The organism is Myxacorys sp., from assembly GCF_059501405.1.
This window is the reverse complement of the sequence record NZ_JCACCM010000163.1, coordinates 57672-110483: the sequence shown is the minus strand read 5'-3', so window position 1 is coordinate 110483 and position 52812 is coordinate 57672. Positions and strand designations below refer to the sequence as shown.

Here is a 52812-nt window from a genome sequence, read left to right as displayed (position 1 = left end):
CCTCTGTTTTGCCTGCACCTTGATCTGGTTGCGGTGAAAAGTCAACAGAACCTAGTTTTCTCATCTCGGATGAAAAGGAACAAGAAATGTTAGGAGAGATCTTATAGTAATGCGATCGCTCGCGTAGATGCTGAAAACGAAGATTTACGCGGCAGGCTAAAAAAGCTGTCAACGATGCTTGACGAAGCCTCAAGACTGGCAGAAGCACCTTAAACGACATCCCCCGTAAATCCCACGACCCAAACGGAACCCTCGTCAGGTACATTCGTTAAGCTTTCTGCCGATCGCCCAACCACAATCCAAGACAGAGCAGGGTTAAGTTGACAGTATCCCGCTTCAAGTTAAGTTGACAATATCAGAAGTTGCAAATCCCTCAAAGCTTGGGCTAAAGAGGGATCTTGGGTATTGGGTATTGGTTTTTTTGACTGTTAGGTTAAATTACCTGCTCTCTCAACTGCTTGCTTTAACTCTTCAAAGGTAATATTACCGTCTTCGTCTGAATCATACTGTGCTAGTAACGCCTGGGGGCTACTGGTACTTGTTGCTGATGAGATGACTGAGTTTAAGCCAGGACTTAACAAAAGATCATTAACGGAGAGTTTGCCGTCTTGATCGCTATCTAAGGTATTAAAAAGAGATTGAAGCTCTTGCTCGGTTGCCATAAATTTTTACCTGAATTAATTTTCCAATTTCATATCGCACTAAACAGATTACCAGACCAGAAGGAGAGCAGATTGAGGCTACTAATCAAGAGCCGCTCTCTATCAAGGAGCGCAACAAAAGAGCCTGATTTATATCACGGGCAAGATCTGCAGCATCGAGAATAGTTTCAGCGTCAGGCACAAGCATTGAGGGGGGAGAGGACAGTATTAAGATTCCCCACGCGATCGGTGCCATCCATTTATCAGCATTTGGGAATTAGTCGCCCAACTTACTACTGCTACATCCATCCCAACACTGATCCAAAAGTCAAGCCAGAACGGAATTGAGCCTGGAGACGTGCGATTTTGGGCCATGCCCTCTGACGGTAATGCAGTTCGTCAAAAATCTATGTAAACACCTTTCGGAGTTTGTTTTAAGGGCTTTAGATGTGCTCGTTAGTTTACCTGGAAGAGGGGAATACTTTTAGAGTGTATTCTCTAGAGCAAACCAAAATGACCTTTGAGCCTTCCCGGTTAACTACGGCTACTGATGTGCTATCGACAGCCAACCTTGCGCTGCCCCTGGATCAAACCAGTCTGACAACCTCGCTGACAGAACAACGACAGTCCAGCCAATCCCTATTATTTATTGATCAGTCGGTGGCTGGCTATCAGAGCCTAATCGCCGGAGCAACAGCAGGTACCGAAGTCCACATCCTTAACTCGACGCAGGATGCAGTCACGCAAATCACCAATACACTGCTGGGGCGAGACGGCATCTCTAGCCTTCACATCCTTTCTCATGGGGAAGCAGGCGGGTTAGACTTTGGTAGCAATCGGGTGACCTTAAGCGACTTGCCAGGGTATGCAGCTCAGTTGCAGAGTTGGAGCAAGGCGCTAAGCGATGATGCCGACATTTTGCTGTACGGCTGCAACGTGGCGCAGGGCGAACTGGGTCAGGCGTTTACCAGCATCCTTAGCCAGTTGACTGGGGCGGATATAGCGGCTTCAGATGATTTAACAGGTGGAGCATTATTGGGAGGAAACTGGACGCTAGAAACAGCAAATGGTTTTGTAGAGTCATCATTGGCATTTACTTCTGCAACAATAGGCACGTATGCTGCAGTTTTAAATCATTCCAGGCTCCTTATTAACGATGTCTCGATTGTTGAAGGAGATAGTGGTACTAGCAATGCTGTTTTCACAGTAACTCAAACGGGACCTGGACCGTGGACTGTCAGCGTTAACTATACAACTGTAGACGGTACTGCTGTAGCAGGGTCTGACTACGTTATTACCAGTGGTACCTTAAACTTTGCTAATAGTGAAACCACGAAAACAATCACAGTTCCCATCATCGGCGATAGAGTTGCTGAATTTGGCGAAACCTTCTCCGTTGTTCTTAGCAACGCTGTCTTTGGTCAAGGGGGTGCTATCGGCGATGGCACTGGTATCGGAACTATAGGCACTGTCATAACAAACCAAACGCTCACTGAAGACATTGCCTCTGGAGCAATCCCTTTCAGTATTGATGACGGCGACATTCCTAACCTTCTACTAGCAGCAACTTCCAATAATCAGGGTTTGATTGCTGATAATAATCTTGCTCTGGGCGGTTCTAATGATAATCGGACAATTACCATTACCCCAACGGCAAACCAATTTGGTAATGCTGCAATCACGCTTCAAGCAAGTGATGGCATCAATACTACCACTCAAGCCTTTAATGTTACCGTTACACCGGTTAACGATGCCCCCCTACTCACCTTACCCACAGCAGGCAGCGTTAGCTATATCGAAGATGGCAATGCCGTAATATTGGATGCCAGTGCCACGGTCAGCGATATTGATTCCACCAATTTTGATACAGGCATGCTGACGGTTAACATCAGCACGAATGGTACAGCGGACGATCGCCTCGCCATCAACAACCAGGGCACTAGCACGGAACAGATTGGTGTCTCTGGCAGCAACGTGACCTACGGTGGCACCATCATTGGCACCGTCACGGGTGGTGTAGGCACGGCACCGCTAGTCGTCACCTTCAACAGCAGTTCCAGTTCTGCTGCTGGCCAGGCATTACTCCGTAACCTCACCTATAGCAACGTTTCAGATGCACCTTCAAGCGCCGTTCGGACGTTAAGTGTTGTGCTGACGGATGGAGACGGCGGCATCAGCACGACTGCTGACACAACCATTGATATTGTAGCCAATAATGACCCCCCTACAGTCTTCGCTCCGGCTGCGATCGCTGTCACTGAAGACATCACCACCACACTCACAGGCATTACGTTTGTCGATGCAGATGCAAGTAGCGGTATTGTAATCGCAACCTTAACTGTTGGTACAGGCATTCTGGCTGCGACTTCTGGAGGTGGAGTCACCGTAGGGGGCACTGCAACAAACCGTACTATCAGCGGCACCATCACAGATATCAACAGCTTCATTGCGGCTAGTAATCTCACTTATACTCCAGCCCCCGATTCTATAGCGACTCAAACGCTGGGTATCAGCATCAATGACAACGGCAACACTGGCACTGGTGGCGCACAGACTTCAGGCGTGACAAACATTAGTCTCAACGTGACCGCTGTGAACGATGTGCCCTCGTTTGCCAAAGGAGCAGACCTGACGATCACAGCGGGTTCTGGCGTTCAAACCGTTTCAAACTGGGCAACGGGCTTCAATCCGGGACCGGCTGATGAATCGAATCAAACCGCCCAAGCTTACATCGTCACCGTAGACACCAACCCTGCCATCTTTGCCGTTGCCCCAACAATCGACTCCTTCGGCAACCTGACCTATACTCCTGCCACCAATCTTGCCACGGCTACCACGGCTACCCTCAGCGTGCATGTGCGCGATAGTGGCGGCACTGCTAACGGGGGGGTAGATACCTCCGCCGTCCAAACCTTTGCCATCACCGTCCAGCCCCAACCCACCCTCAGCATTGGAAATGTCAGCCAAACGGAGGGCAACAGCGGCACCACGGCCTACACCTTCACGGTCAGCCTCTCGAATGCCAGTGCTCAAACTGTTGCGGTCAATTACACCACAGCAGATGGCACCGCGACCGTTGCCGATGGAGACTATAGTGCTGCCACTAGCAGCCTCACCTTTGCCCCCGGTGAAACCAGCAAAACCATTACGATTAACGTCAAAGGCGACCCCAATCGGGAGCTAGACGAAACCTTCTTCGTCAATCTCCTCAATCCGACCAACGCCACTCTGACCGCAAACGCCACCAGCGGCACGGGTACCCTGCTCAACGACGATCGCGTGAATCTCGTGTGGCGCAGCAACAACCCCGCCATCTCGTCCTCTGGAAGTGGACAGAACGCCATCTGGCAGATGAACAGCTTTACCTTAGAAAGCGGCTACTACCTCCCCACTGTCGCGGGCTCCAACTGGCAGATTGTGGGCACCGCCGATTTCAACCAAGACGGGACCGATGACCTCCTCTGGCGCAACCAAGCAACCGGCGAGAACGCCATCTGGCAACTAAACAGCATCGGCTTCCAAAGCAGCCGCTTCATCACCTCCGCGGACTTAAACTGGCAGATTGCCAGCACCGCCGATTTCAACAACGATGGCACCGCGGACATCGTGTGGCGACATCAGGCAACTGGGCAGAATGCGATCTGGCAGATGAATAGCACGGGGTTACAAAATGGCTACTTCATCACCTCGGTCGCGGACTTAAACTGGCAGATTGCCAGCACCGCCGATTTCAACAACGATGGCACCGCGGACATCCTCTGGCGGAACAAGACAAGCGGACAGAACGCCATTTGGCAAATGAACGGCTTCACCTTACAAAGCAGCCGTTTCATTCTCCCTGTTACTGACTCCAACTGGCAGATGGTCGGCACCGCGGATTTCAACAATGATGGGATCGCGGACATCGTGTGGCGACATCAGGCAACTGGGCAGAATGCGATCTGGCAGATGAATAGCACCGATGTGCAAACGGGCTACTACCTCACTCCTGTCGCTGATTTGAACTGGCAGATTGCCGGCGTTGCTAACTTCAATGGGGATGGATCCGCCGATCTGCTCTGGCGCAACCCTCAAACTGGAAAGGTTGGAATTTGGCAAATGAATGAATTTACGGATTCACAAACCTATTTGTTGCCAGATGTATCCCTCGATTGGGTGGTGAGACCCTTGCGTGCTCCTCAAGCTTCCGTGCCTGCATAAGCCAAAAACTCATCCTCTCAAGACGATGAACAACGCTGCTCGTACTAGGTTCGATAATCCGCGGCGGCACTCGGCCAAACGGCCCCTGGTTAGCCTTAGTTGGGAGAGCTTGTAGAGAACGATTGACCCAAGCTGAGATGAGGAGATTTCCTCGAATGCTGAAGCATTCGAGGAAATCTCCTCATCCAATTAAGCGGTTGGGTCTAATCCCAATGGCTGTCGTCTGACCCGTCGATCCTTCGGAGCTTGGCAGAGCCGATCGTCCATCAAACCAAAATGCACCTTGAGCCGCTTCAAACTAGAAGCGGTTTTTTATTGGCGAAATGCAAGAGGCATGAATCCCGCTACTCTGTTCATGTCCCCACATAGCAAACAGCAGCATTACTGCGGGTGAGGTGAACGGACGATCATCTTGGGGCAATCGATCTGGTACAGACAAACCAAAAATATAAGCAATCCCTAAAGAAGCCTTTTAGGGATTGCTTATATTTTTTCCATGAAAAAGCGTGGCATCTCAAATCGGTGTCCATAGCTTTTTGATGGGATTAAACCCCCTTAAAAAGTGGTGGACACGCCTATAGATCCGCGTGCTCACGTATTCGGTTGTGTTCCAGTTTTAGGGAAGATTTAGGGAAACTCTCTAAACCTAATTCCTAAAACCTATCGGGATGACAGGATTCGAACCTGCGGCATCCTGCTCCCAAAGCAGGCGCGCTACCAAGCTGCGCTACATCCCGTAGAATCTAAGCGACCTACTTACTATATCGCATCTTTGATCAACCGGATCGATTGATCAAGATTTAGCTTTGAAAAGGGTATCGAACTGAATGTAGAGAATACCTCAATGAGTGTGAGCCAGTCAGTGAGTACCAGCCAGTCAGTGAGTACCAGTCAGACAGTGAGTGCAAGCCAGACAGTAATGGGTCAGTCGCTTGATGGATGGAGCACAGAGCCTTAGCCACACCCTAGCGACCCAGAAGGCGATCACTGCCGCCTCAACTCGGCAACCGACCGGAGGATTACGACCAGAAGTAGAGCTCAAACTCGCGATCGCAACCTCAGGTCATCTCGTGAATCTTCGAGAGCGGAGTTGCGCTTCGCGCTAATCGTGGATTGCTGCCTGTAATGCCGCGATTAGCGCGAAGCGCAACTCCACAGGAACCGCACGTCTTAGAATTAAGGAGAGAGTAACTCCAATCAATTTTGTTATGACAACCTCCAAAGACCAGTTTGAAGTGCAAAAAACCGATAAAGAATGGCAAGAAACGCTGACGCCAGAGCAGTTTCACGTGCTGCGGAAGCATGGAACAGAGCGAGCAGGCACAAGTCCACTAGATAAGGTCTACGACGAAGGAACCTATGTCTGTGCAGGCTGCGGCTTACCACTCTTTACCTCTGAAACCAAATTCAATAGTGGCACTGGCTGGCCTAGCTTCTTTGCACCTCTAGAGAGCGCGATCGAGACCACGACTGATCGAACGTTGTTTATGACCCGCACTGAAGTGCATTGCCGTCGCTGTGGTGGGCATCTAGGGCATGTATTTAATGATGGTCCTGCCCCGACCGGACAACGCTACTGCATGAACGGGGTTTCGCTAGAGTTCAAACCCGAAGCATCAGAGTAAATTGCTGTTATAAGTCGCTGTTTGCGCCACTTGGTTTCTGGAGAAATGTTTCTCAGAAATTAGGTGGCGATATTTTTTACACTCAGCTAATCTCGCTCTGCATCGATACCTTGTTCGGTTTAATAACACAAACTCTGCTAGATAATTTATAGGCAAGCGAATACATTTGAGATGTGAATTTGCGGAATTGCTCAACGCTAGAGAAGACGTGAATTCATCTACGCCTAAAGGCTGACGATTTCAAAATCGACATTGAGAAAAATCAGTTCAGGAGTGAGGGGCTAATTGCAGAATTTAATACGAAGACTGTGACTCCATTATCGATTTAACAAGGAATGTTTGATATGGCAGATTCAATTCGGACAATCGATGTTGATAGCACGATCGCAGCGTTGCATCAGGGATTGACCTCGATTCCGGCAGAAGACGCGATCGCAATCATTGAAAGCTGGCAGCAGCAGCTTGAAGGCTCTGATTTGGCTGAAGATCTGGGTGAACTGAAGCAAGCGTTGCAAAGCGGAGACACGGCTAAGATGGCTGAAACTATGGTAGATCTTGGGGAAGACACCTCAGAATCGGCAGCGAGTGCAACAGGAGATGTTGCGATGAAAGTAGAGCAATTAGGTGAACTACTCTCTCAAGCGGGTCAGTCACTAATGTAGATTATTTTTGTTGACGTACATTGCTGTTCTCCCCTTTTTCATCTGGAAGAGGGGAATTTACTATACATTCCCAATTTGTTTTTTTTGTAATCTGTTTTTTGTAATCTAAAGTCTTTTGTAATACGGTTATAGATAGCCTTGTGAGCTTTTCATTGTATCTGTCTAAGCAACCTAGCCGCTATTTGTAAGAAATGCAAGACTTTAGCCAACTGCTGAGAGAAAAAAATTCTACCATCGTCGAACAGTGGGTTGCTTCAGTTTCACGCGATCGCCAGATTACCAGCACAGAGCATCTCGATCGCAGTGCCATCAAAGACCATATTGATTATGTCTTGGAAGCCTTAGCGACGGTCCTATCTCAGCAGCAAGCCGACGATAACGAGGCGATCGTAAACGCCAGCATTTCTCACGGTGTTTTACGAGCCAACCAAGGATTCGACCCCAGCGAGATCGCTCAAGAATATCATCTTCTCCGCAAAACGATTTTTGATATCCTCCGTCCTGACTTGCTGAGTAGTAACTCAGAGGATCTACTGCGAGCCGTTTCACTAATCAATGCAGTAGTCGATTCGGCGCTGTCTCAATGCTTCAAAAGCTATGTACAGGAGCGATTACAGGAGCTAGAGCTAGTTCAGCATCAACTCGCGATGACAGTTGAGGAACTCAAGCGACTCGCTCAAGCCAATCAAAATAACCTTTCGGTATTAGCCCACGAACTGAAAACGCCGCTTACGTCGATCATTGGCTACTCGGATTTGTTTTTACGACAGTCTCGGCAGGATGGCAATCTCACATCGAGCAAGAAACTAGAACACATTGAGCGCGTCCTTGGCAGTGGGCGGAGACTGCTGCACATCATCAATGATGCGTTAGAACTGGCTCGGTACGAAGCCGGAAAACTTCAGCCTGTTCCCGAACCAACGGATGTTCGCGCTGTGATTCAGACCGTCGTTGAAGTGATGCAGCCTTTGGCAGACGCCCGAAAGTTAGACTTGGTTGTGGCTGACACTCAAGCTCCATCACAAGTGATCACTGATTCAACTCGGCTTCAGCAAATCCTCACTAATCTTGTGAGTAATGCGGTGCGCTACACCGACGCGGGAAGCGTGACGATCAAGTGCGAAGAACTGCCCAACGATCGCTGGCTCTGCTCTGTCAGCGACACGGGTATCGGCATTGCGTTAGAAGATCAGTCCCGGTTGTTCAAACCGTTTGTCCGGGCTGAGTTTAGCAATCACCCTCATCCATCCGATAGCACCGGACTCGGCTTAGCGATCGTAGCGCGGTTAGTCGAGTTACTCCAAGGCAGAATCCATCTCACCTCGCAAGTCAAAGAAGGCTCTACCTTTACCGTGATTTTGCCGCTCAAGATGACGCTCGACTAGTCCTACTTAAAGATTTAAATATTATCGGTCTCGGAGAACAAGCGATCGAACTCGGTCTTCACGACCCGATAGCATTCACACGATGCCGCTTCTAGCCCCTGCCGATCCAAAATCCTTACCTTGCCACGCGTGTAGCGAATCAGCCCTGCTTTCTGCAAAATTGCGGCGACAACACTAACACTGGCTCGCCGCACTCCCAACATTTGGGACAATAATTCTTGGGTCAGAAAAAACTCCTGTGCGCCAACGCGATCGTGGCACAGCAACAGCCAGCGACAGCAACGCTCCTCTACCGAATGAAGGCGGTTGCACGCCACGGTTTGAGACAGTTGGCTGATCAAGGCTTGGGTATAGCGTAAGAGCAGAGTGTAGAGCAAACTATCTGGCGTCACCTCCCGCCTAAACACCTCGCTTCGCATCCGCAAGGCATCTCCCGCGACTTGCGCGATCACTTGTAGCGGTGACTGCTCGACCCCCAGCAACACGGCTAGCCCAACCATTCCCTCATTTCCGGTAGTTGCCGCTTCTACGGTTTCCCCATCTTCGGTGATGGTCACCATCGAAATCACACCGCTATTAGGAAAATAGACATACTCAATCGGCTGATTTGGCTCATATAACACCTGCTTGAAGGGCAGAGAAACGAACTCAAGATAGGGCACCAAGCGCTCGTACTCCCCTTCAGACAGAGCAGACAGGAGTTTATTTTGAGTAGAACGATCTTGGGGCATGAATGCCAAAAGCCTAAATCAGAGTCTAGCTAAAACAGCAGATTGCACGAACAACGCAGGCTCTAACGTATAAGTCTTACCGCTCTGTTGTCTGTCCCCTGACGTACATAAATATCCAGTTGTGATTCGCAATTCGCCTGCCACGCTCGAAGAAGGGCGAAGATAATTTAATTGATCCAACACCCTATCTCAGTGTCAGAGCAAGCATCAGTCAGCTTCTACTGATGTTTAGGCGATTAGAAAGCTCTCTGCTGCCAAGGTGTCCCTCTCGTCTCTTCTACAAGGGACTGCTCAACCTACTGTATTCTGCACGCAGAACTCGGTAGCACTGACAGCTAGCCGCTTCTAAACCCGGACGATCGAGAATGGTAATTTTGCCGCGCTGATGGTGAATTAGTCCAGCACGCGCTAACGCACTGACAATTTCGTTCGCACCCGCTCGACGGACTCCAACAACGCGAGAAAGCGCTTCTTGAGTCATGATTAATTCTGAAGAACCAACGTGGTCTTGCAGCAAGGCGAGAAGAAAGCAGCACCGCTCTTGAGCGCTATGCAGCCGAATACAAGCTAAATTTTGGGCAAGCTGGCTTATCAAGACCTGAATGTATCGCAGCAGTAACGGGCAAAGCGCACTGCTATAGCAAAGTTCAGTCCTAAGAACGCTTGCCTCTATTTGCAAGGCTGACCCTGCAATTTGGGTCACGGCAGCCATTGGAATTCGCATTGTGCCCAGCACTAGAGGGACACCAATCATGCCTTCGTTACCGACCACAGTGGCATTAATACTCTGTCCGCCCTCAAGAGTGTTAATGAGAGAGACGACGGCATTGATCGGAAAGTAGGCGTAGTCGATGGGCTGGTTAGATTCGTATAGAGTTTGTCCCAACGACAAGTGGGTAACTTCTAAATGCGGTAGTAGACGCTCATAATCTTCACTAGAGAGATTAGATAGGAGTTTGTTAAAAGCAATAAGTTCATACAACATGGCGATCAGGAGCCGCCACCTTCAGAGTCAGATGTGTGTGAGACAGACATCCAAAACCATCAGTGGAAACATCCAGGCGCAGGACAACATACAAAAATCAGGCGATCTAGAGTCAGCTTCTCTGATTCTGCATAAGCTTAGAACTCATGACACATCTGAAAAGCAACTGTAGCTACCTTAGTGTAGCCAATGCTAACGTTGCGCTTCAAAGGAGGCTACTCACCTGCAAAACGCACCGTAAGCTGTAAAACACACCTTAAGAGGAGAGCTTGTCAGTAATATAGCGTACTCAATATTATGAATTCCCTACCTCACTGGGCAGAGTTGTTTGGAAAGTTTAAGAACCCATAGCACGCAAAGTCGTATCTCTTTAGACTCAAACCACTAGGATTGAGAGCACTAGGATTGAAAGGAACGTCCAGCGACTTGAGCGATCGCAAGAGAAAGTTCATCTAAATCCACGGGTTTGGAAAAATGCCGACGAAACCCTGCTGTTAAGCAGTCTGCCCGATCGTTGGAACGCGCAAAGGCAGTGACGGCGATCGCGGGAATTGAAATACCTAATTCTGTTTCTAATTGCTGAACCTGGGCGATCAGATGATAACCGGATTCATCTGGCATTCTAATATCACTAATCAAAACATCAGGGATGCGCTGCTGAAGAGAAATAATGGCATCGCGGACGCTTCCTACAATGACAACCTCGGCTCCATCTCCTTCTAGAGCAACTAGCAACAACTCCCTAGAGTCGCGATCGTCATCTACAACCAGAAGCTTTAACCCTTCTAGGATTAGTTGATCCATCCATCCCCCAATTCAGTAACGCGTCGGTTACTGAGGCGTTTTATGCGTTCTTACAGCAACTTAACCTATAGACTAAGTTAAAGCCTAAACCGTGTCTGTACGGTGGCGGACACAATTTGACTGGCAATTTTTGGAGGGTTACGCAGCGAATCGCACTGCTAGATGCTCGATCCTAGAAGATGATCCAGAAGCAGCGACTTTTGCCGAACCGCTCTCACCTCGACCTTCTGCTGCAAAAGGAGCTAAATTCTTGCTCTCCTCGTAAAGCACTTGCAACAGAAAAAACCCTGCCCTTCAGGAAAAGCAGGGGAAGTTTTATGAAGTTCACACTGACTTTGAAACTGGGTTTGAAAATTGCCGATGCTTATTGACCAGAACTTGGCTGAGGAGAACTGGTTGTCGAGTCTTCACTCGGCTTGGTTGCATCTGAAGACGGTTGAGCCGAATCGTTAGCCTCTGGCTGAGTAGAACGATCTGAGGTCGTCTCTCGAGGAGTAGATTGCGCTGGAGCCGAAGGCTGAGCGGGAGCAGGCTGAGCCGGGGCAGGCTGAGCGGGAGCCGAGGGCTGAGGAATCGTAATCACTCGAGTAGGCGCGGATTGTTGAGGTACAGGCACCACTCGATCGCGCTGAATAATGCGTTCGCGCACTTCGGGAGACGGATTCGCTGATGGGCTGGTTGACGGAGCCGCGCTAGGAACTATGATCGTCCGATTAACGGCGGGTGCGGGAGTACGATCGCGCTGCGTTAAGAAATAGAAACTTGCGCCGACTAGAGCCAACAGCCCTGTCGCCAAAATACCAACCAGTAGTCCACGTCCAGCGTTATCGTTATCTCGAATTTGCTGATTCGCCTCATAGCGCTGCTGCTCAAGGGCTTTGCCTTCAACATAGCCCTGCCGGTAATTGACCGGATCGGGCTTCACAACGTGATAATCGCCGGATTGATTTAGGGTTTCTGGGGTATTTAGGGTTTCTGGGGTTCTGTTGGGATTGTTGTCGCGATTATAAGCGTCGCGGTCATTAATGTTTGCCATTTTAGTAATTAAAACTCGTCAAAATAGTTTTTAGAAGTGCTGAACAAGCTGTTCTTTAATTAAGCTTGCAAAAGGGGTTTTAAGTAGATGCGTCTGAGGGCTAGACTGAAGCACTTGTTACATTTACAACATAGTTCTGATCAGGTTAGGAATCGCTGTATCTAGAGAAATAACCTCTTCCTCTAGCTAAAGAGTGATTCTTAAAGCACCTACCGATAGATGCACCGAGGCGAAAACGGTTCGTAGTACTGAACTCAGGCGATTCATCAGGGGCGAAAGCGTGACCAATGAAACGCATCAAGAGGAACAATAGCAGTTCGATTCAGCACCCATTGCGCGATCGCACATCCTGTCACAGGAGCTAACAGAATGCCGTTGCGATAGTGCCCTACCGCTAAGGTCAAATTGCGATAAGGGCTTTCGCCTAAAATTGGCGATTCATCGGGCGTTGCAGGTCGAAATCCCCACCATGTTTCCTGAACCGGAAACCGCTTCAACTCTGGATAAAGCCGAGTCGCGGCAGACTGCAAATGCTCGATACCAGGCGGAGTATTACCCGCCGTGAAGCCAACACTCTCGCTGGTTGCGCCTATGACAATCCGGCGATCGCGGCGCGGCACAATGTAGATCTCATCACCATAGAGAACCTGTTGCAGAGGCAGCGTCGCATCAGCCGGAGCCTGGACAGACAGCATTTGCCCTTTTCTGGGAAAGACCGGAACGGGAAGCAAATCTTCTGACCAAGCTCCGGTCGCCAAAATGTAGTGTTCGGCTTGCCAGTCACCTTGATTGGTATGCAAATGAGTGACGGTCGCCTCTCGATGAGCCACTAAATCGACCGTTACCCCGGATCGAATTTCAATGCCTAATTTCTGAGCCGCGGCCCAAAGCACTTTCGCCAAAGCTCGGTTATCCACTTGGGCATCTTTGGGAAACCAGTAGCCTCCCATCACTTCAGCACTCAATCCGGGTTGACGAGCGTGAATTTCTTCTCGTCCGATCCAATGTTCTCCGGTATGTCCTGTCTCTCCATATTTAGGAGCCAGAATTCCGCATGCCCAATAGCCCGCACTTAGCCCGGTTAGGGCTTCAAGTTGATGAACCCAAGCTGGATAGAGCGATCGACTGTGTAAACACAACTCCAACATTGGGCTTGGCGGGATCATTTCGGCTTGAGGCGCAAGCATTCCTGCTGCCGCTTGGGTAGCCGCCTGAGCCGCATCTCGACAGAGGATCGTCACCGATGCGCCTTGGCGGGTTAGCTCTAGCGCGATCGCAAAACTGATCACACCACCACCCACGATCAAAATGTCCCGTTTCTCAGTCATTACGACTCATGTATGAACCCCTCTCCGTTCTACCATCCTGCTCGCACTGGTGGGGGATAGGGTGTTTGGTTAGACGTTGTATCTGTTGTGGTTCCGTTGTCAGTAGTTCCGTTCCCACTCGTTCCGTTGTTAGTAGTTCCGTTCCCACTCGTTCCGTTGCCCGTCGTTGTGTCTGGATATGCACCTTCTGGCAAATTAGAGGGATTGGTTGATGTGGACGAGCCTGATGAATTAGTGTTGGGTGGAGCAAACGTCTGGGTTCCCTGAGTGGGTGTCTGCGCAGTGGAAGTGGGCGCTCGAGTCGCACTCGGATCAGGAACCGGGGGACGATCAGCTTCAATCTGATTCTGCGAAGCGTTACCTTGAACCTGAAATGCCCCCGCCGCTCGCAGAATTAATGCCATTGCGATCGCAATTAAAACACCGCCCGCTATTCTGCCAGAAGAACTCCTCATAACTCCAGACCCACAATTCAGTATTACTATCGTGACAAGATTCTTTGTTTAAGAAAACTGTCCCCTAGGCTGAAGTATACCCTTAGGGTTTCAGTGTTTACAAAGCTTGTTCATTTTATTGTTAGATCATTCGTCCCAATCTAAATGAAAGAACGGTAGGGGCACAGCATCCGTACCTCTAGGATTACAAGAATGCGGGTAAGGTCAGGATGAACGTTGTTTGTCCGGGTACGGCTGGGTCAAGTCTCAAGTCGCCGTTGTGTGCCCGCACAATCTCCCGTGCAAGGCTCAGTCCCAATCCGATTCCCTCTACTTTGCGCGTCCGGGCTGGATCACCGCGATGAACGCGATCGGAAATGCGTTGACGATCGCGCTCTAACTAAAATGTCTTTTGAGCTATTACTGATAGCGATCGCAACCCTTGCACCGTGGCGATGAGCGGTCATCCGAATCCAGCCGTTGGGCAAATTATATTTAATGGCGTTGCTAATCAAGTTTTGCAAAACTTGATTAGCAAGTCGCGATCGCCCTGCACTGCCAAGCCATCCGCCAAATCGGTCGCAACCTCCAGATGAGACGCAAGGAGTTCGATATCTTCTAACATCTCCCGCAATAAGTGAGAAAGTGAGAAAGATCCACCTCGACTCGGTAAAGATTCATTCGTCCGGCATCTGCCAGCGAAAGCAGCAACAGTTTACGAACAATTCCACTCAATCGGCGGACTCCATCCTCTAAATAAAAGACCTTGCATAGTGCTAATTGGTCAATCCAGCGATGCTTCTCATACCTTATGCCCAAAGGGCAGCGCACCCAAAGAAATGATAGTGACGCCATCTTTCAGGATGGTGGTGAGCAACTGCTGCTCCAACTCAGCCAAGGCTCAACCGGATATGTAGGAACATTCGATATTGGGCTTGACCTCTCCACAATATGAACGCTGAATCAGTTTGAATTTGGAGGAGAGATGAATTTAGTCTTCCTTCATCCCTCCTCTATCCTTATTCTTGCGGGCTAAGATGTCAGCAGAATTAACATCGTCATCAAAAGACTATGGCGCAAGGAAGAACGATCGCAGCCGGAGCCTCGTTTGGCATCGGCCTCTTTTTCGGGCTGATTGCGGTGCTAGGCATCACTCAACCGAGAGCGACACCTGAGCAGCAGTTCGCCTCGGTGGGTGTAGGACTGTTAGGCGGGGTTCCGTCCACAGCGTTGGGCAGTTGGCTGTTGATTCAAACCCGCGATCGCCGCAACCAAAAAGAGCGCGATCGCTTGCAAAAGGTGTTCTACCGATTGCTGAAGGAAAATAGCGGACAATTGAACGTGCTGCGCTTCTCAATGGAAGCGGGCATCAGCGGCACAGACGCGAAAGCTTATTTAGATGAACGGGCACGCGAGTTTAACGCGGCCTACAATGTTTCGGAAGAAGGAAAGATTTTCTACTATTTCGATGGGGACTTTAACGCGCTTCCGGCTGCCACTGCCTATGATGTTGTGCTGCAATCGTTTCCTTGGCAGCATCGCGATCGCGTGCTCAATGTACTTCAGCAAAACATGCGGCTAGAGCGATCGGTGCTGAAGGCACTGTTGAAACAAGCCAAGTCGCGACCGGTTGCGATCGCAACAGATGTAACCGAACAACGAGCCTGTTCATTAAAGCAAACGTTAGAAGCGGCTGGCGCAGCAATATTGATAGTACCAAAAGGATAATTATGGAACAATTATTTACCACACTAGGAGCAACACTAGCAGGAATCTCAGTTGCAGCCGGAGCATTTGCAACGCATTCACTGCGAGAACGATTGAGCGAACGAATGCTCGATGTGTTTGAAACGGGAGCGCGATACCAGATGTATCATGCGCTGGCACTAATTATAGTTGGTATTTTATTGAGCCGTCCAGAGACTAATCAGGCATGGCTAAATGCATCAGGAATTAGCTTTTTGATTGGGATTGGATTATTTTCGGGCAGTCTTTATGGATTGAGTTTATCGGGAGTGAAAGTGTTAGGGGCAGTTGCGCCTCTCGGTGGGGTGGGGTTTATTGTCGGCTGGGCCTGTTTAGCAATTAGCGCAACGCGCAACTTTTGAGAACCGCTTTAACGGCAGTCCCATTCGGCAGAACTTAAAAAATCGTGCCAGAATCGAGATTCAAATTTGTTTTTTTAATTCTCCTTAACTTATGTGCCGTTTACTGGGCTATTTAGGGTCTCCAATTTCGTTGGAGCAAGTTCTTTCTCAACCTGAACACTCCTTGATTGTCCAGAGCTATCAACCGAAGGAGATGAAGTCAGGAGTCGTGAATGCAGACGGCTTTGGCGTCGGTTGGTATGATTCTGATCGTGAGTCAGAGTCATTCACGTACAAGAATACTGTGCCAATCTGGAGTGATGTGAATTTGCCGAGCTTAAGTCGGTATGTCGAATCGCACTGTCTGTTGGCAAATGTTCGGAGTGCCACCGCCGGAATTGCCGTAGATTTGAGCAACTGTCAGCCGTTTCAGTATGGTCAAATTTTGAGTATGCACAATGGGCTTATCAAAGATTTTCGGCACACGTTGTATCGTCCGATCTGCGATCGCTTAAGTGATGCAGCCTACCAATGGGTTAAAGGATCAACCGATTCAGAACACATGATTGCACTGCTGATCGATGAGCTTGAGACGAGTTCTACGCTGATCCAAGCATTGCACCACATGCTAAAGGTGCTGACCGAGCTAGGCGAAAAACATCAAACGCCGTTTTCTGCCAATTTCATTCTCAGTGATGGTCAGCAGCTCGTTGGATCTCGCTATGCTTACCAGCTCGATTCCCCTTCGCTTTACTATTTGAAAGATGAGCCTGTGAAAGATCACTCAGTCTCTAACTCAGTGCTGATTGCATCAGAACCTCTGTTTGAGGGAAATTGGGAGTCGTTGCCCGATCGCTGCCTTTTTACCGTACATCATGACCTCACGATCGATATCCAGTCTGTCTAATTCTGTTGTGCAAACCCTTCGAGAGTGCCGAAAAGCAACTTTGGCGCTCTTTGAAGACGTTGATTACGACACTTTTTGCCGACAGGCGCATCCAGACTTTAGTCCGATTGGCTGGCATCTCGGACACATCGCTTATACCGAAGCGCTGTGGGTTCTGCAACGCTACGCAGGCGAGCCGCCGATTCGAGGCGATCATCGCTTGTTTGCTCAAGACGGATTGCTGAAGCGCGATCGCGTGCATCTTCCGGCGATCGCAGAAGTTGTAGACTACATGGATACGATTCGATCTAGGGTGCTTACCTATTTAGAGGTCGCTCCTCTAGAGAAACAAGAACGCCTGTGGCGATGGTTGATTCAACACGAGAGCCAACACGCAGAGACGATCGCCATTGTGCTGGCGTTATCTCAACTGCCAACCGAGCCGAACACGGACGCAACGACTGATTGGATCAATGAGACGAATTGCTCTGCTTCAGAAGGGGACATGGTTCTGATCGAGGCGAGCTATTTCGAGCAAGGAAGCGACTCGATCGACGCCATGGATAATGAACGTCCGGTTCAACAGGTTTACTTAGAAAACTATTGGATCGATCGCTATCCGGTCACGTGTCAGGAGTATCGTCTATTTATCCAAGCAGAGGGCTATCGCGATCGACAGTGGTGGTCAGAGGAAGGGTGGAACTGGCTGCAAGCGACCCAGACTCAGTTTCCGTTGTATTGGACTGATGATCCGGTTTACGGCACTCATCCAGTTTGTGGTGTCAGTTGGTATGAAGCAAGTGCCTACGCTCGCTTTGTGGGGAAGCGGTTACCGACGGAGTCAGAGTGGGAGAAAGCAGCGAGTTGGAATTCGACAGCGCAAACCCGCTTGACTTATCCGTGGGGCAACGCAGAACCGGAGCGCACGCATTGTAATCATCAGCATGGGATCGGCAGGACTACGCCCGTCGATCGCTATCCTCAAGGGCAGAGTCCTTGGGGATGTTTTGATATGCTGGGTAACGTTTGGGAATGGACGGCAACTTGGTTTGTCGGCTATTCAAACTTTGAGTGCTTCCCCTATGCGGGATATTCTCAAACCTATTTTGACAATGCCCATCGAGTGTTAAAGGGAGGCAGTTGGGCGACTCGGCGGTGGGCGATGCGAAATTCGTTTCGCAATTGGTATCATCCGCACGTTCAACAAGTTTTTGCAGGCTTTCGATGCGCCAAATCGTAGAGAATCGATTCGCCCTATGATCGGTTGCAGTACGAACCGATGACCGCACCTTTGCATTCGTGCAGCCGTTGCGATCTCAGTTGGAACTGTCGATTAAACCCACGATTAGTGCATTGAGGAGTGATTTCAAATTTATGTCAACATCTCCATCGATTGATCAATCTAAACTGCGTTCAGTTGAACACCGATTACGTTTAGAGCATCTTGTTAGTCCGACCGAGCCATCCGACGATGAACTGCATCCGGGCAGCGATGTAGTACGCGGACTGACCCAAACGCCGAAGACTCTGCCAGCCCGATATTTTTATGACGATCGCGGCTCCGAATTGTTTGAGCTGATCTGTGAGTTGCCAGAGTATTATCTAACGCGAACCGAAACCGAAATTTTGCAGCAGTATGCAGGCGCGATCGCAGAGATCACGGGAGCTTGTGAACTGATCGAATTGGGAAGCGGCAGTTCGACTAAAACAAGAATCTTACTGGATGCTTATCAAGACTCAGGGCAAGAATTAATTTACTGCCCGATTGATATTAGCGCTGGCATTCTAGAGAGCAGCGCTGAGCGGTTGTTGCTAGATTATCCCGACCTTCACATTCACGGATTCATCGGAACCTACGAACTAGCACTGCAAAAGCTACCAGATAGCGAACTGCCAACCCGCGTGATCGGATTCATTGGCAGCACACTAGGTAACCTCAACCCGCAAGCCTGTGACCTCTTTCTGCAACAGATTACAGATGCGCTGAAACCAGGAGAATATTTTTTGCTGGGCATCGATTTACATAAAGCGAAAGCCCAACTTGAAGCCGCTTACAACGACAGTCAAGGCATCACCGCCGAGTTTAACTTAAACATGCTGCGGCATCTCAATCGTCGGTTTGATGGAGATTTTGATCTGACCCAGTTTGAGCATGTTGCGGTCTACAACGAAGCGCAGCGACAGGTTGAAATGCATCTCAAGAGTCTACGATCGCAGACTATTCATCTCAAAGCATTGGATCTGACGGTCGAGTTTGAAGCGGGCGAAACCATCTTGAGCGAAATTTCCCGCAAGTTTGATCTCGATAAGATGCAGCATCTGCTGGAGTCAAAAGGCTTAATGCCGATCCGCGTTTGGACAGATCAGAATCAATGGTTTAGCGTCTTGCTGTGCCAACTGAAATAGTGCCAGCCCAGTGAACAGCAGAGAACGATGTAGCAGATGGTTCCAGCGCTCCGTAAAGACAGATGATGCCCATTAGTCCGTTCATCTGCTACATCCGTTCCAACATCCACTGCCAACAAGACGTGCGTAAGTCTTATACCAATTCCCTAAGTAGTCGCTACAGATCTTGGTAAAGACGCGATTAATCGCGTCTTTACGTGAGGAGCATATGTAGCAAGATTTTTTAGAAACGGTATTAGAAGCACGACTGGGAAATGAATTTATTTCAGTAGCATTTAATTAGGGCAGATGTATTACGGAGTGACACGCTTGTCTGCCCATTCTGAGATGGGGGGGAAAGCAGCAGAACCAGAAATTGCTGCGTCAGCCCTGTAAACTTGAGGATTGATGGAATCTAGATTCAAAATTGTTGCTAAATCGATAAATTTGAATGACTCATTTTGACAAACTTGTATAAACTGAAGTAGAGAAATGGGGAATTGTGTCTTTGAATAGTAAGTAGGTATCTTAAACAACTGCGATCCTACGTAAGCAATTGAGTGCCAATTCATGAAACTTCCTGGATTGCGCCCCGTAAGCTGAATGACTACCAAAGACCGTTTGCAAACAGTTCCAATCCAGAGAAGGTGAAGAGGAGATGAGCGACACAACATCATTTTTAGGAGGCGCAGCGATCGCCGGACTCGCAGCAATGGTGTTGCTGCGGGGAGGTGTGTCTGCTAATGCGCCTGCCCTTCCTTCGTCGCCGCTAACCCCGATTCAACCCTATCCCACCATTCCGACTTATCCATCACCGGGAATGTATCCACCGGGCGCAGCGGCAACACCAACGAACGACTATGATAAGCAGCGCTTGGAGGCAGAGCAACTGCGATCGCAGGTCGAGCAGCAGCGCACGCAGATCGAGCAGCTAAAAGCCCAAACTCAAAGTCAGCAAGCTTTTATTGAAACACTGACTGCTCAGAACAAGGGCAACGGCGTGTCAGCCCTTCCGGTGCGACCGACCGCCGTTCCAACACCTAACGCTGAAACCGCCAATCCGGTCATGAATGGCTTGATGTGGGCCGTAGGAGGAATGATTCTCACCTTTGGAGGCGGGATCGCGCTCGTAGCCATGTTTGCGCTATTTGCCAGACAGCAGCGCCCTTCTCGCACGGTTGAAGTGTTTCATGAGGACTATCCAAACTACCTCACGGCACGACGGCGATCGCAAGCTCTCCCTGCTAGACGAGCGATCAGGCGCGTTGAAGCCGAAGACTTTGAATAGTCAAAGAGAACAGTCAAAGACTGCAAATTAAAGAATCTTTGGCAAACCATAATAGCGAAGCGGTAAAGTGTGAGAGTGTTTTTTGTCATACAGCTTCTCAGGCGTTGCCCCGTTTGCTATGAAGACCCTCCGCAGTTGGTATCCCGCTCAGCGTCATCTCACGCCCTATTTCTTTTTACTGCCCGCGCTGATCATCTTAGGAATTACGGTCTTCTATCCGGCGCTGCAAGCGTTTTATCTCAGTTTTACGCGCTACGACCTCATCGATGAACCACAGTGGATTGGTTGGGCAAACTTCAAGCGCCTAGCCGCCGATGCGCTCTTTTGGCAAACCCTACGCAATACAATTTTGTACCTCGTGTGTGTTGTGCCCATTCTCGTGATTGCCCCGTTGGGACTGGCAATTCTCGTGAATCAAAAACTTCGAGGCATTCGCTGGTTTCGCGTCGCCTACTACACGCCGGTCATCATTTCAATGGTCGTCGCAGGCATTGCCTGGAAGTGGCTTTATGCGGACAACGGCTTGCTCAATCAAACACTGCAAGCCTTGGGTATACCCGCTATTCCGTGGTTAACCGATCCAAGCTGGTCGATCTTTAGCGTCATGGCCGTCACCGTTTGGAAAGGCTTGGGATATTACATGGTGATCTATCTTGCCGGACTGCAAGCTATTCCTGCCGATTTGTATGAAGCTGCTGCGATCGATGGTTCCGATGGCATTCGTAAGCATTGGGACATCACAGTTCCGCTGATGCAGCCCTACTTGCTGTTGGTCGGCGTCATTTCGGCAATTTCTGCAACTAAGGTATTTGAAGAAATCTTCATCATGACGCAAGGCGGCCCGCTCAATAGCTCCAAAACGATTGTGTATTATGTCTACGAGCAAGCCTTCAAGAACCTAGAAATTAGCTATGCCTGCACGATCGGACTCGTGATGTTTTTGATTATTTTGTCACTGTCGATCGTGCGGTTAGGTATCCAACGGCTGACAGACGATCAGCCGCTAAGCTAAGCCAGTTACCCAATCGCCAATCAAGGTATTCACTTGATCGGGAACTTCATCATGTGGACAGTGACCCGCGTTCAGATAATACTCCGTCAATTGCGGGTGATAACTCCGGAACTTTTCGCCGCGCGATCGCGCATTAATCCACGGATCACCTTCCCCCCAAATCATCAGAAGCGGTCTCGTCAACTCTCCCAACAAAACATCGACCTTTTCACCTTGAGGCGTGCGAAACACAGAAGCAAACACCTTGTCCGCCCCGATATCCGCTGAAGGACGATAAATGTCTTCAACAAGTTGGTCGGTAATGGCGCTCTGATCGAGATACACTTTCTCTAGCGTTTTGCGAATCACAGACTTCTGACGCACATACTGGAACAGCAACCAACTTGCCCAGTCTTGCTGAAACAGGGTCGTCACCACATTTCCCATCACCTGCCGAATCGGATCTGGTTTCGTTGTGCCTTGAATATCGGTAAAGGGGCCCGCACTATTAATCAAAATCAATCCTGCCGCCGACTGGGGACGCTGCGACGCAACGCACAGCCCCACATAGCCACCGAGCGAATTCCCCGCCAAAACTACAGGCTGACCAATTACATCCGTAATGAACTCATGCAACTGATCGCGCCACAAATCACCGCTGTACTCCCATGCAGGTTTGCTTGAGCGACCAAATCCCAACAGATCAATCGCCCACACTTCAAACTGCTCGCTCAGTCCAGCTACATTCTTCCGCCAATGATCGGTCGAAGCTCCGAAGCCATGAATCAATAAAAGAGGTGGGCGATCTGAGCGACGCTCACCTGCTTTTACGTAATAAATTTGTTGTTGCCGCCAATTCCAATACTGTCCGGGAATCGCGGTAACAGAGGGCGCAACCTGCATGACGCATCACAATAAACTCACTGCTACTTATTCTAAGTCTTGCAAGAGGTACATTTGACAACAAGGCAGGGCGGAAATCTGCAATGGCAGGGTGTTGAAGAATTAGCAAGGCGGATGACTAACCAAAATTACATGCGCGCAAGTGCTGCTATCTTAGTCAGCTTGCCGTGATCGAGTCCTTCTAGTTCATCTAACTGTAGCCATCCCTCTTTGACCAACCCAGCAAAGACAAAGATGAGAACCGAATATCGGTAGTCATATTTACCATCGATCTCGTGTCGTTTTGCACTTAGAAAATCGTGTAGACGCCACACATCGTCAAGCCCTGCGATCGCACTCGCTTTTGCGCGAACGTCTTCAATTAAGGCATCAATTTCTCGTTTGTAAGCTTTCTCAAACGCGGCTTGAGCTACCTTTTTCTCGGCTGTAGACCACTCAATTTCACTCACTCTCATCACTCAATCTAAAATCTACCTGTCACTCAATTCGGATAAACGCCCTCCGAAATGATGGAGCGCTCCTTTAGAAAGGAGCGCTCGCTGATCATTCGCGATGGACTCGTGCTTCACGATTCCCTAGCGAACTAGATTTAGCAGTTCTTTGGGAGACGCCAGCAAATCAATGGCGACGAAGAAGATTTTGCCTTCGGGATTGATCAAAAATCTCCACGCCATATTCATCCCGACTGCCGCTCCAAACCAAGGGGTTTGCACTTTACCTGTCACCTTCACTTGAGTGTAGCCATCTTCTGCTGGCTCAGAAACACCCCGCTCTGGAAGCAGCTTCAGGTTCTGACACTCTTCCCGGAAGAAGCGCATAATCGCCTCTTTGCCAACGATCGGTCTTTGGAACGGAGGCTGTAATGCCCCATCTGGCACAAACAGCGTGATCAGGGTGTCGAAGTCATTCGCATTCAGGTTGTTCATATAGTTCAACACCGTTGCATTATTGATGCCTTCGATGTTGACCTTTGTGCGCTGTGACAGTTCGGTAGGAGCAACAACCGGTTCGGAATATCTGGTGCTGCCGTCTAGTTTGTTTGGATCAAATCCCATATCGACGACAGAGTTCCGCAAGACAGTGATTTGCTGACCTTGATCCATTTCTCTCAAAGATTGCAGCACTGCCGATGCATTCGCCGAAAGCTGATAGCCTGCCGGAATTGGAGCGACGACCCCTTGTTCCATCCACTGCCCAAGCTGATACCAAAATCCTAATTTGATGTTTGGCGACCAAGCGGCGTAGGTGCGGCAGATAGGTGTATCAGCATGGTTTGCCAAGTCGCACATGACCTGCGTTTGCTCAGGAAAACTCATGGTTTTGACCTGCTCTAGAACTCCTTCTGCAAACTGCATACTCGCTGCGCCTGGAGCCGCGATCGTAATCGTCTTACCCATTTCAAGAAACGCGAACCAAGTCCATGCCAGTTGGTCTTCAGCGCTGAGCTGATTGAATCTAGCCGTTAGAGCCGGTACTGCATCAGCCGAGAGAGTATTCGGAAAAATACTGCGGGCTGAGTCGAGGGTAATAGGCATAGTAGAAATTTACCATTACTGAATTTTACAATCGGCAAGAATTGGCAAGAAAGTAATACCAAATCCTTTGAAGAAGCGGATTTATCTCCCAAACAACAAGATACATAAAACTTTACATAATGTAAAGTTTCTTAACGGATATTGTTTGCGTTCTTAAAAAGGAATTTATCTCAATGAGTCCAAAACGCTGGATTTTAAGGGGATGACGAGCAGAGCCGCTAAAAAATGGATGTTAACAACGCTGCTCAGAATTACCTGAACAAGGTTGCCAACATCCATCATCTGTAAACTATTTATTTGTGAACTATTAACTGAAGTATCAACTTTGCCAGAATGTCTTACGCAGCAACTTGTTCTGCCGCTCGCACCTCTTCCATATCAACGGGAGAGCCTTCTTCGGTCATCTGACCCATATCACCGCCCTTCTGAACAAAGTTTTGCACCGTTGCCATTAGCGCATTCACTTTACGAGTCCGCCATTCATCAATCAGCTGCTGCGTTTTAGCGACTCCTAAGCGACGCTCTAGAGTTTCGCGAAGATAGGCAGCATGACCTGTTTCATCCTCAGCGACGCTCAGAATGCCTTTCTTGAGATTGGCACTGACCGGATCAATAGGTAATGCGTTAGCAATTCGCACAAAGTCTTTACTCGCGTCAAACTCCAAAATATAAGTACTTGCCAGAAAAACCGTCCAATCGATGTTTTGAGGCTTCAAGTCGTCTTGAGAAAACCCCTTAAAATAAGCCGCAAAAAACGGGCTACGCTTTTGCTCATCGGGTCGCCCGTCTACCATCTTCTTTTGTTGCAACTTAGTGAAATCAATCACTTTCTTATTCAGTTGCTTTAGTCCGTGAGCAAAGATCTGACCGTGACGCTTCTCATCTGAGGCATGTTTATCTAAGCGCACAGCTAACCAGTCATCACCTTCTGCTTTCGCGCGATCGCGCAATGCTTCTAAAAACGGCACCGATCCTGATTCTGCCATCTGAAAACCCGCGAGGACATTGGGACGGCTTTTGGGGTCGCGCACACTGCTGGAGGTGATGTAAGCGATCGCACCTGAACCCGCAATGTGAAGCAGTTGAGTCAAGAAGTTCATAGATGGAGGCAGTATAGAGGAACTACTCATTATGGTAACGTCACTCTTTTGAGCACGAAACGCTCAATGCGCGTTTCCACAAAATCGCTAGACAGAAATCTGATTGTTCTCGGTCAGTGGCAAATGAATTCTATACACTTGAGAAGACAAGATTAAGGACTTCCTGGGGGTTCCGGTGCGGCTGTTTTCGACTGTGGCAGGATTGCGGTGTTACTTAGATCTCAGTCAGGGGAAACAGCCTCGATCCAGCGATTCCCCGTCGAATCCAGTTCCAACCCCCGCCCTTCAGATCGGCTTTGTGCCGACGATGGGAGCCTTGCACGCTGGACACCTGAGTTTGATGGAGCGCGCCAAACGAGAAAACCAATTGGTGATCGTGAGCATTTTCGTCAATCCGCTTCAGTTCGCACCGAACGAAGATTTTGGGCGCTACCCCCGGCCATTAGAGCGCGATCGCGCCCTCTGTGAAGAGGCAGGCGTCGATGTTCTCTTTGCCCCAACGCCTGAGGAAATGGGCGTCACTGCCTCGACTCAGACCTATGTTCAGCCCCCCAAAGCGATGATGTTGCGCTTGTGCGGCGCATTTCGTCCCGGTCACTTTGAAGGCGTCGCCACAATTGTGACAAAACTCTTAAATTTGGTACAGCCCGATCGCGCTTATTTTGGGCAGAAAGACGCTCAGCAAGTCGCCATCATCCGGCAATTAGTACGAGATCTGAACCTACCCGTTAAGATTGTTGCGTGCCCTATTATACGAGAAGCAAACGGACTCGCCCTAAGTTCCCGGAATCAGTACCTGTCTGATGAAGAAAAAATACAAGCTGCCACGCTTTATCAAGGTTTAGCAACGGCTCAAAAACTGTTTCGCACAGGAGAGCGTTCGAGTGCTAACTTAGTTCAGGCAGTAAAACTAGAACTGGCGAACGTCCCCGTGATTCATCCCGAATACATTGAACTCGTTGACCCTATGACTCTCGAACCTTTAGAAACCGTGACCGACGAAGGCTTGTTAGCGCTAGCGGCTCGAATTGGCTCAACGCGATTGATTGACAATTATGTATTGCGTGACCGTAAACCCATTATTGCGATCGACGGTCCTGCGGGAGCCGGAAAATCGACCGTTGCTAAAAAAGCGGCTGAGGTTTTAGGGTTGTTCTATCTCGACACGGGCGCAATGTATCGGGCGCTGACGTGGTTTCTTCTGCAATCGGGCGTCGATCTGAGCGATGAACCAACGGTTGCAGAATTAGCGAGTCAGTGTCACATCGAGTTTGTGAATACAACACCAACGCCTTCTGTATTTGTGAATGGTGAAGATGTAACGCAAGCCATTCGGGCTCCAAGGGTAACGGCACGAGTGTCTGCGATCGCGGCGCAAGGATCAGTCCGGGAAGCGCTGGTAAAACAGCAACAAAATTACGGGCGGCGCGGCGGAATTGTGATTGATGGTCGCGACATCGGAACGCATGTCTTTCCCGATGCGGAAGTAAAGGTGTTTCTCACGGCGTCCATCGAAGAGCGGGCACGACGCAGGCAAGTTGACCTGAAGAATTTGGGTCAACCGGACGTGAACTTGAGCGAATTAGAAGCCTCGATCGCAGAGCGCGATCGTCAAGATAGTACTCGCGCCATTTCGCCTCTCAGAAAAGCGGACGATGCGATCGGGATTGAAACCGATAATCTCACCATTGATCAGGTGTTGGATGCGATCGTGACACTCTACCAAAAGACTGCAAGCGTTCTGGCCTAGCGACGACTGAGCTCTAGAACAAAATCCCGTAGAACCACGCTTTACCTAAACGTGCTACGGACATGACCGTGAAAACGACCGAAGGTTGAACACCTACAAATTAAACACATACAAAAATGCCCTAGACCTCTTAAAGATCTGGGGCATTTCTGTATCAAGACAATTCACTAAAGCTTGTCTAAAACCGGCGATCTGAACGAGAGTGTTACAGATCCGCAGCGCCTTCGCTGCCTCTGTTCGCGCCTTCTTGATCAGTCTCAGATGACTCATCCCGATTGTCGTAGCGTCTTCTTGACGACATGCGACCATTATTTGTGCGTTTGCGGAACTTACGAGCGTAAGCTTGATTACGAAGAGCTTTTTCTTTCTTTTGGTTACGGCGTTTAGCCATGTTTACCCCTTTTACGACACCTTATAGATGCAAGACATGCAAATAGCCATTTTAAAGGATTGGCGGAGAGTTTTAACAATTCTCAAAACTTTTAATTGAAAAATTTCTGCCTAACGGGCTGAATCGTAGATCAAGAGATCGTAATCATCGCGCTCAATGTCAGTTGAGTTTACGAATGAATCCTCGATCGCTAGGATAGGCTTCTGTGCTTAGACTCAACGAAAGCCCTCAGATCAAGTTGTCAAGGTTCAGATCGTGATATAACCATTACCCATGTATCTTCGGTCTTTGCATCTCAAACATTTTCGCAATTATCAGGATCAGTCGGTTCAGTTTACGGCCGCTAAGACGATTCTGATCGGCAACAATGCTCAGGGTAAGTCTAATTTACTAGAAGCGGTTGAATTGCTGTCGTCATTGAAGTCTCATCGGACCTCCCGCGATCGCGACTTAATTTTAGACGGAGAACTGCTCTCCCACGTTAGCGGACAGCTTGACAAAGACACGGGCAGCATCGAACTCGCAATGACACTGCGGCAAAATGGACGACGCACGGTGGCGCTCAACGGCGTCTCCCTGCGTCGTCAACTCGACTTTCTTGGCACGCTGAATATGGTGCAGTTCTCTAGCCTAGATCTCGACCTAGTGCGGGGCGGCCCCGATCAGCGCCGTCAGTGGCTTGATTCTCTGCTGGTTCAACTCGAACCCGTCTACGCTTATGTCCTCCAGCAGTACAACCAAGTCCTGCGCCAGCGCAACGCCCTGCTTAAAGCGATCCAGAAAGAAGCACTCCAAACTCCTTCATCCGAACTGGCACTTTGGGATGCCCAACTTGCGATCGCCGGATCTCGCGTGATTCGTCGCCGTGCTAGAGTCCTGAATCGATTGGTTCCTTTTGCGCGATCGTGGCATCAAGCGATTAGCGGCAGTACAGAGGTGTTAGAAATTCGCTATGCCTCAAACGTAACGGCAGACGAAGATACTCCGGAAGCGCTGCAAAAAGCGTTTTTAGAGAAAATTCAGCAGCGATCGCTTCCAGAGCAGTATCAAGGCACGACGCTGGTTGGACCGCACCGCGACGAAGTGGACTTTACCATTAATCAAACTCCCGCTAGGCAATACGGTTCTCAAGGGCAACAGCGCACGTTGGTGTTGGCCCTCAAGCTTGCCGAGCTTAAATTAATCGAAGATGTGATCGGGGAGCCGCCGCTACTGCTACTCGATGATGTTCTCGCCGAACTCGACCTCAATCGTCAAAATCAGCTTTTGGAGGCGATTCAAGATCGATTTCAAACGCTAATTACGTCTACTCATCTCGGCTCTTTCGATGCTCAGTGGATCAAGTCTGCTCAAATTCTAGAAGTGAAAGCAGGAGCGCTGGAGCAAGAGGCGTTTTAGCCGTTCGGGTAGAATCGTAGCAACTTGTTGTCATTTGACAAATATCGTCAGAGCTAGCTTAGAAGGTGCTGGTCAAGAGTTGTGAAAGGATTTTGCAGAGGGAGTACTATGCAGACAGATACCGCAATTATGCTAAGTCCTTTGAACACTCGATCTGGCTAGAAAGACACCCATTTGGACACCAATCATCCCCACGATCGCACTGCCAGCCCAATAAATTAACAGCATCGTGATATCGCCTTTATCTAAGAAGCCTTTTGATTCCAAACCATAAGTTGAAAATGTGGTATACGCACCACAAAATCCTGTTGTAGTCATCACTCGCAGTTCAGGCGAGATGCTGCGAATATTCTCAAACGCTATGGTCAAGATATAAGTAATCAAAAAACACCCCGAAACGTTAATGAAGAAGGAACCGTAGAAGCCAAGATCTCTTCCAAAAATAGCTTCTGCAAATTCGGTTATGTAGAAACGACTCAACGCTCCAAAAACTGCCCCAATCGCCACGCTGAGCGATAAATGCCCCCTCAAAAAATCCATTCCTTTGACCTCAAAATCGATAGTGTGTTTTATGAAATTACTTCACAACGAAATTGGCGATCGCGGCTCCTAGAATTACTGCTACCAAACCTAGGGTGGCACTGCCTGCCCAGTAAAAAACCGTAGCAAGTTTTTGTTTGCTACGCCATAGAGTTAAAGTATCAAAGCCGTAGGTTGAAAATGTGGTGTAAGAGCCTAGAAATCCAGTTCTAATGAGTAGATCTAGTTCCTTGGGATAGCCTGTAATTGTTTTAGAAATTGTGAAAAAGAAACCTATTGCCAAACATCCCGTCAAGTTAATGACAAATGTTCCATAGGGGAACTTTGTCCCATATTTTGCTTTTGTCCATTCTGTTAAGTGATACCGAGACAACGCTCCAGGAATCGCACCGATCGCAATGGCTAACACATTAAGCAAAGTAACATTTTGCAGCAATTAACACACTCCTCAAGACAGCAGATCTAGCTCACCTGAAAGTTTTAGAGTGGAGTACTCCACTCTAAAACTTTCTTCAAATACTCGTTCAGCTCCTTCCAACTCGTCCAGTCAGGTTGGCAATCACTGCAACTAATTCAGCCGCTTCAACAGGTTTAGCGACATGAGACTGGAAGCCTGCTAAAAGTGCGGCTCTGCGATCCTCTGTTCTAGCGTAGGCTGTTAGAGCGACGGCAGGAATACGTCCACCTTGCTCTGGCGGTAATGCTCTGACTTGACGTAGCAACTCATAGCCATCCTTATCTGGCATACCGATATCGCTGATTAACACATGGATTGAGGAAGATGCTTGCGTCAGCACCGCGATCGCGGCGGTGGCTGAATTAGCTGCTATCACTTCGGCTCCACACATTTCTAGGGTGTAGGTGAGGAGATCACGGGCATCAGCCTCATCATCAACAATCAGTATCTTCAGTCCATCTAATCTGGGCGAGAAGTCAAACGAACGGGTGCCTCCTACAGCAGGATGCACCCGTTCTGCTTCATGAATCATTGGGGTGATAATCATGACTGGCAGGTTTACAGTAAAGGTTGCTCCTTGCCCTTCTCCAGGACTCTCAACATGTACAGTTCCGCCATGTAACTCCACTAATTGGCGGACGATCGCTAACCCCAACCCTAATCCACCAAACGCTCGCGTGATCGAACTATCTGCTTGACGAAAAAGATCGAACACAAACGGAAGGAATTCAGCACTAATGCCTTGCCCTGTGTCGGTTACACTGATTTCAACATGGGAATTAATTCGTTTCAAACCAATCTGAACCCGCCCACCTTTAGGAGTGAACTTAATCGCATTACTGAGGAGATTCCAAACCAGCTGTTGTAACCGCTCGGTATCTCCTAAAACAGGACCAGCAGATGGATCAAGCACCGATTGCAGCCGAATGTCTTTTGCATCGGCAGCAGGTTGCACCGTATCAATGACGGATTCGATCACGGCTAAAAGCTCAACCGTTTGAACATTCAGGCGAATTTTGCCAGTGATGATACGTGAAATATCAAGCAGGTCATCAATCAATTTAGATTGAGAGCGGGCGTTGCGCTCGATCGTTTCTATGGCACGATTCATTGTTGTTTCGTCTGGCTTCCGGGCAAGCAGCACGTGAGACCAGCCAAGAATCGCATTCAGGGGAGTCCGTAGCTCATGGGAAAGGGTTGCGAGGAATTCGTCTTTCAATCGGTTCAATCTTTCGGCTTCCGCTCGCGCCATTTGCTCTCGTACTAAAAGCTGCGATCGCTCTTCCTCTGCTCGTTGACGCTCTCGTACTTCTTTTGCCAATTCATCAATTTTCTTGTTGAGGAGAACAAACCGGCGGCTGGCTGATTCTCTACTTTTTAAGCGCAAGAAAATTAGCGCAGGCGAGTCAGGTGACCAGGGACGCAGAACTGCCCCTTCACAACGGCACAAGCAAGATTGGTCATCACTGGTATGGAACGTTAATGAGCCAAACACCATATTCCGGCTTCTGGAGCAAGAACGCAAATACTGCTTTACAGTGCCAGGAGCATTCGTAACTAGAGCAAAGAGCTGTTTTTCCTGGAGTGTTGAACGGCCTAGCAGTTTAGTGAATGCAGCATTGACAGCAACGATCTGCCCCTCTCCCGTCACTAGGAGTGACGGTTCTGGCAAGAGTCGGGCGAACTCGAGAAACTGTTCAGGCGTCAATCCTCATTTTCTCCTTTGAAGTATTCATATCCGTCGCTTTCTTCTGCTTCTGGAGTTGGCTTTAAGTAGACCACGACTCTGCACCCCGGAGCACCCATTGCGATCGTCTCTTGCAGTTGTACTTTGGCATAGCCGAGATTCTCAGCAGCAATAGAGCCGAATACGTTTGAGGTCATCATACACAGGGCAGGGCGATCGACAACTTTTTCGGCAAACGGGCAAATGCGGTTTCCAAAAACGATCTTTTCATCTGTTTGCTCAATGACAAAAAAGTCGCCTTGAATTCGCTTCTTCAAATCCACAAGAACGTCAGCAACTTGCTCTCGTGTTAAATTAGGCACCTTTAAAGCTGTTTTATAGTCCTGATTAATTTGTCTTCCCATGTTTTGACCAACCACACTAATAAATCCGGCGGCTTCCTCTAAGCCGACGACATCCTGTAGCGTGCCAGCTAATTCCTTAATTAGCGTGCGTAAAAAGAGGTCTCGTTCCAAGGGGATATTGAGATCCTGGATTAGCGTTTCAGCCTCAAAAGAAGTGGTCATAGCGTTTTTTAATGAAGACGAGCAGAAATTTCGACAGATGAAGCTGCCCCTACAGTTAGCAGCCACCGTTTATTGTAGAGATTTTATTGTAGAGATATTTTAGAGATTTGAACGATTTATGTAGCGCGAGTAACAACTTTGGCTCTAGCTCTGTAAACGCTACCGGATATCCTTCACCTGCTCCAGTTTGGATTTTGCTGCTCCACTGGGTTTACCACAACAGTTACAAGCTTTGAATTTAACTCAACTGCACAACGGATTGGTCTTCAACTAGGGTGCGAGCGGTGAGCAAATCTTCAACCGTGATCCGCAAAAAGCGCTGCTCATCTACCTGAAACTGGACTTTGATCCGATCGTTACCTGGCACTCCGGGTGGATCAAGCTCTGCGATCGCGCGTGCCCCTTCTCGATCGTTTAAGGGTTGCACCGAAGTTTGACCACTAGATAAATTGCGTGTGATCAAGCGATCGCCGTCAAAATAGACCTCGGTTTGCACCGTTTCAGTTCCCAGTTCTCCCACAATCAGTTCAATACTGGGCTGATTGTCCACTGATGCGCCTAAGACTAACTCGACTGAGTTGCCCATTGGGTAAGGCTGCCCTGGTTTGATCAGGGGATGCCAATTGTGTCCCTTCTGCCGTCGATCCCAGTAGCGGATGCCGTAGCCGTGGTAAAGAAAGTCTTTTAACTCCACGCCTTGACTCAGTTGCAGCGCTCCTTGCGCGATCGCTTCAAAGGGCTTTTCGCAGCGAATCTTGGACGCATCGAAATACTGCTTTACCCACGTCTGCACGGCAGGAATTTGCACGGTGCCGCCGACCAGCAAGACTGCATCAATATCGCCAACAGATAATCCTTGCCGCCGTGCCTGCTGAAGCACTTGTTCCATGGCGGCGTCGAGACGGTCAAAAAATTGGTGGTCTTGGAGAATTTGCTCGAAGCGATCGCGGCTGATCGACAAATCATAGCTATCAAAGGTTTCGTCGTTGAAATACACTTCTTGGGCTTGCGCTTGTAGAGAAAGCTGAATTTTTAGCCGTTCAGCTAGCCGGGTGGTGAGCGGCGTTGCGGCTAGTCCTTGAGTTTCGACAAAGTGATCGACGAGCCAATTATCCAGGTCAGAGCCGCCTAAATTTTGCCCTGCTTTTGCCAACACTCTCGCAATCTTTGGCTTCTGTCCCGATTGTTCGGCAAACGATTTCTGTCCCCACTTCAGAATAAATCCGAGGGGTTTCGATGAGGTGGTTTCGCTGCCATCAAGCTGGACGAGCGACAAATCCAAGGTTCCGCCGCCAAAGTCGATCACTAACAGGATTTCTCGATCGGCTAAGCCATAGCCCAATGCTGCCGCCGTTGGCTCATCGATCATTCTGACTTGATTGATATTCAGCGCCTCGGACACCCGACCTAGCCAAAGTCGGTACGCTTCAAAACTATCGACTGGCACAGTGAACGTGAGCGAATCCGCCACAGCTGGATCGCTCACTTTGAGTTGATTGATTATTTCGGTCAGAAACCATTCACCGACCTGCTCAAAGGTGATGGTGCGTCCATCTAATTCTGGTAAGAAGCCTTGAATACTGGTGCCAATGCCACGTTTAAAATTGCGGAAGAATCGGGCATCTGAGGTGACATCTAAGGCGCGATCGCGTACCACTTGCCCAACGACGATTTTTGGAGTGGCAGCATTTTCAACATACGCCAGGCTGGGAATCAAAGGCGGATTTTGCCCCTGGCGCACAGAAATGTTGGGCAGTGCCAAGGTTTCAGGCTGTTGAGTGGCTCGATTCCAACGAGTAATGACGGTGTTACTGGTTCCAAAATCAATAGCGTAAGACATTCTGGCGTATCAACCGATGATTAATAGAATTGGCAAATCTCATCCACCCTTTAGGACGACATTCAGTATTACTCATACCAATTCACAGAACCACAACCTATACACCCATAGCAAGAATTCCTAATGTTCGGTAAAAACATCTTTGCCATGAAAGGTCAGGCAAGATAGATTCACATCAAGTGAATTATGGCAACTAAACTAGATATTTCTTAATATACATATAGAGGTTCTCGACCAAGGCGCTACTTATGACTCGTCCACCGACTGAGCTACTCTCGTTTCTGTTCAACCTCAAGAATGGCATTTGGTTCTTGGGAATTTCTTCGTGGCTGTTTGGTCTTGCTGATCGGGCGATCGCGGCGCTTATGGATGGTTATCTCTCTGCCCTAGATATCACTCAACTGTTTACAGCTTCATTCTTCTTTGTGGGGTGGCTGTTTCTAAAGCCTGGGAAGTAGATCAACGGTGCTAAGGAGTACCCCGATCTGGAAAAGGAGTTGCTAGAGGTTTCGCAGGACTTGTGAATCTAAAAAATGGTTTATCTAAATCTCCGACTTTTTAGGAAGTCGGAGATCTTTATAGAAATAGACGACTAGTTAAATCGGAACTTGCCGATCGTGTTTTGGAATTCCCAACGCACAGGGTCTCCGGGCAATTGGTAGACGGCACTCAAGACAATGATGCGCTTACCATCGCGGCTGGGGAAAATGACGCTATCCCCGCACTGTGAAGCACACCACGAATATGCGATCGCATTTTGTCCAGCAAACTTGCGACTCTGATAGTTGCTTTGCCGTCCCGTCTCAAAAAACGATTTCTCGCCGTTCTGCTGTGCCCATTCGAGAGCAGACAAGCGACCCGGATTATCAAAGGTAGCTGCCACGATGCTACCCGATTGACTATCGGGCTGAGCTTTCGTTGGGGTTTCAGCCGCACTCGCTTGAAGGGTGCTTGCATTCCGAGAAAAGCGTAGATATCCCTTGCTAACATCACTCGTATCCACGGTGTAGCCTTTGGGATAAGCAATCCTAAACCCAAGTTGGGGACTCTGATAAATCTGATAGTTTGTTGATTGCGCTTGAGCCACTAAAGTTGGCTGTGGAGTTGCAGATTGACGAGCAGGCAGTGCAAAGACAACAACGGGAGCCATTGCAGCTAGAACTCCCGCAACAAGGGAAGAGGACGTGAACCAGGAACTCATAGATTTCATAGGACGATCAGGGTTTATTAAACGAAGTGAAACAGTAGAAGAAGTAAAACAATACAAAAGTAGGGCTGTAGCGTGCTATTGAGCCCCTCTATCTAATTAACGCGAGTGCTCGATCTGCTACGCGATACAAACTCGTTGATCAGCCGCAAGTAATAGACTTACACTACAAGCCACTTGGAATAGCGATACATCCTTTATAAATAGTAAAACAGTCTATGAAAATGTGGAAGTTTAACCAACGAAATTTCAGTAAATTGTTGAGTAAAAAGATTGTGGCAAGAAAGGCAATCGGAATCAGTTGAATTAGGGATTTATTGCCGTTGTAAAGACAGTCTTTAGAAGGAGGTAAATACTACCAGAGTTAGGCTAAACCTGCTTCACCCATACAAGATGTTCATTTTCACTGAGCTATATAACAAGTTAGATGAATTGAGTGAATTATTAATGCTGAAATAGAGGTATCAGAATTAACATAACGCCAGAGAAAAATGAGTATTTCATTAATTATTCTAAGTTTAGTAGCAATTCTTGCAGCGATCGAGGCGGCTCTAAAAACGCGAGAGAGGTTTGTTTCTCATGACAACCATCCTAGTTCTACAACGACTCCAGTTCCTCCGGAAACACGTAAAGAAAGTTCAGAATTTAATGCAGAAAATGTAGAATCTGGCTCGTCTTCTGACGATGAACCTGTTAGCAACGTATCAAATGCTACACTAGACTCTGCGAATTTTGAGCATGACATTCCGTTAGCTACTTCTCTTACCATTTCAGAAGTTGTTGACCCAGTTAATCCTGAGAAGATCACAATTCCTGATCTTTATCCGGGTTATCCTCTTGAATCTGAGCAGCAGGCTCAACCTCACCACACGCCTGATGTGCTGCAAGAGATTAATCAGCTAGACCACCAGTCAAAGAAAGACCAAATCGCGCATTTAGCGCAATATGTCCAGCATCCAGATAGTGTGTTGAGAGTTGTGATCGCGTCTACTTTAGGCGGGCTGCTCCCTGACACACAAGGAGACGACCGCCAAGCCGCGATCGCGCTTCTGACTCGGTTGAGCCAAGATGCGGATTCTCAGGTCAGAGTTCAAGCTGCCGCGTCACTGGGTGAACTCCACTCCACCGAAATCACGCCATAAAAAATCATGCATCAGTCCTTGATGCATGATCGTAGAAGAAATCTGATTGGCAATGGTTGCCGTTTTACTGACTATTCCTTGCCAATCAACTTATTCTGCCTCATCACTAGCGCTAGGTGAAAGGACGGCGGCTTCCGCAGAAGCAGGAACGAGTGCCACCGCCGCGATCGCATCATTCTCGTCCAATCGCTGAACCCGGACTCCGGTCGCTCCGCGAGACTGAGACGAAATGGCATTCACCGACTGGCGAATGATCACACCGCGATTGGTGATTAGCATCAGCTCATCGCCTTCATTCACAATGTGCAGTGCCGCTAACGTATCGCCCTTTTTGCGGAACTTCGTCGCCATGATGCCCATTCCTGCCCGTTTTTGTAAACGGAACTGAGTCACCGGAACTCGCTTACCCAGTCCACCTGTGGTGATCACTAATGCCCACGGCCCTGACTGAGGCGGAAGTTCAGTATTGTCTTCTACTGGGATTTCAGCATCATCGATCAGTCCGGCGGCTTCTGCTTGAGCCACATCTTCGACCACTCGGCTCGGTAAGATTGCCATCCCGACTAGATTATCGCCCTTGCGAAGATTCATGGCTCTCACCCCGCGAGTGGCGCGACCGAGCGGACGCAACTGCTCATGGTTGACGCGGAAGTGAATCGAACGTCCCAAGGTCGAACCAATGATAATACTGTCATCGACGCGCGCCAAACGAACCCACCGCAACTGATCGCCTTCTTCAAGAGAAATCGCGATCAGCCCGTTGGAGCGAATGTTGCTAAAAGCAGAGAGCGCCGTCTTTTTGATGAAGCCTTTCTGCGTTAGCATCACCAAGTATTCATCGTCGGTAAACTCTGTGACCGGAACCACCGACGTGAGTTTTTCAGCGTGGGGAATCGGCAGAAGTTGAACGATCGGGGTTCCCCGTGAGGTGCGCGATCCGATCGGAATTTGGTAGGCTTTCAGCGCGTAGACCACGCCGCGATCGCTAAAGAACAGAATGCTATTGTGATCGCAACAGGTAATGAAGTGTTCAACCACATCATCTTCCTTCATTCGCGCTCCCGCTTTGCCTCTTGTGGCTCGGCTCTGCGCCTCGAACGAATCAACGGGCATCCGCTTGATATAGCCTTGCTCGGTGATCAAAATGAGCGATTTCTCATTGGCAATCAGATCAATATCACCGAGTTCATCTTCAGACTGCTCAATCACCGTGCGGCGAGGCGTCGCATGCGATGCGCGCAGTTGCGTCACCTCGGTAGCGATGATTTCGAGGATTCGTTCTCGGCGGGCAAGAATGTCAAGCAGGTCAGTAATCTGCTCTTGCAGAGCGTCATGTTCTTGCTGAATCTTATCCGCTTCGAGCGCCGTTAGACGCCGCAACTGCATTTGCAGAATGGCATCTGCTTGCGCTTCTGAAAGGTCGTAGGTAGAAATAAGTTCTTGCTTTGCTGTTGTCGTATCTGCCGCATGACGAATCAAGTTAATGATCGCGTCCATATTGGTCAGAGCAATCAACAAGCCTTGCAATAAGTGATCGCGTTCTTCTGCTTTACGAAGCTGATAGCGAGTGCGCCGAGTAATCGCTTCGATCCGAAAATCAAGGAAGACGCTAAGGAATTGCTTCAGGGTAAGCAGTTGCGGTTCGCCGTTGACGAGTGCCAGCATGTTTGCCCCGAAGTTGGCTTGCAGGGGCGTTTGCTTGTAGAGGTTGTTCAGCACAACTCGCGCGTAAGCATCGCGCCGCAGTTCGATCACAATCCGCATTCCGTCGCGATCGCTCTCATCGCGCACATCGGAAATGCCGTCGATCTTGCGATCGTTCACAAGTTCTGCAATCCGCTCGATCAACGCCGCTTTGTTGGTTTGGTAGGGCAGTTCGGTGACGATGATGGCATCGCGATCGGGGCGTCCTCGATGCTCAATTGTTTCGATCGAACACACACCGCGCATCGTAATCGAGCCGCGACCTGTCGTGTAAGCTTCTCGAATGCCGGTGCGTCCAAGAATCTGTCCTCCGGTCGGAAAGTCAGGACCCGGAACGTATTGCATTAACTCCAAATCGGTGATGTCCGGGTTTTGAATTAATGCCATCAAACCGTCAATTAATTCTCCCAAGTTGTGGGGAGGAATGTTGGTTGCCATTCCCACCGCGATGCCAGATGAGCCGTTCAGCAGCAGTTGCGGTACACGGGCAGGCAACACCAGCGGCTCTTGTTGCGATCCGTCAAAGTTATCGCCAAAGTCAACCGTTTCGGCTTCGATGTCTTGTAGCAGTGCGGTCGTCGTCAGGGAGGTGAGTCGCGACTCGGTGTATCGCATCGCGGCAGGCGGATCGTTATCAACGGAGCCGAAGTTTCCATGTCCGTCTACCAGCGGCGCTCGCATCGAGAAATCTTGAGCCATCCGCACTAGCGCATCGTAGATCGAGGTATCACCGTGGGGATGGTATTTACCCAGTACATCCCCGACGACACGAGCCGACTTTCTGAAGGGGCGATCGTGGGTGAGACCCAGTTCGTGCATGGCGTAGAGAATACGACGATGTACGGGTTTTAAGCCGTCTCTCGCGTCTGGAAGTGCCCGCCCCACAATTACGCTCATGGCGTATTCCAGGTAAGACCGCTGCATTTCGTTGCGTAAGTCGGTTGGAATAATCCGATCTTGAGGCGGGTCTTGGGAGAAGGTCATAGAATACTCCGAAATGTCAGTGCAAGCCTGTCAGCAGAATGAAGCCTAGAAAGTATACTCGCTAGGTTCAATATTGTCTAAATTTTATCATATTTTCATGGACGTTGAGGCGGCTGAAGAGCGCATGGAATGAGGCGTTGACGGGGGAGTGAAGATGCTGACTGTATGCAGAAATCAGCCTTACCCTTGTGATGAGGGAAGTAAAGCGTTGTCCTCAAAGCGTTGTCCTCAAAGAGGGGATGGCATAGTTAAAGTTACTTATGCTGTAATTGCTGTAATTTCAGAGCGCGATCGCACCTCCTTGCCCATGCTACCCATCATTTACTCCGACGAGTTTCTGCTCCACGATACTGGCATTCTCCATCCTGAAAAACCAGGACGTTTAACCGCGATTCAAACCGCACTCCAATCTGCGCCTTGGGCAGACCAACTAGACTGGCGCACCCCAACCTCAATAGAAGCGCGATCGCCGCTACCGCTAATCCAGCAAACCCACGATCCGCGCTATGTGACGGCGCTGCGTCAGTTAGCTGAGCAAGGCGGCGGACACATTGACAGTGATACTCCAGTGTCTCCGCGCAGTTTTGAGGTGGCGATGCTCGCGGTGAATGCTTGGATCGATGGTGTAGATTATGCCTTGCAAAGCGGAGAACCTTGTTTTGCCTTAGCGCGTCCGCCCGGACATCATGCCATATCAGGAATTGGCATGGGATTTTGTTTGTTTAGCAATGCCGCGATCGCAGCCCATTATGCGTTAGAAAATGGTGCAGAACGAGTCGCAATTCTCGATTGGGATGTGCATCATGGCAACGGAACTCAAGCGATCGTAGAGAACAATCCCAACATCCGATTTTGCTCGATTCATGAGTCGCCCCAATATCCGGGAACGGGGCAGTCAACGGAGCGAGGGCTGCACGACAATGTGCTGAATCTGCCGATGCGATCGGGAAGCACAATTGAGGATTACCAGCCGTTGTTTGAACAAAAGATTATGCCGTTTTTAGCTGGGTTTCAACCCGATGTGCTGTTAGTGAGTGCAGGATATGATGCCAATCACGACGACCCGTTAGCCGGAATTTCGTTGAAGCCGAAAGACTACGGTGTGTTTACAAAGTATTGCTTAGCGATCACTGAGCGAATTGTTTTTGGACTGGAAGGCGGATATGATTTTAACGCACTAGCACAATCGGTAGTGGAAACGATCAATCCACTGATAGCTTGAGCGAAAAGATTAATTTTTTCGTTAATCTTGTAGATGAGAGAACTGATATGCGCCTACGGCTGAAACCGCGATCGCCATAATCAACAAAACCGGAATCGCAAACCAAGGAAACTGCGCAATCGGAAGGTAAGCAGCGGCTCTTAGTCCTAGACTGGTATAGGTCAAAGGCAATAGATAGACAATTACTTTTAGAGCAATCGGAAGAGCCGTCACGTCAAAGAATGTCCCGCCTAAAAACGACATTGGAACAATCAAAAAATTATTGTAGATTCCAACACTTTCGAGAGACTTCACGTTCAAACCAACCAACACACCCAATCCAGCAAAAACAGCACAATTTAGAATCAGAACTAATAGAAATAATGGATTGAGAAAGCTCCAAATTTTCCCTGTCACTAGAACCGCCACCAGAATCACCGACCCAGCCGTCAGCATTCCCCGCACAATTCCGGCGAGCATTTTGCCCAAGTGCAGTGCTAACGGGTGAACGGGCATCAGCAGCATCTCTTCAAAGGTTTTGGTAAACAAGCGATCGCCGCAAATCGAAAACGTCGTTCCACCAAAGCTAATCACCATCGATGAGAGCGCAACCATTCCTGGCAAAATAAATTGTAAATAGGTGTCTCCTGCGGTTGGTTTCGCAACCGAATCGAGAGTGCTGCCCAATCCTAAACCAAACGCCAAGATATAAATTAAGGGAGAAATAAGTCCTGAAGCGGCGACTTGCACCAGTCTGACTCGCAGATCGAGCCAATCGCCCCAAAATACGGTGAGACTATCTGACCAAAGCGTCGCTAGAGAAGATTTGCGCGATCGAGTTGAGGAAGAGGCTTGCAGGGTCACGAGGGTTACGTTAGGGAAACACTTTCATCATTTTTGCACTTAGAACAACCGAGCGCACATTCGATTTGCAGCCATCTGCCTGCCAGATTCGTCATACTAGTAAAAGAAAGTAGAATAGCATTTACCATTTCTTACGAACGTCTCCACTTCTGAAGCCACCATGAAACGTAGACCTAGATCTAATTCCTACAACGATTACGACCGCAACGACTTCGACAATTCCGATCGCAGACCTGATGTCACACCTCCCGATCCCAAACCGGAGAAGAAGGGGAATTCGCTGTTTAATGCCACCGCGATCGCAATCATTGCAGGAATCTTTATTCTGGGAATTGGTGTCGGAATTGGGTTTACCTCTGTGGTGCCAAATCAAAACGGTGTCCTACAGACGAATGTGCAACTCGACCAGCAAGCTCCAAGCCCAGATGTTTGTATTCAGAATGGAGCGAGTGCCATGTCAATGACGGCTCGGCTGTACGTTACTTTGGCTCCGTTCAAGGTGTACGTCGCTCAAGCGGGAATGGAACCTGCCTGCGTCCTGAGACGGGCGAATTGGGCGGTGCTAGAACAACGAAAACTCTTAACGTCGGATCAATCGCGGGAGTGTCGTCAGCGGCTTAGCACCTTCGGCTATGTTGGCAGTCTAGAGAATAAGCCGATTATCGATTGTGTCTACCAGAGCGACAACGCCAAGAATCTCTTTTTAGATGGCAGCGCTCCATCACAAAATAACGATTTTTAGAGTAAGGATGGATGTGTTAGAGGCGCGATCGCACCCATGCGATCGCGCCTTTTCTGTAGCTATCTATCGCAAATCTTGAGTCAATCGCACTTGAAAGATTTGCCCCGGTGCGATCGTGGCGGGTTTCGGTGCGGTAGCATACGTTACGCCCGCCCCAACTGCCGCTCCTCCAGCTACAGTTCCGCCAGAGAGCCCACCGAGCAACGCCCCCGCCACTGCCCCAATTCCAGAATTGATCAGCAGCTTGCGATCGCTGACTTGGCGCGATCCTCCCAACGCTTCGGACTGGGCAGCGAACGGAAACGAGCGACCGCCGATCGCAATCGATTGAGCAATGAATCGATTGGTCTCAAACCGCCCATACACTTGACTACCGAAAGGAATAATCAAATTGCCCCCGCGATCGCGGATTTCAGTTTGCAGCAATACTACTTCCTGACGCGGCTTATTGGCTTCTAACTTCAAGACCTGACTGCCAGGATAGCTAAGATTGAGCAACGTACCTGACGGCAAAATGACCCCTTCTGTAGGACTCGCCACACTCACCAGAGGCGACTGCAACGGCAGGTTGCCATAATTTGACGATGAGGATCTTCCACCAACGGGCAACGGCTGACCAAATTCAATTGTCCCCGCCGTTGCAACGGTCGTCGTTTGAGGAATTGACGGCGGCAAGGATTGAGGGAATTGCGACGTCTGATCAGGCGGTAGCGGCAGAGCCTGAGGCAGAGCTTGCGGCAGGACTGGCGGCGTCTGAGGTTGCAGAGGTGCACCAAGGACGGATTGAGTGGGCTGAGGAGGCTGAGCCGGTGGAGGTGAGAACGATTCGGTCATCGTTGGAGGCAGTCCAGCTCCGGTTGTAGGAGATGCCTGTTGCAACGGAGGCACGCTCACGGTTGGAGCCGTTGGAGCCGTCGGGACTGATACAGGCGGTAGAGAATCTGGAATCGCCAAACTAGGATTAACTTCGGGCAGACGCAGCGGATTGGCAGGGGGCGCTTGGGAAACAATTTCCGAAGAATTTTGCGGCGCTTGGCTCACGACTTCGCGTGGCGGCGTTTGGGGCAGGTTTGGTTGAGCCGTTGGTACGGTGACGCTCGGCTGCCCGCTACTAGGAGCAAGCCCAGGGGGAAATTGATCGGCGGTTGGCGGAGTCGGAATCGCGGCTGGCGGAGCCTCATTGGGAGGCAGATTCACTGCGCTTGTTGGCGGCGCTAACACACCCGGATTACCCGTTGCCCCAGACGAGGTTTCATTGGGAGATAAGCCCGGTGGATACACGACCGGAGGAGGCGTAGAGGGAGCAGCTTTCGAGGGAGCAGTTTTCTCATCGCGCGGAGCGGTAATGCCAGAGAGCCGAGGAGCAGCAGCTGTGTTGGCAGTATTGGCAAGGAGGGGACGAAACACCCAGCGATCGCTCGATCGATTCTGTTCGCGCACCTGCTGCAATTGAGCCTGTTCTTTCGACAACACCACATCGGGAGCCAGCACTAACGTAATTCTGGCTGTGCTTTGAGACTGAGCCACCTGAATCTGTCTGACTGCGCCAGAATAGGATTCTTGCAGTTTGACCTTACCCACTTCAGTATTGGGCAATTCCAGAATGATGCGGGCAGGGTAAGCCGCGAACGTATAGCGAGGCTTAACGCCAGGTTTGACTGTTATTTCTAGCTGATTGGTGGCAGGATTGTATCGCCAGTTTTGCAGTGGGGCAGCCAAGGCAGGCGAAGCGGCGAGACACAAGGCAAAAGACAACAGATAGAATTTGCGCTGACTCACGAGTTTTTCCGTCCTTTCCTGGTTAACCATGACCCCAAGCTTCCTACTGACTTGGTTTCCCAGGATAGACGGAAGTGTGAAATTTGCAGCAAAAAGTTTTGCAAATCGAGAATAAAAAATGACTTATCAAGAGAGTATTTCAGGAGCTTTAGCCGTTACATTCGCTACTTAGCCACTCATCACAACGGCTTTGATTGCCTCAATCTGCTCTCGATAAGCGGCATCTGTTAAGACGGGCGTGGCATTTTCGAGGGAAATATTAGCGTTCAAATCAACCCATGATCGGCAGCCGCCATACTCGCTCTGATAGGAAATAGATTGCGGTTGAGCCAATTTGAACGATCGCAGTGCCAGCACATACAACGGCGACTTCGGTTTCCACTTCAACCGTTCTTCAACAAATTGCGCGTTCCAAACATGGTACGGATACAGAGCCTGCACGACAGTTGCTTCCGTCACCTGAAAAATATCCGTAATGTCGGCAAACGAACTAATCTGAATTTCGTCTGGATGCCAGCCTGACGGGACAGATTGCACCTTGGCATCATAGGGAGCTTTTAGTAAGTGAGGATTTTGATGCTCGTACGTGGGATAGAGCAAAACCCGCTCATGGTCTACCGAAAATTTTCCGCCCTGCTCTCGAATGCCGCCTTTTCTTAGCAGCAAAATCATCTCGCCCTGTTCGAGAGCGCGGACTGCAATCGCCCATTCTTTCAGCGCATGGCTCAGTTCCATCTCAGACTATCCTTTACGTTAGGCGAGAGAAAAACTCTACACACACCATAAACAAAGGAAACAGGATTCCAGCAAGTCCAATCCAGCCGCCAAACTGACCTAAAAAGCCATACAACCGCTTGTATTCTTTTCTGGCGGTTTCGTGAAAAGCGGCAAGGAAGCGCGAACTCGCTCCAATTAGAATCGCGCCGCCTACTCCCAACGGTACGCTGATGATAAACCATGCTTTCAGTTTATCGCCAGGATTAATCAGTCCGACGATCGGAAAGAACACGAAACTCACCAGTTCAACTACAAGCCAGAGACCGAGGGCAATGAAAAGATCTTTGCGCTGCAATTCATCGAAAGAGAAGTTGTTCATTGTCAGGAGGGTAGAGGCTGGGGACGAAGACTTTAGAATTTCTCAATCTCTAGGTCGAAAAAACTAGCTGTCTCTGGGGCTAGCATAGATAGGTTAACTTGACGCTCGGATTATGCTCTGTGGTTATTGGCACCAGAAGTGCAAACTCTGAAAGCGATGCTCCAGTGCCTCGTGGCTCGGTAAACTTCTAAGAAACTGTACCCAACTAGAACCTCATTGTTATGACGACCCACGATCTACTAATGCTTGTCTTGATGCTTATTCCCGGTATTTTACTCTCAGTTGCGGTGATGGTGACATTTGCGGCGGGCGGTTGACGCAGACATACCCGTAACCTGCAAAACGCGATGTGCAACTTTAAGACAGCCCTCATCCCCTTGAAGAGAAGGTTGGGGTGAGGGCTATTTGGGATTGTACATCGCGCAGGTTAACTAGAGCGAAGCACGCTGAGGCGGGCTAACTTGCCAAGCCAATTTCTTGCAGGCGGAGATGAAGGTAGTCTCCTGCGGTAATGGCAGGAAAGATTTGAGTGCCACCTGTTCTGTCAATGCAGCTTTGGAGCGGCGTCAGGTCAGTTTGAGGTTTGGGATGAACAAAAAACGGCATCGAGAAGCGACGATCGCGGACATTATCGGGATTTGTGACTCGGTGAGTTGTGCTTTTGAATAGTCCATTCGTGAGTTGTTGCAGCATGTCGCCACTATCGACAATAATTTGACCTTCTAGCGCTGGAATGGCTAACCATGTTCCATCGCGCTGCAATAGTTCTAAGCCACTTGCAGTTGCCTCACACAGAAGCGTAATCAGATTGATATCTTCGTGGGGAGCTGCCCGTAGACTTGAGACATCGGCGTTTTCAGGAATGGGTGGGTAGTGAATCACCCGCAAAATCGTATCGCTGCCATCTGCCATAGTTGAGAGGAGCGATCGCGGCTCTCCCAAATACAAGGCACAAGCTTCTAGCAGTGTGGCAGCGCAGGCATCAAGCTGGCTGTACAGTTGGCTCATCACGTCATGGAACTGAGACACTTCTTTCGGTCTCAGATTGGCGAGGGTTGATTCTCTACCGACATGCCAAAACTCTTTTAAGTCGGGGACGGGATGATCTTTTGCGTGTTCTCGTCCAAATCGGGTGAAGCCTCGTTGCCCGTTTAGCTTAGGATCTTCATATTGCAGTTTGACTGGTTCTGGTAATTCAAAAAAGGTTTGGGCAACCTGATAGGCCGTTCTAATTAGATCAGCGTTGATACCATGATCAACGATCGCAAAGAAACCAATGTCTTCTAATGCGTTGCCGATTGTGGAGACGAACGCTTGCTGATCGGAATGAGCATCAGAAAGGAAGTCCTTTAAGCTAACAACAGGAATGGATTGAGACATGACCTTTTCTCTGGCACTATCAGCAACGACATGGGCTGGCTTGATTGTAGTTTACGGATTGCTGGTTGCGATCGGGGGCGTCATTGGCTATGTCAAGGCTCGCAGTCAGGTGTCGTTGATATCGGGTTTGGGAAGCGGCGTGGCGCTCGCGATCGCGGCTTACACGACAACTCAAAATCCATCGACGGGCTTATCGTTAGCAGTTTTCATTGCTGCATTTTTGCTGATTGTGTTTGCCATTCGCTGGATTAAAACGAAAAAGATGATGCCTGCGGGGATGATGGCGATCTTGAGTTTGGTGGCTGTGATTTTATTTGCGACGGCGTTAGTTGTTTGAAGTCATTGAGTCTTGGGTTGACTGAGATTTTACACAAATCTCAGTTGGCAATGGTAGGAACGGATGTAACAAATAGGGCAGACCCTACTCAAGTCCAACCTGCTAGTCCCACAACATTTGGGAAGGCAGAACCAAGGGCGTTGATGAGTTTTTGATCTGCTGTAACGAATTGACAGTTCTCGCGCAAGCTCAAAGCTAGATAAAGGGAGTCATACACTGTTCGTCGGTAGGTTGCAGCGATTTGGTAAGCGTCATCTAGTAAAACGGCAGTTGAAGTCAGCACGAAGCGTAACCGTTGAAAATCTTGGATACTAGTTTGTGCATCTTGAGCATTTAAGCCCTGAGACGACTGTTTTTTCCAGACGATGTTGCCAAATTCGGCGTAGATGAAGTCGGGTGCAAGGAATACGATCGCGCCGTTTCGCGACTGCTCTAGAATGTTTAAAGCTTCAGGAGTGTTCGGTTCGGTAACGAACCATTTAATCGCAACGCTGCTATCAACGACGAGTTGGGTCATTAACGGTCTCGGTCTTCTCGAATGAGGTCTGTGCTGTCTAGCATCTCACCATATCTCTCAAATAATTGTTCACGCCGTTGATTGATCCGATCAATGGCTTCTCGATGCTGAATTAGAACGGTTTCTCTCTGAATGAGTTCTGCAATCAAATTTTCAATGCTGTCTAGTCCACGTGCTTTGGCAGTGGTTTCTAGATGCTGGTAAAGCTCGTCGGAAATGGTTAGCGATCGACTCATAAGGTCTGGGGAGGAATTGCAATAGTTTCGGTGTCAAGCGAGTAGCTCCATCATAATCGAGCGTCAACTTGAGATTTAGGTTTGTCGAGATTCTAATTCAAATCTCAAGCGTCAACTTGAGATTTGTTTAGCTTTTAACTCGCTTTGAGAAGGTCTGCGAGATATCAGTGGCGAATGTGGTTCTCGTCTTCGTGACTAGCGAGAATGCCTAACTCTTCTAGGCTTTCAAGGCTGTCGAGTATTGCTTGTTTTTGACGGGTGGCGTTTTTGAACTGGGCGGTGACTTGGGCAAATGGACACTCGCCACCGTGGGTGGGACGGCGATCGCGGATGGCGAAGAGGAGAAAGTTAATAAATTCTATTGATTAGAATGGCGGCTCTAGACAAGAATCGTTTTCGTCATAAGAACGAAAATTGCTAATAATTGGACGAAGATTTATGTCTGTGCTCTCACCAAACATACGTTTAATAAAATCACGGAAATCCCAGTTATTGTTAAGAGCTTCGATTGCACTGTAAAACATATCTTCATGAACTGGATGATTTCTTATACCTACTTTCGCCGCAACATCATAATCCAGATTCACAACTTTCCAGAATAGATCCCTAACAATACCAGTGGCACGCACAGCACAATTTGTACAGTGAATGTCCTCCATAGGTAACATCTGATATTCTGCCCAAGTCATCGAGCCGTAATCAATATGAAGACATCCGTCTGTTGTCTTAGTTGCAAGCCTTACAGCTTTGAACGCAATATTAAAGAGATGTGAACGCCACCCATGGTGAAGTCGGCTCAAGGGATCATCAGAATAGCTATTTGTATTTTTTGACTTTGACAAGCCTAAAATAATCTCTGAGATCTCTGGAATGTAACGCGTGTAAAATTCTGGCTCTTCCTCTTCTCGCTCGTTCTCCTTTGAATATATGCTACTTGCAATTGCATAAGGGTTTAACCCTACGATTACTAAAGAATTAGTAAAAGGTAAGGATTGAGATAATTCGGACCATAACTGAGAACAATACGCAAAACCGTGAATTCCTTGTTGCTCCATAAGTTGAGCAGCCATTGAAGCCACAGAGTCAAGCTGGTTGATTAACTGATCGTTTATTGGCTCATTTACTGGCGGATCCCAAACTCTTTCAGAATACTCCCATACAACTTTGCAAACATCGAGATTACATGGATGAAAAGCTGCCTGGGTGAAATTAACCATCTCTTCTAAAGATGGTATCCAGGGGCAAAGTTTGAGGGTTGATATATCACTTTCATCGGACAACTTTGGAACTAATGCGCAAATAGGACGTTTATCAAAGATAAGGGTCTGAATGAAAGCTTCCCTCACTATTCTTGTATTCATCGGTGAGATAAGAACATAAGTTATGTCTTCTCTACACATACCCGGAAAAAGATTCGTTAGGTGGTTCGAGTACGCTAGAAGTTCTGTGAATGCTTGTCTTTCAGTTTGAAAGCTTTTTTTTAGCTCTATTACTACTACGCTAGTTTCATGGGAAGATAAGGTTAGAAAGTCAGCTCTTATAGTTGAATTAGAGGCTTTCTCTAACGGAACTTCACATCCAAAAAGCTCTAATTCTGAAATAGAATCATATACTGCTTCTACTCTCTCTAGAGTCTGGTTGTGCAGTAGAAGTTCTGGTGTTAGATCTGAGAGGTCATCAGAAAATTGGTATACGTCAGGAAGTTCAAGAGGCTCAACGAGGGCTTCCCAGTCTGCACGATTTTCCCAAATGTAGTTCTGTATGTCTTTCTCAGAAAAATGCATTGTTTGATAAGACTCTAAAGTTACAAGATGATCATTTTTATCTAAGAGGTTTTACTTCGCCTCAGCGGCTATATTCATTCATTTCTCGCTCAACGGCTTCATCATTACCTGAAGCACTAAGCGCTCGACATACGATCGTGGCGTGTAGTGCCCTCCCAGCTTAGCTTCGATAATGAAGTGATCGACTTTGTAGAAATCGATGAATTTGCTCGTGACTGGGCCATTAAGCGAAAAGAATTTAACGTCTTTCTCAAAGCAGTACGGATCACCCAGAATACTCCCCTTCGCGTTAGGACGCTTGACCCCTAACGCATCGCAGAGATCCACAAAGAACGACTGGCTGTTGGCTCGCTCGTTGCCGCTTGAGCCTGTCCAGTTGTTAATAAAAGCTTCGATTCTGACGCGATCGCTGTCGTTCATTTTCCATCCCGTTCTGGTCAGCCTCTACCGTTGTACCCGAACTTACCTGTAATGTTCCTATCTTTTATTGTTCGGGAATTCTACGATCGTTCCCTTCACTCATTCCTTACATTTTTATTGAGCGCTTCTACCATGTCTTATCGCGACCCTAACGCAATCCTTTCCGATGCCGATCTGCAAGAAATCAAGCAAGCGATCGCCCTCATTCAACAAAAGCTTCCCTTCCTGATCACACTGAGCGCCGACGATCGCAAACGCCTCTATAAGCTTGGTGACAAACGCCTTGCCTTCGTGCAAAACAGCCTCACCGCCGCGCAAAGCAACCCCAACATTCTTCCTGCCAAGTTTTGACCTCCCTCGTTTTGCCAAGGAATATGACCTCGCAACCGACCTCACCGAACTGCTGATGCTGTTCACCCAACTGAGTGAGCAGGTAGACGATACTCTCATGGCAGTCGGCAGCGACGCGATGAGCAACAGCCTCACCGTCTACGACTATGTGAAGACCGCTTCTAAAAAGACTCCCGGATTAAAAGCGATCGCAGAGCAACTCGGCAGCTTGTTCAAAGCAATTCGCGGTAAGTCAGTTAAAGCAACGCCTGAAATGGCTTCAGCTTCTAACTAACGTTCCAATGTGTTGAGGTTCGGTGTTGATGCGGCTGCAACAGCGCTTGAACCTCAGACATTCGCGCTTAAATGTTCAACCTACGTCAACTCATCTCTGACCTACATCGTTGAACCTCAGACTTACGCCAGCCCACCTCTGATATTCACCGACGAACCTCAGACCTGCATCAGCCCACCTCTGATATTCACCGACGAACCTTAGACCTGCATCAGCCCACCTCAGACCTGCATCAACCCACCTCAGACATTCGCGCTTGAATGTTCAACCTACGTCAGCCCACCTCTGAGGTTCAACGCCGAACCTCAGATCTGCGTCAGCCCACCTCTGAGGTTCAACGCCGAACCTCAGACCTGCATCAGCTCACCTTAAACTTGCACCGTTGAACCTTTAACGTGTGTCATTAAAGCATTCTTTATCCACTGCGATCGTCTACTCAACCTTCAAGAACGTCATCGCTCCACCTCCAGACGTTCAATTCATCAGCAAAAGCTTTGGCACAACGTTGAGGAGATCAGCCAAAGGCTAGGTGAATTCTACAGGCTTACCCAGTATCACAAGATTTAGGCTCCTAGTGTCTTTCTCACTACCGAACCTGAGATCCTTTCGTGCTGGGATTGACCGTCATGTATCAGCTTATTCAATCGATACTCCACGATCGCGAAGAAACCCTCGCCCTGCGTCGGCTGATTGATGCCCTCTCCGCCTCAGGGGAATCAGCAGCCGAGGGATTAGAAAAGCGTTACTTTTTGCACAGCAAGATTCTCCGGACCTTTGAAGAAGATTGTCGGCAACAGAAAAAGCCTGCTCATTTCTATCATTCGTCATTTATTGGTCGACTAGTTCACACCACCCACGAACTGATTGTAGAAGACAACGAAGTTTGGCTCGTGCTGCGTCCTTGGATTGGCAGTCAAGAGATTTGGCGGCTTAGTCGGGAGTTAAGCGATCCTCCGACAAGGATGAGCGTCAGCGCCTTGCTCGATGTCCGCGATCGCTTGGTCGGGCGCTATCAGCCTAGCCTAGTCGAACTCGATCTGAGTTCCTTCTACGAGAGCGAACCCAGCATCAGCGACTCACGCAGCATTGGGCAGGGCGTTGCATTCCTCAATCGCTACTTGGCAAATCAGGTTTCCGACAATCCCCAGTATTGGTTGCAAACCATTTACAAGGTTCTGCTTTATCATGCTCACGATGACATTCCGCTCATGATCAACGAGCGGATTGGTTCAGCAGACGAACTGGTGAAAAAGATTAAAGAGGCGATTAAACTCCTGGGGACGCGATCGCGCCACGAAGCCTACGAACTCTCCCATCCCAAAATGCAAGAACTCGGCTTTGAGCCGGGATGGGGCAACAGCGCAGGGCGGGCACAAGAAACCCTGGAGCTACTCGACTATTTCATCTCCACACCAGAGCCAGCGATCTTAGAAGCCTTTGTCGCTCGATTTCCGTCCGTTTTTCGCGTGGCGCTGGTGTCGATTCACGGCTGGGTGGGTCAACAAAATGTGGTGCTGGGACGCCCCGAAACGATGGGGCAAGTCGTGTATGTGCTAGAACAAGCCCGCAGTTTAGAAAAAGCCTTGCACGAAGAGATCCGCTTAGCGGGGTTAGAGTTTTTGGGCATTCAGCCCCATGTCGTGATTCTGACGCGCCTGATTCCCAATTGCGAGGGCACGCAGTGTGCGATGCGCGTTGAGCCAGTCGATGGAACGCAGAACGCCTGGATTTTACGGGTTCCATTTCGAGAATTTAACCCCACCGTCACTGACAATTGGATTTCTAAATTCGAGATTTCACCCTACTTAGAACCCTTTGCGATCGACGCCGAACCAGAGCTTGTCAAACACTTGGGCGGGCGTCCCAACTTACTCATTGGCAACTACAGCGACGGCAATTTGGTCGCCTTCTTGCTGGCACGACGCCTCAAGGTGACGCACTGCAATATTGCTCACGTCTTAGAAAAACCCAAGTACCTCTTTAGTAATCTCTATTGGCACGAACTCGAGTCGCGATATCATTTTTCAGCTCAATTTACAGCAGATCTGATCGGCATGAATGCGGCAGATTTTATTGTCGCCTCGTCGTATCAAGAGATCGTTGGCACGCCCGATGCCTTGGGACAGTATGAATCGTACAAACACTTCACCATGCCGGGACTCTACCACGTGGTCGATGGCATTGATTTATTTAGCCCCAAATTCAACCGCATTCCGCCCGGAGTGGACGAAGCCACCTTCTTTCCATATTCAGACAAGCAACGGCGCTCCAACGAATGCACCATCCGAATTGCTGAGCTACTGTTTACGCAAGAAGACCCTCATATCTTAGGAAAACTCGACGATCCGACCAAGCGACCGCTCTTATCACTGGCTCCGATGAGCGTGAGCAAAAATTTGACCGGATTAGTCCAGTGTTTTGCAGAACATTTAGAATTACAAGAGCGCTGTAACTTGGTCTTGGTGACGAACAAACTTTATGTTGACGAAGCCGTTAGCGAAGAGGAGGCAGAGCAAATCGACAAACTTCACATGCTGATTAATCGATACAATCTTCACGGCAAGATTCGGTGGGTTGGCATCCGCATGAGTAGTCGTGACATGGGTGAAACCTACCGAGTGATTGCCGATCGCAATGGCATTTTCATTCACTTTGCGCTGTTTGAAGCCTTTGGGCGCACCATTCTCGAAGCGATGGTGTCTGGGTTACCGACCTTTGCCACCGAATTTGGAGGACCCTCGGAAATTATTCAAGATGATAAATACGGCTTCTTAATTAATCCAACCGACTTTAAAGCAACGACCTATAAGATCAGAGGTTTTCTCGATCGCTGTGATGAAGATCCTGATTATTGGCGCATGATTAGCGATCGCGCCGTTCAGCGCATTCACGACGACTACAATTGGCAGTTACACAGCAAGCAGCTTTTACTATCAACCAAGCTCTACAGCTTCTGGAATTATCTGCGTCGCAACAACCGCGACTCCCTCCTCCGCTATTTAGAACTGATCTTCCATCTCATTTTCAAACCCAGAGCCACCACTATTTTAGAAAACCACCTCTCTAGAGAGCGATAAGCACCAATCTATCGATCCCCTCCCCATTCTCATCCCTCATCCCTCAGTCCTTTTCACCCGGAGTCTCTTGCCCATGAATATG

At 49.0% G+C, this 52812-nt stretch carries 53 protein-coding genes and 1 tRNA gene (1 of these 54 cut by a window edge); 23 read left to right on the top strand and 31 right to left on the bottom strand.

The features are described from left to right. Positions 1–428: 428 nt before the first annotated feature. The gene (locus AC5I6P_RS22885; protein WP_495696073.1) at positions 429–662 is read right to left on the bottom strand and encodes an EF-hand domain-containing protein; all 234 of its coding nucleotides are present in this window, start codon (positions 660–662) and stop codon (positions 429–431) included. Positions 663–1154: 492 nt separating this feature from the next. Between AC5I6P_RS22885 and AC5I6P_RS22880 the strand changes: the two genes are divergently transcribed. Beyond that, positions 1155–4841, top strand: a complete 3687-nt coding sequence (locus AC5I6P_RS22880; protein WP_495696072.1) for a DUF4347 domain-containing protein — start codon at positions 1155–1157, stop codon at positions 4839–4841. A gap of 663 nt (positions 4842–5504) precedes the next feature. On the opposite strand, the gene AC5I6P_RS22875 is transcribed toward AC5I6P_RS22880, so the two are convergent. Then, positions 5505–5578 (bottom strand) — tRNA-Pro (locus AC5I6P_RS22875). 198 nt (positions 5579–5776) lie between these two features. Between AC5I6P_RS22875 and AC5I6P_RS22870 the strand changes: the two genes are divergently transcribed. The 4 genes from AC5I6P_RS22870 to AC5I6P_RS22855 all read left to right on the top strand — a co-directional run bounded on the left by AC5I6P_RS22870 (position 5777) and on the right by AC5I6P_RS22855 (position 8513). Beyond that, a complete protein-coding gene (locus tag AC5I6P_RS22870) occupies positions 5777–5947 on the top strand; it encodes a hypothetical protein (RefSeq protein WP_495696071.1) in 171 nt (56 codons plus the stop codon). Between the two features lie 102 nt (positions 5948–6049). Further along, positions 6050–6466, top strand: a complete 417-nt coding sequence (gene msrB, locus AC5I6P_RS22865; protein WP_495696070.1) for a peptide-methionine (R)-S-oxide reductase MsrB — start codon at positions 6050–6052, stop codon at positions 6464–6466. Positions 6467–6810: 344 nt separating this feature from the next. Further along, complete coding sequence (locus AC5I6P_RS22860; protein WP_495696069.1) at positions 6811–7128, top strand: hypothetical protein; 318 nt, start codon at positions 6811–6813, stop codon at positions 7126–7128. A 191-nt stretch (positions 7129–7319) separates the two neighbouring features. Continuing rightward, complete coding sequence (locus tag AC5I6P_RS22855; protein WP_495696068.1) at positions 7320–8513, top strand: ATP-binding protein; 1194 nt, start codon at positions 7320–7322, stop codon at positions 8511–8513. A 14-nt stretch (positions 8514–8527) separates the two neighbouring features. Here AC5I6P_RS22855 and AC5I6P_RS22850 read toward each other — a convergent pair whose 3' ends face one another. The 8 genes from AC5I6P_RS22850 to AC5I6P_RS22815 all read right to left on the bottom strand — a co-directional run bounded on the left by AC5I6P_RS22850 (position 8528) and on the right by AC5I6P_RS22815 (position 14686). Continuing rightward, positions 8528–9244 (bottom strand): Crp/Fnr family transcriptional regulator, encoded by a 717-nt coding sequence (locus AC5I6P_RS22850; protein ID WP_495696067.1) that lies wholly within the window; start codon positions 9242–9244, stop codon positions 8528–8530. 277 nt (positions 9245–9521) lie between these two features. Continuing rightward, entirely contained in the window at positions 9522–10229 is a 708-nt protein-coding gene (locus AC5I6P_RS22845; RefSeq protein ID WP_495696066.1) for a Crp/Fnr family transcriptional regulator, read from the bottom strand. Between the two features lie 399 nt (positions 10230–10628). Then, on the bottom strand, positions 10629–11033 hold the full coding sequence (locus AC5I6P_RS22840; RefSeq protein WP_495696065.1) for a response regulator: 405 nt from the start codon (positions 11031–11033) through the stop codon (positions 10629–10631). A 364-nt stretch (positions 11034–11397) separates the two neighbouring features. Then, entirely contained in the window at positions 11398–12069 is a 672-nt protein-coding gene (locus tag AC5I6P_RS22835) for a hypothetical protein (RefSeq protein ID WP_495696064.1), read from the bottom strand. Between the two features lie 266 nt (positions 12070–12335). Continuing rightward, positions 12336–13397 carry a glycine oxidase ThiO gene (gene thiO / locus AC5I6P_RS22830; protein ID WP_495696063.1) on the bottom strand — a complete coding sequence of 354 codons (1062 nt, stop codon included), beginning with the start codon at positions 13395–13397 and terminating at the stop codon, positions 12336–12338. 29 nt (positions 13398–13426) lie between these two features. Then, a complete protein-coding gene (locus tag AC5I6P_RS22825) occupies positions 13427–13852 on the bottom strand; it encodes a hypothetical protein (protein ID WP_495696062.1) in 426 nt (141 codons plus the stop codon). Positions 13853–14036: 184 nt separating this feature from the next. Continuing rightward, entirely contained in the window at positions 14037–14210 is a 174-nt protein-coding gene (locus AC5I6P_RS22820; RefSeq protein WP_495696075.1) for an ATP-binding protein, read from the bottom strand. Positions 14211–14449: 239 nt separating this feature from the next. Further along, positions 14450–14686, bottom strand: a complete 237-nt coding sequence (locus tag AC5I6P_RS22815) for a hypothetical protein (protein ID WP_495696061.1) — start codon at positions 14684–14686, stop codon at positions 14450–14452. Between the two features lie 216 nt (positions 14687–14902). Between AC5I6P_RS22815 and AC5I6P_RS22810 the strand changes: the two genes are divergently transcribed. The 7 genes from AC5I6P_RS22810 (at position 14903) to AC5I6P_RS22780 (ending at position 21489) form a co-directional block, all read left to right on the top strand. After that, entirely contained in the window at positions 14903–15559 is a 657-nt protein-coding gene (locus tag AC5I6P_RS22810; protein WP_495696060.1) for a hypothetical protein, read from the top strand. A 2-nt stretch (positions 15560–15561) separates the two neighbouring features. Continuing rightward, entirely contained in the window at positions 15562–15939 is a 378-nt protein-coding gene (locus AC5I6P_RS22805; RefSeq protein ID WP_495696059.1) for a DUF423 domain-containing protein, read from the top strand. Between the two features lie 91 nt (positions 15940–16030). Further along, a complete protein-coding gene (gene egtC, locus AC5I6P_RS22800) occupies positions 16031–16825 on the top strand; it encodes an ergothioneine biosynthesis protein EgtC (protein WP_495696058.1) in 795 nt (264 codons plus the stop codon). Then, positions 16794–18044, top strand: coding sequence for an SUMF1/EgtB/PvdO family nonheme iron enzyme (locus tag AC5I6P_RS22795; RefSeq protein ID WP_495696057.1), 1251 nt, complete (start codon positions 16794–16796; stop codon positions 18042–18044). The genes egtC and AC5I6P_RS22795 overlap by 32 nt, the downstream gene beginning before the upstream one ends. Before the next feature lie 134 nt (positions 18045–18178). Continuing rightward, positions 18179–19210, top strand: coding sequence for an L-histidine N(alpha)-methyltransferase (gene egtD / locus AC5I6P_RS22790; protein ID WP_495696056.1), 1032 nt, complete (start codon positions 18179–18181; stop codon positions 19208–19210). A gap of 637 nt (positions 19211–19847) precedes the next feature. Continuing rightward, positions 19848–20477, top strand: coding sequence for a hypothetical protein (locus tag AC5I6P_RS22785; RefSeq protein WP_495696055.1), 630 nt, complete (start codon positions 19848–19850; stop codon positions 20475–20477). A gap of 118 nt (positions 20478–20595) precedes the next feature. Next, positions 20596–21489, top strand: a complete 894-nt coding sequence (locus tag AC5I6P_RS22780) for a carbohydrate ABC transporter permease (RefSeq protein WP_495696054.1) — start codon at positions 20596–20598, stop codon at positions 21487–21489. Here the strand turns inward: AC5I6P_RS22780 and AC5I6P_RS22775 are convergent. From AC5I6P_RS22775 to AC5I6P_RS22760, 4 genes are all read right to left on the bottom strand, one after another. Further along, entirely contained in the window at positions 21481–22371 is an 891-nt protein-coding gene (locus tag AC5I6P_RS22775) for an alpha/beta fold hydrolase (protein ID WP_495696053.1), read from the bottom strand. The two genes, AC5I6P_RS22780 and AC5I6P_RS22775, sit on opposite strands and share 9 nt — an antisense overlap. 128 nt (positions 22372–22499) lie before the next feature. Continuing rightward, on the bottom strand, positions 22500–22820 hold the full coding sequence (gene frp, locus AC5I6P_RS22770; RefSeq protein WP_495696052.1) for a fluorescence recovery protein: 321 nt from the start codon (positions 22818–22820) through the stop codon (positions 22500–22502). A 126-nt stretch (positions 22821–22946) separates the two neighbouring features. Beyond that, a complete protein-coding gene (locus AC5I6P_RS22765) occupies positions 22947–23906 on the bottom strand; it encodes an orange carotenoid-binding protein (protein ID WP_495696051.1) in 960 nt (319 codons plus the stop codon). Positions 23907–24244: 338 nt separating this feature from the next. Then, complete coding sequence (locus AC5I6P_RS22760) at positions 24245–25006, bottom strand: ferritin-like domain-containing protein (RefSeq protein WP_495696050.1); 762 nt, start codon at positions 25004–25006, stop codon at positions 24245–24247. Between the two features lie 175 nt (positions 25007–25181). On the opposite strand from AC5I6P_RS22760, the gene AC5I6P_RS22755 reads away from it, so the two are divergent. Next, positions 25182–26756 carry a bifunctional pantoate--beta-alanine ligase/(d)CMP kinase gene (locus AC5I6P_RS22755; RefSeq protein ID WP_495696049.1) on the top strand — a complete coding sequence of 525 codons (1575 nt, stop codon included), beginning with the start codon at positions 25182–25184 and terminating at the stop codon, positions 26754–26756. 205 nt (positions 26757–26961) lie between these two features. Here the strand turns inward: AC5I6P_RS22755 and AC5I6P_RS22750 are convergent, their stop codons facing one another. Further along, positions 26962–27147 carry a hypothetical protein gene (locus AC5I6P_RS22750; protein ID WP_495696048.1) on the bottom strand — a complete coding sequence of 62 codons (186 nt, stop codon included), beginning with the start codon at positions 27145–27147 and terminating at the stop codon, positions 26962–26964. Between the two features lie 273 nt (positions 27148–27420). Between AC5I6P_RS22750 and recF the strand changes: the two genes are divergently transcribed. Continuing rightward, positions 27421–28545 carry a DNA replication/repair protein RecF gene (gene recF / locus AC5I6P_RS22745; protein ID WP_495696047.1) on the top strand — a complete coding sequence of 375 codons (1125 nt, stop codon included), beginning with the start codon at positions 27421–27423 and terminating at the stop codon, positions 28543–28545. 132 nt (positions 28546–28677) lie between these two features. On the opposite strand, the gene crcB (AC5I6P_RS22740) is transcribed toward recF, so the two are convergent. The 5 genes from crcB (AC5I6P_RS22740) to AC5I6P_RS22720 all read right to left on the bottom strand — a co-directional run bounded on the left by crcB (AC5I6P_RS22740) (position 28678) and on the right by AC5I6P_RS22720 (position 33635). Continuing rightward, on the bottom strand, positions 28678–29085 hold the full coding sequence (gene crcB, locus AC5I6P_RS22740) for a fluoride efflux transporter CrcB (protein ID WP_495696046.1): 408 nt from the start codon (positions 29083–29085) through the stop codon (positions 28678–28680). Between the two features lie 37 nt (positions 29086–29122). After that, positions 29123–29521 carry a fluoride efflux transporter CrcB gene (crcB, locus tag AC5I6P_RS22735; protein ID WP_495696045.1) on the bottom strand — a complete coding sequence of 133 codons (399 nt, stop codon included), beginning with the start codon at positions 29519–29521 and terminating at the stop codon, positions 29123–29125. Positions 29522–29609: 88 nt separating this feature from the next. Next, complete coding sequence (locus AC5I6P_RS22730; RefSeq protein ID WP_495696044.1) at positions 29610–31250, bottom strand: hybrid sensor histidine kinase/response regulator; 1641 nt, start codon at positions 31248–31250, stop codon at positions 29610–29612. After that, on the bottom strand, positions 31247–31795 hold the full coding sequence (locus AC5I6P_RS22725; protein ID WP_495696043.1) for a methanogen output domain 1-containing protein: 549 nt from the start codon (positions 31793–31795) through the stop codon (positions 31247–31249). The genes AC5I6P_RS22730 and AC5I6P_RS22725 overlap by 4 nt, the downstream gene beginning before the upstream one ends. A gap of 238 nt (positions 31796–32033) precedes the next feature. Beyond that, complete coding sequence (locus AC5I6P_RS22720; RefSeq protein ID WP_495696042.1) at positions 32034–33635, bottom strand: Hsp70 family protein; 1602 nt, start codon at positions 33633–33635, stop codon at positions 32034–32036. A gap of 248 nt (positions 33636–33883) precedes the next feature. Here AC5I6P_RS22720 and AC5I6P_RS22715 point away from each other — a divergent pair, with 248 nt between their 5' ends. After that, entirely contained in the window at positions 33884–34093 is a 210-nt protein-coding gene (locus AC5I6P_RS22715) for a hypothetical protein (protein WP_495696041.1), read from the top strand. A 134-nt stretch (positions 34094–34227) separates the two neighbouring features. Here AC5I6P_RS22715 and AC5I6P_RS22710 read toward each other — a convergent pair whose 3' ends face one another. After that, the gene (locus tag AC5I6P_RS22710) at positions 34228–34836 is read right to left on the bottom strand and encodes a hypothetical protein (RefSeq protein WP_495696040.1); all 609 of its coding nucleotides are present in this window, start codon (positions 34834–34836) and stop codon (positions 34228–34230) included. Between the two features lie 497 nt (positions 34837–35333). Between AC5I6P_RS22710 and AC5I6P_RS22705 the strand changes: the two genes are divergently transcribed. Then, positions 35334–35984, top strand: a complete 651-nt coding sequence (locus AC5I6P_RS22705; protein WP_495696039.1) for a HEAT repeat domain-containing protein — start codon at positions 35334–35336, stop codon at positions 35982–35984. Between the two features lie 90 nt (positions 35985–36074). Here the strand turns inward: AC5I6P_RS22705 and gyrA are convergent, their stop codons facing one another. Beyond that, positions 36075–38672, bottom strand: a complete 2598-nt coding sequence (gyrA, locus tag AC5I6P_RS22700) for a DNA topoisomerase (ATP-hydrolyzing) subunit A (protein WP_495696038.1) — start codon at positions 38670–38672, stop codon at positions 36075–36077. A 154-nt stretch (positions 38673–38826) separates the two neighbouring features. On the opposite strand from gyrA, the gene AC5I6P_RS22695 reads away from it, so the two are divergent. Next, a complete protein-coding gene (locus AC5I6P_RS22695; RefSeq protein ID WP_495696037.1) occupies positions 38827–39894 on the top strand; it encodes a histone deacetylase family protein in 1068 nt (355 codons plus the stop codon). A 21-nt stretch (positions 39895–39915) separates the two neighbouring features. Here the strand turns inward: AC5I6P_RS22695 and AC5I6P_RS22690 are convergent, their stop codons facing one another. After that, on the bottom strand, positions 39916–40737 hold the full coding sequence (locus AC5I6P_RS22690) for an ABC transporter permease (RefSeq protein ID WP_495696036.1): 822 nt from the start codon (positions 40735–40737) through the stop codon (positions 39916–39918). Between the two features lie 160 nt (positions 40738–40897). Here AC5I6P_RS22690 and AC5I6P_RS22685 point away from each other — a divergent pair, with 160 nt between their 5' ends. After that, complete coding sequence (locus AC5I6P_RS22685; RefSeq protein ID WP_495696035.1) at positions 40898–41479, top strand: DUF3172 domain-containing protein; 582 nt, start codon at positions 40898–40900, stop codon at positions 41477–41479. A gap of 63 nt (positions 41480–41542) precedes the next feature. On the opposite strand, the gene AC5I6P_RS22680 is transcribed toward AC5I6P_RS22685, so the two are convergent. The 4 genes from AC5I6P_RS22680 to AC5I6P_RS22665 form a co-directional block, all read right to left on the bottom strand. Beyond that, positions 41543–43258 (bottom strand): AMIN domain-containing protein, encoded by a 1716-nt coding sequence (locus AC5I6P_RS22680; protein ID WP_495696034.1) that lies wholly within the window; start codon positions 43256–43258, stop codon positions 41543–41545. Positions 43259–43426: 168 nt separating this feature from the next. After that, on the bottom strand, positions 43427–43993 hold the full coding sequence (locus AC5I6P_RS22675; RefSeq protein ID WP_495696033.1) for a DUF1802 family protein: 567 nt from the start codon (positions 43991–43993) through the stop codon (positions 43427–43429). 13 nt (positions 43994–44006) lie between these two features. Beyond that, complete coding sequence (locus AC5I6P_RS22670; RefSeq protein WP_495696032.1) at positions 44007–44354, bottom strand: hypothetical protein; 348 nt, start codon at positions 44352–44354, stop codon at positions 44007–44009. A gap of 456 nt (positions 44355–44810) precedes the next feature. Further along, positions 44811–45734: an isopenicillin N synthase family dioxygenase gene (locus AC5I6P_RS22665; protein WP_495696031.1), complete on the bottom strand. Its 924-nt coding sequence runs from the start codon at positions 45732–45734 to the stop codon at positions 44811–44813. On the opposite strand from AC5I6P_RS22665, the gene AC5I6P_RS22660 reads away from it, so the two are divergent. Further along, positions 45733–46071, top strand: coding sequence for a TMEM14 family protein (locus tag AC5I6P_RS22660; protein WP_495696030.1), 339 nt, complete (start codon positions 45733–45735; stop codon positions 46069–46071). The two genes, AC5I6P_RS22665 and AC5I6P_RS22660, sit on opposite strands and share 2 nt — an antisense overlap. Positions 46072–46159: 88 nt before the next feature. On the opposite strand, the gene AC5I6P_RS22655 is transcribed toward AC5I6P_RS22660, so the two are convergent. The 4 genes from AC5I6P_RS22655 to AC5I6P_RS22640 form a co-directional block, all read right to left on the bottom strand. Further along, on the bottom strand, positions 46160–46588 hold the full coding sequence (locus AC5I6P_RS22655) for a type II toxin-antitoxin system VapC family toxin (protein ID WP_495696029.1): 429 nt from the start codon (positions 46586–46588) through the stop codon (positions 46160–46162). Beyond that, positions 46588–46824: a hypothetical protein gene (locus tag AC5I6P_RS22650; protein WP_495696028.1), complete on the bottom strand. Its 237-nt coding sequence runs from the start codon at positions 46822–46824 to the stop codon at positions 46588–46590. The genes AC5I6P_RS22655 and AC5I6P_RS22650 overlap by 1 nt, the downstream gene beginning before the upstream one ends. A 365-nt stretch (positions 46825–47189) precedes the next feature. Further along, positions 47190–48608, bottom strand: coding sequence for a hypothetical protein (locus AC5I6P_RS22645; RefSeq protein WP_495696027.1), 1419 nt, complete (start codon positions 48606–48608; stop codon positions 47190–47192). A gap of 78 nt (positions 48609–48686) precedes the next feature. Beyond that, a complete protein-coding gene (locus AC5I6P_RS22640) occupies positions 48687–49028 on the bottom strand; it encodes a type IIL restriction-modification enzyme MmeI (protein ID WP_495696026.1) in 342 nt (113 codons plus the stop codon). Positions 49029–49160: 132 nt separating this feature from the next. Here AC5I6P_RS22640 and AC5I6P_RS22635 point away from each other — a divergent pair, with 132 nt between their 5' ends. The 4 genes from AC5I6P_RS22635 to pgmB form a co-directional block, all read left to right on the top strand. Next, positions 49161–49379 carry a hypothetical protein gene (locus AC5I6P_RS22635; RefSeq protein WP_495696025.1) on the top strand — a complete coding sequence of 73 codons (219 nt, stop codon included), beginning with the start codon at positions 49161–49163 and terminating at the stop codon, positions 49377–49379. Then, a complete protein-coding gene (locus AC5I6P_RS22630) occupies positions 49312–49653 on the top strand; it encodes a hypothetical protein (RefSeq protein WP_495696024.1) in 342 nt (113 codons plus the stop codon). The genes AC5I6P_RS22635 and AC5I6P_RS22630 overlap by 68 nt, the downstream gene beginning before the upstream one ends. Before the next feature lie 626 nt (positions 49654–50279). Beyond that, positions 50280–52730 (top strand): sucrose synthase, encoded by a 2451-nt coding sequence (locus AC5I6P_RS22625; protein WP_495696023.1) that lies wholly within the window; start codon positions 50280–50282, stop codon positions 52728–52730. A gap of 73 nt (positions 52731–52803) precedes the next feature. Beyond that, positions 52804–52812: the 5' portion of a beta-phosphoglucomutase gene (pgmB, locus tag AC5I6P_RS22620; protein ID WP_495696022.1), read on the top strand. It continues 2937 nt past the right edge of the window; 9 of the gene's 2946 nt are visible here — the first part of the coding sequence; its start codon is at positions 52804–52806; its stop codon lies off the right edge, out of view.

Excerpts from the sequence above, each read along its gene's own strand:
- AC5I6P_RS22860 (WP_495696069.1), top strand. The coding sequence starts at position 6,811 with ATGGCAGATTCAATTCGGACAATCGATGTTGATAGCACGATCGCAGCG.
- msrB (WP_495696070.1), top strand. The coding sequence starts at position 6,050 with ATGACAACCTCCAAAGACCAGTTTGAAGTGCAAAAAACCGATAAAGAA.
- AC5I6P_RS22815 (WP_495696061.1), bottom strand. The coding sequence starts at position 14,686 with ATGGCGTCACTATCATTTCTTTGGGTGCGCTGCCCTTTGGGCATAAGG.
- AC5I6P_RS22855 (WP_495696068.1), top strand. The coding sequence starts at position 7,320 with ATGCAAGACTTTAGCCAACTGCTGAGAGAAAAAAATTCTACCATCGTC.
- crcB (WP_495696046.1), bottom strand. The coding sequence starts at position 29,085 with ATGGATTTTTTGAGGGGGCATTTATCGCTCAGCGTGGCGATTGGGGCA.
- AC5I6P_RS22845 (WP_495696066.1), bottom strand. The coding sequence starts at position 10,229 with ATGTTGTATGAACTTATTGCTTTTAACAAACTCCTATCTAATCTCTCT.
- egtC (WP_495696058.1), top strand. The coding sequence starts at position 16,031 with ATGTGCCGTTTACTGGGCTATTTAGGGTCTCCAATTTCGTTGGAGCAA.
- AC5I6P_RS22880 (WP_495696072.1), top strand. The coding sequence starts at position 1,155 with ATGACCTTTGAGCCTTCCCGGTTAACTACGGCTACTGATGTGCTATCG.
- AC5I6P_RS22750 (WP_495696048.1), bottom strand. The coding sequence starts at position 27,147 with ATGGCTAAACGCCGTAACCAAAAGAAAGAAAAAGCTCTTCGTAATCAA.
- AC5I6P_RS22685 (WP_495696035.1), top strand. The coding sequence starts at position 40,898 with ATGAAACGTAGACCTAGATCTAATTCCTACAACGATTACGACCGCAAC.
- AC5I6P_RS22625 (WP_495696023.1), top strand. The coding sequence starts at position 50,280 with ATGTATCAGCTTATTCAATCGATACTCCACGATCGCGAAGAAACCCTC.
- AC5I6P_RS22645 (WP_495696027.1), bottom strand. The coding sequence starts at position 48,608 with ATGCATTTTTCTGAGAAAGACATACAGAACTACATTTGGGAAAATCGT.
- AC5I6P_RS22765 (WP_495696051.1), bottom strand. The coding sequence starts at position 23,906 with ATGCCTATTACCCTCGACTCAGCCCGCAGTATTTTTCCGAATACTCTC.
- AC5I6P_RS22775 (WP_495696053.1), bottom strand. The coding sequence starts at position 22,371 with ATGCAGGTTGCGCCCTCTGTTACCGCGATTCCCGGACAGTATTGGAAT.
- AC5I6P_RS22810 (WP_495696060.1), top strand. The coding sequence starts at position 14,903 with ATGGCGCAAGGAAGAACGATCGCAGCCGGAGCCTCGTTTGGCATCGGC.
- AC5I6P_RS22695 (WP_495696037.1), top strand. The coding sequence starts at position 38,827 with ATGCTGACTGTATGCAGAAATCAGCCTTACCCTTGTGATGAGGGAAGT.
- AC5I6P_RS22710 (WP_495696040.1), bottom strand. The coding sequence starts at position 34,836 with ATGAGTTCCTGGTTCACGTCCTCTTCCCTTGTTGCGGGAGTTCTAGCT.
- AC5I6P_RS22885 (WP_495696073.1), bottom strand. The coding sequence starts at position 662 with ATGGCAACCGAGCAAGAGCTTCAATCTCTTTTTAATACCTTAGATAGC.
- AC5I6P_RS22635 (WP_495696025.1), top strand. The coding sequence starts at position 49,161 with ATGTCTTATCGCGACCCTAACGCAATCCTTTCCGATGCCGATCTGCAA.
- AC5I6P_RS22825 (WP_495696062.1), bottom strand. The coding sequence starts at position 13,852 with ATGAGGAGTTCTTCTGGCAGAATAGCGGGCGGTGTTTTAATTGCGATC.
- gyrA (WP_495696038.1), bottom strand. The coding sequence starts at position 38,672 with ATGACCTTCTCCCAAGACCCGCCTCAAGATCGGATTATTCCAACCGAC.
- AC5I6P_RS22725 (WP_495696043.1), bottom strand. The coding sequence starts at position 31,795 with ATGACCACTTCTTTTGAGGCTGAAACGCTAATCCAGGATCTCAATATC.
- AC5I6P_RS22670 (WP_495696032.1), bottom strand. The coding sequence starts at position 44,354 with ATGAACAACTTCTCTTTCGATGAATTGCAGCGCAAAGATCTTTTCATT.
- egtD (WP_495696056.1), top strand. The coding sequence starts at position 18,179 with ATGTCAACATCTCCATCGATTGATCAATCTAAACTGCGTTCAGTTGAA.
- AC5I6P_RS22795 (WP_495696057.1), top strand. The coding sequence starts at position 16,794 with ATGACCTCACGATCGATATCCAGTCTGTCTAATTCTGTTGTGCAAACC.
- AC5I6P_RS22660 (WP_495696030.1), top strand. The coding sequence starts at position 45,733 with ATGACCTTTTCTCTGGCACTATCAGCAACGACATGGGCTGGCTTGATT.
- AC5I6P_RS22650 (WP_495696028.1), bottom strand. The coding sequence starts at position 46,824 with ATGAGTCGATCGCTAACCATTTCCGACGAGCTTTACCAGCATCTAGAA.
- recF (WP_495696047.1), top strand. The coding sequence starts at position 27,421 with ATGTATCTTCGGTCTTTGCATCTCAAACATTTTCGCAATTATCAGGAT.
- AC5I6P_RS22665 (WP_495696031.1), bottom strand. The coding sequence starts at position 45,734 with ATGTCTCAATCCATTCCTGTTGTTAGCTTAAAGGACTTCCTTTCTGAT.
- AC5I6P_RS22720 (WP_495696042.1), bottom strand. The coding sequence starts at position 33,635 with ATGTCTTACGCTATTGATTTTGGAACCAGTAACACCGTCATTACTCGT.
- AC5I6P_RS22780 (WP_495696054.1), top strand. The coding sequence starts at position 20,596 with ATGAAGACCCTCCGCAGTTGGTATCCCGCTCAGCGTCATCTCACGCCC.
- AC5I6P_RS22760 (WP_495696050.1), bottom strand. The coding sequence starts at position 25,006 with ATGAACTTCTTGACTCAACTGCTTCACATTGCGGGTTCAGGTGCGATC.
- AC5I6P_RS22655 (WP_495696029.1), bottom strand. The coding sequence starts at position 46,588 with ATGACCCAACTCGTCGTTGATAGCAGCGTTGCGATTAAATGGTTCGTT.
- AC5I6P_RS22785 (WP_495696055.1), top strand. The coding sequence starts at position 19,848 with ATGAGCGACACAACATCATTTTTAGGAGGCGCAGCGATCGCCGGACTC.
- AC5I6P_RS22805 (WP_495696059.1), top strand. The coding sequence starts at position 15,562 with ATGGAACAATTATTTACCACACTAGGAGCAACACTAGCAGGAATCTCA.
- AC5I6P_RS22870 (WP_495696071.1), top strand. The coding sequence starts at position 5,777 with ATGGATGGAGCACAGAGCCTTAGCCACACCCTAGCGACCCAGAAGGCG.
- AC5I6P_RS22840 (WP_495696065.1), bottom strand. The coding sequence starts at position 11,033 with ATGGATCAACTAATCCTAGAAGGGTTAAAGCTTCTGGTTGTAGATGAC.
- thiO (WP_495696063.1), bottom strand. The coding sequence starts at position 13,397 with ATGACTGAGAAACGGGACATTTTGATCGTGGGTGGTGGTGTGATCAGT.
- AC5I6P_RS22705 (WP_495696039.1), top strand. The coding sequence starts at position 35,334 with ATGAGTATTTCATTAATTATTCTAAGTTTAGTAGCAATTCTTGCAGCG.
- AC5I6P_RS22640 (WP_495696026.1), bottom strand. The coding sequence starts at position 49,028 with ATGAACGACAGCGATCGCGTCAGAATCGAAGCTTTTATTAACAACTGG.
- AC5I6P_RS22850 (WP_495696067.1), bottom strand. The coding sequence starts at position 9,244 with ATGCCCCAAGATCGTTCTACTCAAAATAAACTCCTGTCTGCTCTGTCT.
- AC5I6P_RS22715 (WP_495696041.1), top strand. The coding sequence starts at position 33,884 with ATGACTCGTCCACCGACTGAGCTACTCTCGTTTCTGTTCAACCTCAAG.
- AC5I6P_RS22835 (WP_495696064.1), bottom strand. The coding sequence starts at position 12,069 with ATGGCAAACATTAATGACCGCGACGCTTATAATCGCGACAACAATCCC.
- AC5I6P_RS22675 (WP_495696033.1), bottom strand. The coding sequence starts at position 43,993 with ATGGAACTGAGCCATGCGCTGAAAGAATGGGCGATTGCAGTCCGCGCT.